The sequence below is a fragment of the Olivibacter sp. EAT-5 genome (assembly GCF_044784325.1).
GTDB lineage: Bacteria > Bacteroidota > Bacteroidia > Sphingobacteriales > Sphingobacteriaceae > Olivibacter > Olivibacter oleidegradans.
In genome coordinates this window covers 4,555,368-4,613,038 of sequence record NZ_CP173028.1, presented here as the reverse complement: position 1 = coordinate 4,613,038, position 57,671 = coordinate 4,555,368, and the positions used below count along the sequence as shown (strand labels likewise).

The 57,671-nt window shown below is 41.0% G+C and carries 47 protein-coding genes, 1 tRNA gene and 1 pseudogene (2 of these 49 cut by a window edge); 24 read left to right on the top strand and 25 right to left on the bottom strand.

Going from position 1 to position 57,671, the window contains the following annotated elements; translation table 11 throughout:
- From ACH11B_RS19170 to ACH11B_RS19155, 4 genes are all read left to right on the top strand, one after another.
- A protein-coding gene (locus ACH11B_RS19170; RefSeq protein WP_013666775.1) for a DEAD/DEAH box helicase crosses the window boundary here: on the top strand, positions 1 to 756 show its 3' portion. Its footprint begins 507 nt before the window's first position; 756 of the gene's 1,263 nt are visible here — the last part of the coding sequence; its start codon lies off the left edge, out of view; it ends in the stop codon at positions 754 to 756.
- 21 nt (positions 757 to 777) lie between these two features.
- A complete protein-coding gene (locus ACH11B_RS19165) occupies positions 778 to 1,515 on the top strand; it encodes a 1-acyl-sn-glycerol-3-phosphate acyltransferase (protein WP_013666774.1) in 738 nt (245 codons plus the stop codon).
- Between the two features lie 50 nt (positions 1,516 to 1,565).
- A complete protein-coding gene (locus tag ACH11B_RS19160; protein ID WP_013666773.1) occupies positions 1,566 to 2,321 on the top strand; it encodes an ABC transporter ATP-binding protein in 756 nt (251 codons plus the stop codon).
- Between the two features lie 111 nt (positions 2,322 to 2,432).
- Positions 2,433 to 2,978, top strand: a complete 546-nt coding sequence (locus tag ACH11B_RS19155; RefSeq protein ID WP_041388404.1) for a cob(I)yrinic acid a,c-diamide adenosyltransferase — start codon at positions 2,433 to 2,435, stop codon at positions 2,976 to 2,978.
- Between the two features lie 104 nt (positions 2,979 to 3,082).
- Here the strand turns inward: ACH11B_RS19155 and kdsB are convergent, their stop codons facing one another.
- The 3 genes from kdsB to trpS form a co-directional block, all read right to left on the bottom strand.
- Positions 3,083 to 3,817 carry a 3-deoxy-manno-octulosonate cytidylyltransferase gene (kdsB, locus tag ACH11B_RS19150; protein ID WP_013666771.1) on the bottom strand — a complete coding sequence of 245 codons (735 nt, stop codon included), beginning with the start codon at positions 3,815 to 3,817 and terminating at the stop codon, positions 3,083 to 3,085.
- A gap of 93 nt (positions 3,818 to 3,910) precedes the next feature.
- Positions 3,911 to 4,525: a deoxynucleoside kinase gene (locus ACH11B_RS19145; RefSeq protein ID WP_013666770.1), complete on the bottom strand. Its 615-nt coding sequence runs from the start codon at positions 4,523 to 4,525 to the stop codon at positions 3,911 to 3,913.
- 71 nt (positions 4,526 to 4,596) lie between these two features.
- Positions 4,597 to 5,592, bottom strand: a complete 996-nt coding sequence (gene trpS / locus ACH11B_RS19140; protein ID WP_013666769.1) for a tryptophan--tRNA ligase — start codon at positions 5,590 to 5,592, stop codon at positions 4,597 to 4,599.
- Positions 5,593 to 5,821: 229 nt separating this feature from the next.
- Between trpS and ACH11B_RS19135 the strand changes: the two genes are divergently transcribed.
- Both ACH11B_RS19135 and ACH11B_RS19130 read left to right on the top strand, forming a co-directional pair.
- Complete coding sequence (locus tag ACH11B_RS19135) at positions 5,822 to 6,037, top strand: DUF6965 family protein (protein WP_013666768.1); 216 nt, start codon at positions 5,822 to 5,824, stop codon at positions 6,035 to 6,037.
- A gap of 311 nt (positions 6,038 to 6,348) precedes the next feature.
- Positions 6,349 to 7,503, top strand: a complete 1,155-nt coding sequence (locus tag ACH11B_RS19130) for an alginate lyase family protein (RefSeq protein WP_377608990.1) — start codon at positions 6,349 to 6,351, stop codon at positions 7,501 to 7,503.
- Positions 7,504 to 7,740: 237 nt separating this feature from the next.
- Here ACH11B_RS19130 and ACH11B_RS19125 read toward each other — a convergent pair.
- A tRNA-Arg gene (locus ACH11B_RS19125) sits at positions 7,741 to 7,814 on the bottom strand.
- 69 nt (positions 7,815 to 7,883) lie between these two features.
- The gene (locus ACH11B_RS19120) at positions 7,884 to 8,237 is read right to left on the bottom strand and encodes a DUF488 domain-containing protein (RefSeq protein ID WP_130857723.1); all 354 of its coding nucleotides are present in this window, start codon (positions 8,235 to 8,237) and stop codon (positions 7,884 to 7,886) included.
- A 203-nt stretch (positions 8,238 to 8,440) separates the two neighbouring features.
- Between ACH11B_RS19120 and ACH11B_RS19115 the strand changes: the two genes are divergently transcribed.
- From ACH11B_RS19115 to ACH11B_RS19100, 4 genes are all read left to right on the top strand, one after another.
- The gene (locus ACH11B_RS19115) at positions 8,441 to 9,397 is read left to right on the top strand and encodes a formylglycine-generating enzyme family protein (RefSeq protein ID WP_377608993.1); all 957 of its coding nucleotides are present in this window, start codon (positions 8,441 to 8,443) and stop codon (positions 9,395 to 9,397) included.
- A gap of 36 nt (positions 9,398 to 9,433) precedes the next feature.
- Complete coding sequence (locus ACH11B_RS19110) at positions 9,434 to 10,756, top strand: Gfo/Idh/MocA family protein (protein ID WP_013666711.1); 1,323 nt, start codon at positions 9,434 to 9,436, stop codon at positions 10,754 to 10,756.
- A 12-nt stretch (positions 10,757 to 10,768) separates the two neighbouring features.
- A complete protein-coding gene (locus ACH11B_RS19105; RefSeq protein WP_130857724.1) occupies positions 10,769 to 11,818 on the top strand; it encodes an FAD:protein FMN transferase in 1,050 nt (349 codons plus the stop codon).
- A 111-nt stretch (positions 11,819 to 11,929) separates the two neighbouring features.
- The gene (locus ACH11B_RS19100) at positions 11,930 to 12,850 is read left to right on the top strand and encodes a hydroxypyruvate isomerase family protein (protein ID WP_013666709.1); all 921 of its coding nucleotides are present in this window, start codon (positions 11,930 to 11,932) and stop codon (positions 12,848 to 12,850) included.
- 60 nt (positions 12,851 to 12,910) lie between these two features.
- Here the strand turns inward: ACH11B_RS19100 and ACH11B_RS19095 are convergent, their stop codons facing one another.
- The 3 genes from ACH11B_RS19095 to lepA form a co-directional block, all read right to left on the bottom strand.
- Positions 12,911 to 13,303 carry a hypothetical protein gene (locus tag ACH11B_RS19095; protein ID WP_130857725.1) on the bottom strand — a complete coding sequence of 131 codons (393 nt, stop codon included), beginning with the start codon at positions 13,301 to 13,303 and terminating at the stop codon, positions 12,911 to 12,913.
- A gap of 228 nt (positions 13,304 to 13,531) precedes the next feature.
- The gene (locus tag ACH11B_RS19090) at positions 13,532 to 14,416 is read right to left on the bottom strand and encodes a bifunctional 5,10-methylenetetrahydrofolate dehydrogenase/5,10-methenyltetrahydrofolate cyclohydrolase (RefSeq protein ID WP_377608995.1); all 885 of its coding nucleotides are present in this window, start codon (positions 14,414 to 14,416) and stop codon (positions 13,532 to 13,534) included.
- A gap of 96 nt (positions 14,417 to 14,512) precedes the next feature.
- Complete coding sequence (gene lepA / locus ACH11B_RS19085; RefSeq protein WP_013666706.1) at positions 14,513 to 16,300, bottom strand: translation elongation factor 4; 1,788 nt, start codon at positions 16,298 to 16,300, stop codon at positions 14,513 to 14,515.
- A 670-nt stretch (positions 16,301 to 16,970) separates the two neighbouring features.
- Between lepA and ACH11B_RS19080 the strand changes: the two genes are divergently transcribed.
- Together ACH11B_RS19080 and ACH11B_RS19075 are read left to right on the top strand one after the other, a co-directional pair.
- Positions 16,971 to 17,855, top strand: a complete 885-nt coding sequence (locus ACH11B_RS19080) for a fructosamine kinase family protein (protein WP_130857727.1) — start codon at positions 16,971 to 16,973, stop codon at positions 17,853 to 17,855.
- Between the two features lie 79 nt (positions 17,856 to 17,934).
- On the top strand, positions 17,935 to 18,162 hold the full coding sequence (locus ACH11B_RS19075; protein WP_013666704.1) for a hypothetical protein: 228 nt from the start codon (positions 17,935 to 17,937) through the stop codon (positions 18,160 to 18,162).
- 48 nt (positions 18,163 to 18,210) lie between these two features.
- Here the strand turns inward: ACH11B_RS19075 and ACH11B_RS19070 are convergent, their stop codons facing one another.
- Positions 18,211 to 20,313 (bottom strand): cation-translocating P-type ATPase, encoded by a 2,103-nt coding sequence (locus tag ACH11B_RS19070; protein ID WP_130857728.1) that lies wholly within the window; start codon positions 20,311 to 20,313, stop codon positions 18,211 to 18,213.
- A gap of 270 nt (positions 20,314 to 20,583) precedes the next feature.
- On the opposite strand from ACH11B_RS19070, the gene ACH11B_RS19065 reads away from it, so the two are divergent.
- Together ACH11B_RS19065 and ACH11B_RS19060 are read left to right on the top strand one after the other, a co-directional pair.
- Positions 20,584 to 21,447, top strand: a complete 864-nt coding sequence (locus tag ACH11B_RS19065; RefSeq protein WP_013666702.1) for a helix-turn-helix domain-containing protein — start codon at positions 20,584 to 20,586, stop codon at positions 21,445 to 21,447.
- A 4-nt stretch (positions 21,448 to 21,451) separates the two neighbouring features.
- Positions 21,452 to 22,333 carry a mechanosensitive ion channel family protein gene (locus ACH11B_RS19060; protein ID WP_013666701.1) on the top strand — a complete coding sequence of 294 codons (882 nt, stop codon included), beginning with the start codon at positions 21,452 to 21,454 and terminating at the stop codon, positions 22,331 to 22,333.
- Between the two features lie 169 nt (positions 22,334 to 22,502).
- On the opposite strand, the gene coaA is transcribed toward ACH11B_RS19060, so the two are convergent.
- The 5 genes from coaA to lpdA all read right to left on the bottom strand — a co-directional run bounded on the left by coaA (position 22,503) and on the right by lpdA (position 28,119).
- Entirely contained in the window at positions 22,503 to 23,459 is a 957-nt protein-coding gene (gene coaA, locus ACH11B_RS19055; protein WP_130857729.1) for a type I pantothenate kinase, read from the bottom strand.
- Positions 23,460 to 23,588: 129 nt separating this feature from the next.
- Positions 23,589 to 23,996, bottom strand: a complete 408-nt coding sequence (locus tag ACH11B_RS19050) for an OsmC family protein (RefSeq protein ID WP_013666699.1) — start codon at positions 23,994 to 23,996, stop codon at positions 23,589 to 23,591.
- Between the two features lie 148 nt (positions 23,997 to 24,144).
- Positions 24,145 to 25,377: a nucleoside recognition domain-containing protein gene (locus tag ACH11B_RS19045; protein WP_377608997.1), complete on the bottom strand. Its 1,233-nt coding sequence runs from the start codon at positions 25,375 to 25,377 to the stop codon at positions 24,145 to 24,147.
- A gap of 192 nt (positions 25,378 to 25,569) precedes the next feature.
- The gene (locus ACH11B_RS19040) at positions 25,570 to 26,634 is read right to left on the bottom strand and encodes a patatin-like phospholipase family protein (protein ID WP_013666697.1); all 1,065 of its coding nucleotides are present in this window, start codon (positions 26,632 to 26,634) and stop codon (positions 25,570 to 25,572) included.
- Positions 26,635 to 26,730: 96 nt separating this feature from the next.
- Positions 26,731 to 28,119, bottom strand: a complete 1,389-nt coding sequence (lpdA, locus tag ACH11B_RS19035; protein WP_149105704.1) for a dihydrolipoyl dehydrogenase — start codon at positions 28,117 to 28,119, stop codon at positions 26,731 to 26,733.
- Between the two features lie 621 nt (positions 28,120 to 28,740).
- On the opposite strand from lpdA, the gene ACH11B_RS19030 reads away from it, so the two are divergent.
- Positions 28,741 to 32,004 carry a TonB-dependent receptor domain-containing protein gene (locus ACH11B_RS19030; protein WP_377608999.1) on the top strand — a complete coding sequence of 1,088 codons (3,264 nt, stop codon included), beginning with the start codon at positions 28,741 to 28,743 and terminating at the stop codon, positions 32,002 to 32,004.
- Positions 32,005 to 32,095: 91 nt separating this feature from the next.
- On the opposite strand, the gene ACH11B_RS19025 is transcribed toward ACH11B_RS19030, so the two are convergent.
- Complete coding sequence (locus ACH11B_RS19025; protein WP_377609001.1) at positions 32,096 to 32,710, bottom strand: hypothetical protein; 615 nt, start codon at positions 32,708 to 32,710, stop codon at positions 32,096 to 32,098.
- Positions 32,711 to 33,359: 649 nt separating this feature from the next.
- On the opposite strand from ACH11B_RS19025, the gene ACH11B_RS19020 reads away from it, so the two are divergent.
- Entirely contained in the window at positions 33,360 to 34,622 is a 1,263-nt protein-coding gene (locus ACH11B_RS19020) for an ectonucleotide pyrophosphatase/phosphodiesterase (protein WP_377609003.1), read from the top strand.
- Positions 34,623 to 34,711: 89 nt separating this feature from the next.
- Here ACH11B_RS19020 and ACH11B_RS19015 read toward each other — a convergent pair whose 3' ends face one another.
- Positions 34,712 to 35,086 (bottom strand): hypothetical protein, encoded by a 375-nt coding sequence (locus tag ACH11B_RS19015; RefSeq protein WP_377609005.1) that lies wholly within the window; start codon positions 35,084 to 35,086, stop codon positions 34,712 to 34,714.
- Positions 35,087 to 35,416: 330 nt separating this feature from the next.
- On the opposite strand from ACH11B_RS19015, the pseudogene ACH11B_RS19010 reads away from it, so the two are divergent.
- Positions 35,417 to 35,539: pseudogene (locus ACH11B_RS19010) on the top strand (XRE family transcriptional regulator); the annotation flags it as partial.
- 9 nt (positions 35,540 to 35,548) lie between these two features.
- Here the strand turns inward: ACH11B_RS19010 and ACH11B_RS19005 are convergent.
- From ACH11B_RS19005 to ACH11B_RS18995, 3 genes are all read right to left on the bottom strand, one after another.
- The gene (locus ACH11B_RS19005) at positions 35,549 to 35,683 is read right to left on the bottom strand and encodes a hypothetical protein (RefSeq protein ID WP_377609892.1); all 135 of its coding nucleotides are present in this window, start codon (positions 35,681 to 35,683) and stop codon (positions 35,549 to 35,551) included.
- A 181-nt stretch (positions 35,684 to 35,864) separates the two neighbouring features.
- Positions 35,865 to 37,412, bottom strand: a complete 1,548-nt coding sequence (locus ACH11B_RS19000) for a SusD/RagB family nutrient-binding outer membrane lipoprotein (protein ID WP_013666690.1) — start codon at positions 37,410 to 37,412, stop codon at positions 35,865 to 35,867.
- A 12-nt stretch (positions 37,413 to 37,424) separates the two neighbouring features.
- Complete coding sequence (locus ACH11B_RS18995; protein ID WP_377609007.1) at positions 37,425 to 40,601, bottom strand: SusC/RagA family TonB-linked outer membrane protein; 3,177 nt, start codon at positions 40,599 to 40,601, stop codon at positions 37,425 to 37,427.
- Positions 40,602 to 40,861: 260 nt separating this feature from the next.
- Between ACH11B_RS18995 and ACH11B_RS18990 the strand changes: the two genes are divergently transcribed.
- Positions 40,862 to 42,250 (top strand): exonuclease domain-containing protein, encoded by a 1,389-nt coding sequence (locus tag ACH11B_RS18990; protein ID WP_377609009.1) that lies wholly within the window; start codon positions 40,862 to 40,864, stop codon positions 42,248 to 42,250.
- Between the two features lie 158 nt (positions 42,251 to 42,408).
- Here the strand turns inward: ACH11B_RS18990 and dnaE are convergent, their stop codons facing one another.
- Together dnaE and dinB are read right to left on the bottom strand one after the other, a co-directional pair.
- A complete protein-coding gene (gene dnaE / locus ACH11B_RS18985; RefSeq protein ID WP_377609011.1) occupies positions 42,409 to 45,351 on the bottom strand; it encodes a DNA polymerase III subunit alpha in 2,943 nt (980 codons plus the stop codon).
- A 1-nt stretch (position 45,352) separates the two neighbouring features.
- A complete protein-coding gene (gene dinB, locus ACH11B_RS18980) occupies positions 45,353 to 46,510 on the bottom strand; it encodes a DNA polymerase IV (protein ID WP_130857741.1) in 1,158 nt (385 codons plus the stop codon).
- A gap of 201 nt (positions 46,511 to 46,711) precedes the next feature.
- Between dinB and gdhA the strand changes: the two genes are divergently transcribed.
- Positions 46,712 to 48,052 (top strand): NADP-specific glutamate dehydrogenase, encoded by a 1,341-nt coding sequence (gene gdhA, locus ACH11B_RS18975; protein ID WP_377609013.1) that lies wholly within the window; start codon positions 46,712 to 46,714, stop codon positions 48,050 to 48,052.
- Between the two features lie 72 nt (positions 48,053 to 48,124).
- Here gdhA and ACH11B_RS18970 read toward each other — a convergent pair whose 3' ends face one another.
- Positions 48,125 to 48,346 carry a DUF2795 domain-containing protein gene (locus ACH11B_RS18970; RefSeq protein WP_013666684.1) on the bottom strand — a complete coding sequence of 74 codons (222 nt, stop codon included), beginning with the start codon at positions 48,344 to 48,346 and terminating at the stop codon, positions 48,125 to 48,127.
- Positions 48,347 to 48,569: 223 nt separating this feature from the next.
- On the opposite strand from ACH11B_RS18970, the gene ACH11B_RS18965 reads away from it, so the two are divergent.
- Positions 48,570 to 49,325 (top strand): Ku protein, encoded by a 756-nt coding sequence (locus ACH11B_RS18965; RefSeq protein WP_013666683.1) that lies wholly within the window; start codon positions 48,570 to 48,572, stop codon positions 49,323 to 49,325.
- A gap of 208 nt (positions 49,326 to 49,533) precedes the next feature.
- On the opposite strand, the gene ACH11B_RS18960 is transcribed toward ACH11B_RS18965, so the two are convergent.
- Positions 49,534 to 50,670, bottom strand: a complete 1,137-nt coding sequence (locus tag ACH11B_RS18960) for a putative sensor domain DACNV-containing protein (RefSeq protein WP_013666682.1) — start codon at positions 50,668 to 50,670, stop codon at positions 49,534 to 49,536.
- Between the two features lie 187 nt (positions 50,671 to 50,857).
- On the opposite strand from ACH11B_RS18960, the gene ACH11B_RS18955 reads away from it, so the two are divergent.
- On the top strand, positions 50,858 to 51,766 hold the full coding sequence (locus tag ACH11B_RS18955; RefSeq protein ID WP_377609015.1) for a L,D-transpeptidase: 909 nt from the start codon (positions 50,858 to 50,860) through the stop codon (positions 51,764 to 51,766).
- A 116-nt stretch (positions 51,767 to 51,882) separates the two neighbouring features.
- A complete protein-coding gene (mgrA, locus tag ACH11B_RS18950; protein WP_377609017.1) occupies positions 51,883 to 52,914 on the top strand; it encodes an L-glyceraldehyde 3-phosphate reductase in 1,032 nt (343 codons plus the stop codon).
- A 99-nt stretch (positions 52,915 to 53,013) separates the two neighbouring features.
- Here mgrA and ACH11B_RS18945 read toward each other — a convergent pair whose 3' ends face one another.
- Positions 53,014 to 54,012, bottom strand: a complete 999-nt coding sequence (locus ACH11B_RS18945) for a kelch repeat-containing protein (RefSeq protein WP_013666679.1) — start codon at positions 54,010 to 54,012, stop codon at positions 53,014 to 53,016.
- A gap of 6 nt (positions 54,013 to 54,018) precedes the next feature.
- Entirely contained in the window at positions 54,019 to 55,410 is a 1,392-nt protein-coding gene (locus ACH11B_RS18940; protein WP_377609019.1) for a DUF4270 domain-containing protein, read from the bottom strand.
- Positions 55,411 to 55,592: 182 nt separating this feature from the next.
- Here ACH11B_RS18940 and ACH11B_RS18935 point away from each other — a divergent pair, with 182 nt between their 5' ends.
- Together ACH11B_RS18935 and ACH11B_RS18930 are read left to right on the top strand one after the other, a co-directional pair.
- Positions 55,593 to 57,194 carry a sensor histidine kinase gene (locus tag ACH11B_RS18935; RefSeq protein ID WP_377609021.1) on the top strand — a complete coding sequence of 534 codons (1,602 nt, stop codon included), beginning with the start codon at positions 55,593 to 55,595 and terminating at the stop codon, positions 57,192 to 57,194.
- Positions 57,191 to 57,671 carry the 5' portion of a response regulator transcription factor gene (locus ACH11B_RS18930; protein ID WP_013666676.1) on the top strand. Its footprint extends 194 nt past the window's final position, so only the first 481 of its 675 coding nucleotides appear in the window; it begins with the start codon at positions 57,191 to 57,193; the stop codon falls past the right edge of the window. The genes ACH11B_RS18935 and ACH11B_RS18930 overlap by 4 nt, the downstream gene beginning before the upstream one ends.

The following is a 57,671-nucleotide window of genomic DNA, read 5'->3' as shown; positions in this document are numbered from 1 at the left end:
TTAAGGATTGTGAGGCAACTGCCGGAACAAAGACAAACGTTGCTATTTTCAGCAACCATGCCACAGAAGATACGCTTATTCGCAAAGGCCTTACTGAAAAATCCGCAACAAGTTAATATAGCCATTTCTCAACCTGCCGAAAAAATAAAACAACAATATTACAGAACCTTCGATGAACAGAAAGTAACGCTTCTAAAGCATATTTTATCTACCGATAGTTTTTATAGTATTATTATTTTCTGTAGCACGAAAGAAAATGTAAAGCTTCTAGAAAAAGAGTTATTTAAAAATGACCTGAAGGTCCGGTCTTTTCACTCAGACTTGCAGCAAGACGAACGCGAACAAATTTTACTTGATTTTAAAAACCGAAAATTAAATATATTGGTGGGCACCGATGTGCTTTCACGAGGAATTGATATCGAGGGAATCGATTTGGTCGTTAATTACGATGTGCCGGGTGATCCGGAAGACTATATTCATCGCATAGGTCGAACGGCCAGAGCAGAGCGAACAGGAACGGCTATTACTTTTGTTAATAACAGAGACTTCAGAAAGTTATTGTCTATTGAAAAAATGATGGACAGGACAATCGAAGAAGTTCAGCTTCCTGAATTTATCGGAGAAGGACCACAGATTATTCCTATCCAGAACAAAAAAAGGAAAAAGAAACGATCAAATTTCAAAAAGAGAAACGATAAATTTCGAAATAAGCGTACAGCAGTCGGAGGCGATAATGAAGATTCTAAAGCATCTTAAAATCTTGGCCTTATACGGTTTATGTTTAAAAGGTTATTAAAAAAAATACATTTAGGAATTTATATTTTTTGGGTTGTCTTTTTTTTTGTGCTGTTTTATCCGGTTTTATGGGCAGCGGCAAAAAATCAGCAAAAAAATTTCTCCTTGATAGGCCGTATTCGTAAACAAATCGCCTGGCTAAGTACGTTTCTAAGCGGATTCTATTTTAGGATCAAAATATCCGAAAATATGGATTGGAGCCGCCCATATATTATTTGTTCAAATCATACTTCCATTCTGGATATTTCGGCGTTAGCAATCCTCTGCAAGCAGGATATTCTATTTATGGGAAAGGCAGAACTGCTAGAGAACCCGATCACTCGTATGTTTTTCAAGACGATTGATATTCCGGTTGATAGAAATAGTAAGATATCTTCCTACAGAGCTTTTAAAGCAGCTCAACAAAAATTAGCAGAAGGTAAAAGCATTATCATTTTTCCCGAAGGGAAAATAGACGACACCTATCCCCCCGTCTTACAGCCATTTAAAAACGGGCCTTTTAGGTTGGCCATCGAAAATCAAGTTGCTGTACTTCCAATAGTTATTCATAATCTATGGAAACTTCTATGGGATGAAGGAGCTACGGGTAGCCGGCCCGGTCGTTGTTTGATAGAAGTACTGAAACCAATAGAAACGCAGGATTTTGGCGTTGATGATACTGACGCACTTAGAGATCATACACACGCCTTATTTAAGGCCCACTTAAATTCCGATATTTAGTGTAACAAAAGAATGCTTTCGAAGTCTCATCTATATATCATTAACAATTTATGTCATCACCGCTCATAGATATCAAAGAAATAGGAAGAAAATATGTCATTGGAGCCGAGACCATTCACGCACTAAAATCCGTAACCCTTCAAATTAATAAGGGCGAATTTGTTGCGCTCATGGGCCCTTCAGGCTCAGGCAAATCTACTTTGATGAATATCTTAGGCTGCTTGGACACGCCCACAAGGGGCGAATATGTCTTAAATGGTATAAAAGTAAGTGATATGACAGACGATGAACTGGCAGAAGTACGCAATAAAGAAATTGGATTTGTTTTTCAGACGTTCAATCTGCTGCCCCGTTCTACCTCATTGGACAATGTTGCACTTCCTTTAATATACGCTGGCCTAAGTAAAACAGAAAGAATTGAAAAAGCTCAGAAAGCGTTAGAAAGTGTAAATTTGGGAAACCGTGTGGATCATAAACCTAACGAATTGTCGGGCGGACAAAGGCAACGTGTAGCGATTGCCCGTGCTTTGATAAATGATCCTTCCATTATTCTCGCAGACGAACCGACTGGAAATCTCGACACAAAGACTTCCGTTGAAATTATGGGCTTATTGGAAGAAATTCACTCTAAAGGTAATACCATTGTCTTGGTAACCCACGAGGAAGATATCGCGCAACACGCCCATCGTATTGTCCGTATGAGAGATGGTCTGATAGAAGATGATTATCCAAATCCCGAAATTAAGAACGTATCTCCTCGCTTAGCAGCACTAAAGGAAAAGGGCTCTGATTTCGAAGGAATCTAACCGATTGCATTGCTTATTTTAATACGCCCGTCTCCTCTAAGTAAGTCTACTTGGAGTTTTCAGGCACGCGCAATGTATGATCATCAAAACAATGAACTTAACCAACGTAAAGTGAAAATATACACAAAAACCGGAGATACTGGATTGACCTCCCTGATAGGAGGTACCAGGGTACCAAAACATCACTTGAGAGTGGAATGTTATGGTACGATAGACGAACTGAACGCTTACATTGGCCTAATTCGGAGCTATGAAATAAGTAACGACTTGAAAGATGAACTATTAGAAATACAGTACTTGCTTTTTGCAATTGGAGCTTTACTCGCTGCGGATCCTGAAAAATCAAAAATGAAACTATACAATATTGCGAATGATGATGTTAAATTTTTGGAAAGGGCGATTGACCGCATGGACCATGAACTTAAACCATTAAAGAACTTTATACTTCCCGGAGGCAATACCGTCGTCTCACATGTACACGTTGCGCGCTGTATTTGCCGGAGAGCAGAACGTATTGTTGTTCATTTAGCCGCTTCATCTGAAGTATCGGGAAGTATTATTATCTATCTTAATCGTCTAAGCGACTATCTTTTTGTTTTAGCAAGGAAAATTGCCAAAGACAGCAATACGCAAGAAGTAATCTGGAATCCTCGTTAGCACTTTAAATTGATCTGATTCGGATTTAGATTTCCTATTACAGCCAAGGTTACGGGTTAGGGTAGTAGATCGTTATTTATAGTTTAATACACTGGATTCCTTCGTTATTTTAATTGTTTAACTTTATGCAGATCCTTCGGTTCGTCAATAGCTACTGTTTCGACCAGCGTTTCCGCTGTTTTAATACGATAACCATTTTCTATCCAGCGTAACTGCTCCAAGGATTCCGCCTTTTCCAGACTCGAAATCGGAAGTGCCGTTAAAAGCTTTAATATTTCGCAACGGTATCCATAAATACCAATATGCTTATAGAATTTATGATGATCAAGCCATTTTTCTGTCGGAACTCCTCTTAAAAAGGGTAAGGTCGCGCGACTAAAATAGATCGCTTCTCGATCCATATTTAGCAACACTTTAGGGCTGTTATTATTAAACAGCTCCTCATGGTCTCTTATTTCCTTCACAAGTGTCGCAATCTGCGTCTCCTTATCTTCAAAACAGCTCGCCAGCAAATCGATTTGGGCGGGATCTATATAAGGCTCGTCTCCCTGTATATTAATAGCAATATCGAAAGAATTCTCTTTAGCAATCACTTCTGCACAACGATCCGTTCCGCTTTGGTGCGAACTTGCCGTTAAGATTACATTACCGCCGAAGTTTTGCACATGATGAGCGATCCGCTCGTCATCCGTTGCTACCACCACACGTTTGAGGGAAGAAGCCTTAAGCGCCTGTTCATAGACCCGCCGGATCATACTTTTTCCGTTAATATCTATTAATGGCTTGCCTGGAAACCGTGTCGACGCATAACGCGCGGGAATAATACCTATAATGTTCATTTTCTATAGTATCAAGTAGTAAGATAAAAGTAACCAGACTCGATGCACAAACATTCATTGTCTTGCATCTTATGTCTTTATATCTTGCATCTGTTAGAACAATCCATTGAGATTCTTTTCAATTTCCTGGATAACAAAACCAAGATCCTCCGGATTATTCGCAAAATCCAACTTATCCTTATCCAGAATAAGCAGCTTGCCTTCCTTATAACCACTGATCCATTTTTGGTATTTGTCATTCAGCTTAGAAAGGTAATCCAAGCGAATGCCTGCTTCATAGTCACGACCCCTAAGCTGTATATTATCAACTAAGGTGGGGACTGAAGCCTTTAGGTAAATCAATAAATCAGGAGCCTTAATAAAAGAAACGATACTCTCGAATATATTACTATAGTTTTGAAAATCGCGCGTGGTCATTAATCCCATGTCATGCAAGTTCTCGGCAAAAATATAAGCATCTTCATAAATAGTACGGTCTTGAATAATGTTAGCGTTTCTTTTTTGCAGTTCAACAATATGGCGAAAGCGACTATTGAGAAAAAAGATTTGAAGATTAAAAGACCAGCGTTTCATGTCACTATAAAAATCCTCTAGATAAGGGTTGTCTTCGACCTCTTCAAATTGCGGCTCCCAACCCAAGTGTTTAGCTAACAAACCGGTCAAAGTTGTTTTGCCTGCGCCTATATTTCCTACAATCGCTATATGCATTTTTTGTTATTCGTTACAAGTTATTTGTTATTCGTTGCTTTATCTACCAACCTCTTTATGCTCTTGTCTTCTTAAAACTCTTTAAATCCAATGATTTCCCTTACATCCTTGATGGTTCTTTTAGCACTTTCCCTCGCTTTTTCCGCACCCATAGCGACAACTCTTCGAATATACGCTGTATCAGCTTCTATCTCTTCAATTCGTGAGCGCATGGGTTCCGTAGCTATTACCATGTCTTCTGCCAACTGTTTCTTAAAATCTCCGTATCGTATCTGGCATTTGTTATAGAGGTCGTCAAAATGCGCAACTGTATCAGCAGATGAAACAACTTTCATTAAGTCAAATAAATTCTGTATTTCTACGGGCTTTACTTGATTTTCCTCCGTTGGACCGCTATCGGTGACGGCACGCATGACTTTCTTACGAATCGCCTCCGGCTTATCTGATAAATAGATGCAATTAGCATCTCCTTCTGATTTACCCATTTTTCCTTTACCATCCAAACCGGGTATTTTCACCAAATTATGACTATAGCTAAAAGCAAAAGCCTCCGGAAAATAATCATGCTTGTACATTCTGTTAAAACGATTCCCAAAGGTACGCGTCATTTCCAAATGCTGTTCCTGATCCTTTCCAACCGGTACCTTGGTGGCTTTATGCAATAGAATGTCGGCCGCCATCAAGACAGGATAGGTGAGTAATCCCGCATTAACGTTATCCGGATTGGCGCGCACTTTATCCTTGAAAGAGGTAGCTCGTTCCAATTCACCCAAGTACGCGTTCATATTTAAATAGAGATATAATTCAATAACTTCCGGTACGTCCGACTGAACATAAATGGTGGCCTTCTCAGGATCGATACCCGCTGCCAAATATTCTACAACAACCTGTTTCACATTGCCATGTAAGTTATCGGGAGTAGGATGGGTTGTTAATGAGTGTAAATCAGCAATAAAGAAAAAGCAGTTGTATTCTTCCTGCATTTTGATAAAGTTCTTAATTGCGCCATAGTAATTTCCTAAGTGTAATTTTCCGGTGCTCCGGATTCCACTGACAACTGTTTCCATATAGGGGCGAAAATAAAGAATTCTTCCTATATTTTATCTATAAAAGTAAAACCATCCATTGAGATCTGACTTGTCGAAATCGAAGTTTTCATTGCAAATTAACGGGGACTAATACCGTTTAAAGGGAACTCGTTATGCAGAAAAATCCATTTAATTTTCTTCGATTTCTTCGTAAAAGGAGAGAAGGTGAATATTTTTACTACTTTTGGCTGTTTTTTGAAGATCCCTTATGACACCGCAAGAGCTTAAAGAATATTTTGACAGCAATCCGCCACCCTTTGAAGTAGAATGGAAACCGTGGGCGAAGGTTATTAATACAAAAAAATTTTTAGAAGCTTGCTATACTGCTATTAGTGTTTACAAGGGCAATTACCAAAACTGTCCTGATTACTGGCACTTGTTGGAATTTTACAATCATATAATCGGCCAAAAAGCCGATAATTAGCACTATCGGTTTTTTGGCCGATTATTACTTCTTTGGAGGGCAATAAAAGATTATATATATTAGCAATAATTACCTTCTTTCGTTTTATTCTGACAAGAAATCATACGGTGAACTACATCCGTAAGATGACCAAGGGTAAAGCTCCTTGGTCAATTATTCGAATTTGACAACACTGTTTGCTGTATGCCATCTCCCTATGGTAGACGAAGAAATAGGAATTACCTTTAAAGAGCGCAATGTATCTACTTAGAAAATTACTAATATACACTCTTTGCATCCTCTGCCATATCCCTGCTTTTAGCCAGGAGGTTATGAATATTAAAAAAATAGCAGACGAGGCACTTGAACAATCGAAGGTGGCCTCTTTAAAGCGGCTCATAGCGGATGCGGATCTGACGCTAAAAGTTCAGGCCTTGTCGGTGACAGATAATCCACCCATGCCAGCCAGTAAAGATATACATGATTATTACAGTTGGTCGCCGTACAGTTGGCCTAATCCGAACGCTAAAGATAGTTTATCGTATATCACCAAAGATGGAGAGACAAACCCCGAAACCGAAAAAGTGTCTGATAAACCATTGCTTCGCAAAATGTCGGTCTCAGTTCATACATTGGCACTTGCTTATCATTTTACAAAAGATAAAAGATATGCACAAAAATCCGCTGAATTGATTAGGACGTGGTTCTTAAATCCTAAAACCAAAATGAATCCCAACTTGAATTTTGGTCAGTGTAAACCAGGTGTAGAAGTGGGCACGCCCACAGGCATTATTGATTCGAGATGGTTCATACTGGTGATTGATGCTCAAGAGATGCTTCAAGGAGCTGATGTGTTCCAAGAAGCAGAAAGAAGGGAACTGAAAGTATGGTTCAATACCTTTTTGAATTGGCTGTTAACCAGTGAAATTGGAAAAGAGGAAGGGAAGAAGAAAAACAATCACGGAACTTGGTATGCTGCCCAAACGGCTTATTATGCTTTATATACCGGCGATAACCAACTAGCGACAAAAATAGTTAGCGATAGCAAAAAGTTTTTTGACACCCAGATCGATTCAATGGGTCGGCAGATATACGAACTGAACCGCACTAAATCCTACGATTACAGTTTGTATAATGTGCATGCGTTGATAACCTTGGCAAAGGTCGGTAGTAAAGTTGGCATTGACTTATGGCATTACAATACGGACAATGGAAATTCTAAAAATATATTAGAATCCATTAAATACCTTGCAGGCTTTGTCGAGCCTGGTTCGATATGGCCGTTTAAACAAATTACCGATAAAGCTATTAGCCTGGATGTTGATGATGGCGGTCATTTTTCCGTCTATTATCCTTATGATCTATACAGCGCGCTATTATCTTATTATCACGTGTATAAAGATGCATCGCTGCTGCATTTATTAAGGAAATTAAGTGAGGGGGTAGCGAAAGAAAATCGGGCAAATCTTTTAGTTTTCAGGAAATAACACATAGACGAAAATCTCCAACTTCAGGCGGTGTGTAGTCTATAATCTTTCTGTCCGCATCCCTGCTAAATGAAAAAAGTCTCAGTTTTCACTGAGACCTTATGTACCCCGGAAGGGATTGTCGGCGTCCCTGTTGGCCCGCACTCGACCCGCCGAGAAAGTGTTCGAACCCGACCGACCCTTCTGTTCGCATCCCTTTTAAATGACAAAAGTCTCAGTTTTCACTGAGACCTTATGTACCCCGGAAGGGATTCGAACCCCTGACCCACGGTTTAGAAAACCGTTGCTCTATCCAACTGAGCTACCGAGGCATGCTCCCTAAAAGCGATGCAAAGCTAATAAAATCTTTTATTTCCTACACATTTTAGACAAATATTTTTTCAAAAATAGGCCTCTAAATATTCCTTTAAGGCTTTTGCATTGTTATGTTCTTTATTATGAGCAGCATAAAGCAAGGTAATCACTTCATGCTTCTTTAACTCGTTAATGATTTCTTTTGATTCACTATTGCCACTGATCTCTCGATAATAATCTCTTTTAAATTCATCCCAACTTTCCGCATCTTGATGATAACGTTTCCTCAAGTCCGTTGAAGGTGCTAAATTTTTCAACCATTCATCAATTTGCGCACGTTCTTTTTTAATACCTCGTGGCCATAGCCGATCAACCAAAATCCGATAACCATCCGATTTATCGGGTTCATCATAAATGCGTTTTATTTTAAAGCTGGGCATATCCTTTATATTTTCGAATCAACTTATTAACAGTTATTCGGTCGCATTGTGTTGAACCTAACCTACACAACCGATTGCATGTAACCGAAAGTGTTCAGCATACACAATTATTTCATATAACTCTTGTATATCTTCCAAAATATGACTTATTTAGTGGACTAATCAATGCAAAACTAATTAAGCAGAGCCAATTAAAACAACAAATGAATAGAAAACTTGCCATTTTATCCATTCTAACATTCACAAGTTTCACTCTTTCCGCCCAAGAAGTAGCAGACTATACGCAAGCCATCAACGGAACCAAACTTAGCTTTCCGATGAAGGCCATTCCGAAAGGAGGTTTTAAAATGGGAAGCGAAAATGGAAATCCTGATGAAAAGCCTGTTCACGAAGTATCCTTAGATGCCTTTTGGATAGGTGTTTACGAGGTTACTTGGGATCTTTTCGAACCTTTCCTTTATAAGGATTACGAAGTGACCCAAAGCATAGATGGAAAAGTTCCGGCCAAGGTAGATGCCGTTACCCGTCCTACAAAACCTTACTTAGACATGACTTTTGGCATGGGTAAAGAGGGACATCCGGCAATCGCCATGACCCACTATAATGCCATACAATTTTGTAAATGGCTCTATGAACGAACCGGGGTATTCTATCGACTACCTACTGAAGCAGAGTGGGAGTATGCTTGCAGGGCCGGTAGTACAGGAAGCTATACTTTTGGAGATGACGCGAGCAAGCTGAGCGAATATGCATGGTTTACGGACAACAGCAATGGAACGACACATAAGGTAGGAGAGAAGAAGCCAAATGCATGGGGATTATATGATATGCATGGCAATGTATCGGAATGGACCTACGATCAATATGATGAGCAGTTCTATGCGTCGTCACCGGCTAAAAACCCGGTAAATAAACCAACTAAGTTATATCCCCACAGCGTACGTGGCGGCGCCTACGACGACGAAGCGGCTGCATTGCGCTCGGCAGCTCGCTTTGCTTCCGATCCGGCCTGGAAACAATTGGATCCACAGATACCAAAAAGCAATTGGTGGTTTCCGGAAGCACCTTTTGTCGGTTTTCGCTTGGTACGACCCGCTGTCCAGCCTGCTAAAGCCGAAATTGAAGCTTACTACAACCAAGCGCCTATACCAGATAAATAATCAATTAACAGATATAATAACAAACAATAAACCGAAATGAATAAATTAAATCTTCATCAACAGCGCCGGGATTTCTTAAAAACCTCCGCAGTCATTGCCGGCAGCACGATGTTAAGTAGCATTCCCTTCATGGGACATTCTTCCGTAAATGATACCATTAAGATTGCGTTGGTTGGATGTGGAGGACGAGGCACAGGAGCAGCCTCTCAGGCACTTTCAACCAAATTCAACATTCAACTTGTCGCTATGGCCGATGCATTTAGGGATCAACTGGATAACAGTTTCAAAGATCTTTCAGAAAAGTTCAAAGAAAAGGTCAATGTACCGGAAGATCATAAATTCGTCGGTTTTGATGCATATGCTAAGGCCATTGCCTTGGCGGATGTTGTTATCCTTGCTACTTCACCTGGCTTTAGGCCGACTCATTTCGAAGAAGCCATCAGACAGGGAAAACACGTATTTATGGAAAAACCGGTAGCCGTCGACGCACCTGGTGTGAGGAAAGTACTGGCAGCTGCTGAAGAAGCAAAGAAGAAAAAACTAAATGTCGTTGTCGGTCTACAACGCCGCTATCAAAAAAATTATAGAGAGGCAATTAAACGTATACATGCCGGTGAAATAGGCGACATTGTAGGCGGCCAGGTTTACTGGAATAGTGGAGGGGTGTGGGTACGACCGCGCAAGCCGGAACAAACTGAAATGGAATATCAAATGCGTAACTGGTTTTATTTTAACTGGCTCTGCGGCGATCATATAGTAGAACAGCATGTTCACAATATCGATATTGCGAACTGGGTTAAAGGTTCTTATCCTGTATCTATTCAGGGTACAGGAAGCCGGGCTTGGCGTACCGGAAAAGAATACGGTGAAATTTATGATAATCATTCGATTGAACTTACTTATGCTGATGGTTCGGTTATTTACAGTCAATGCCGGCATTTCGAAGGAACGCAGAACCGAGTAGATGAAACTTTCTTTGGTACGAAAGGAAAGGCCTATTTATCAGCGGGAAACACAGGTAAACTGTGGGATCATCAAGGCAACTTATTGTTTAATCACCCAACAAAAGGCCAGGCAAATCCCTATCAAACAGAACACGATGAGTTGTTCGAAACGATCAGTAAAGGGGAGTATAAGCATTGGGATGCGGAATATGGCGCTAAAAGCACCCTTACCGGCATTATTGGGCGTTATGCTACTTATTCCGGTCAAGTAATAAAATGGGACGATGCATTAAACGCCAACAATTCCCTCATGCCCGAAACGCTAGCTTGGGATGCTAAGCCAAAAATATTACCAGATGAAAATGGCCTTTATCCTGTAGCTCAACCGGGGTTATTTCACTGGGAAAAAGCATAACATAGGCATCTTATGAGCAAAACAAGCACGACTAATACTTGGCAAAAGCTTTCTTTTTCCCTGTTTATGCTATGCTTGTTTTGCTCTTTCTCCGAACCTTCCCTCGAAGAAGATAAACATCGGATAACGGGCTATGCTCAAGGTACTAGCTATCAAATCACGTACTACAGTCCTTTACCTAGTATTCGAAAAGAAAGTATTGATAGCCTACTGGCAGGCATTGATAGCTCCATGTCGATCTACAAACCTTACTCGCTGATTAGCCAATTTAACAACAGTGAAAAAGGGATATCCATTGACGCTGATTTTCGCAAGGTTATCGAAAAATCACTACAAATAGCTCAGGAAACCGAGGGTTTATTTGACGTTACCGTAGGCCCGCTAGTAGAAGCCTGGGGTTTTGGCCATGAGGCAATAACGCATTACCCCGATAGCTTGGAAATTGCCGCTATTAAAAAGTGCATTGGTTATACTAAATTAAAATTGAAAGGAAATTTCCTCCATAAGGCAAGGCCCTGTGTTAAGATAGATGTGAATGGCATTGCCCAAGGATATAGTGTCGACAAAGTGGCAAATTATCTGGTAGAAAAAGGAATAAAATCATTTATTGTCGAAATAGGGGGAGAACTGCGTATTCATGGCAAAAAGAAAGATGGTAGTGCTATGAAAATTGGCATCGAAGGTCCTGCCGAAAATAACGATGAACCGATTATTCGACATGTCGTAGCACTAAGTCAAGGCGCCATCACCACCTCGGGGAACTATCGAAAGTTCAAACAAAACGGATCCAAAAAAATTTCGCATCTTATTGATCCGCGTACGGGCTTTCCGCTGGATAACGAACTAATAAGTGTTACGCTTTATGCAGAGGATGCAATAACCGCTGATGGCTATGATAATGCGGTAATGGCGATGAGTTTAACAGATGCTCTTAATTTTGTAACAAAACGCCCTTCACTTGAGGCGTATATTATTTATCATGATCAGCAAGGAAATGTGCGGGACACCATGACCAATGGATTTAAGCAATTTTTGGTAGAGGAAGATAAAGGATATAGATAGAAGACATAAGACACAGGATTAACTATAGACATAGGAAAAAGATCTAAGAACAAAACAAGGGAGAAGGACATCATGCTTGATACCTGATACCCGATACTTGATACAAAAAAGATGAAAAGAAGCGAATTTTTACAGAAAGGATTAATGGCTACAGGCGCACTGGTTGCCGGTAGTTCGCTAACAAGCAACGCGTCCACGCAAACGGTTAACAAAGCCGCAAAAACCTTCAATCTAAATTATGGACCACACGATGGTATGTTTAAGAATCTGGCAGGCAATAATTTTTTAGATCAGATTCAGTTTATGTACGATCAAGGCTTTCGGGGTATTGAAGACAATGGTATGTCGGGTAGATCGCCGCAGGAACAGGAAAAAATAGGTAATTTATTAGCAAAGTTGGGCATGGCAATGGGAGTATTCGTCTTAAATAAGGGCGGAAACGGTGCAAACACCTTGGCTGCAGGAAAAAAAGACCACATCGACATCTTCTTAAAGGGTTGTCATGAAGCGGTGGAGATATCAAAAAGATGCGGCGGCAAGTTTACTACTGTTGTGCCGGGCGATTTTGCAAGAAATCTATCACTGGATATGCAAACAGCACACGTTATCGACGCGCTACGGAAGGGCGCAGAAATACTTGAACCGCATGGCATCGTCATGGTGCTGGAACCCTTGAGCGATACACCCGACTTATTTTTGCGTACTTCCAACCAAACCTATCTTATTTGTCGTGCGGTAAATAGCCCATCTTGTAAAATACTGTATGATATATATCACATGCAACGGAATGAAGGCGATTTAATAGCGAACATGGAACGCACCTGGAGCGAAATTGCTTATATACAAACGGGAGATAACCCCGGCAGAAAAGAGCCAACCACGGGCGAAATCAACTATAAAAACATATTCAAATACCTTTACGAGAAGGGTTATAAAGGTGTTGTCGGAATGGAACATGGTGTCTCCGGCAGCGGCAAGGACGGCGAACAACGGTTAATTGAAGCCTATCGCGAAGTTGACGCGTTTATGTAAATAAAATGGGGCACTGATTCAGTGCCCCATAGATTGGTTATAAATGTAAAATACCGATTATTACTTTGTACTATCTTTTTTCAGGCTTTCTTTGATATTATTATAACCTTCCTTCGTCTTGTCGGCTACTTTGTTTGCTGCATTCTTAATATCCGTTCCGGCAGCTTTAGCAGCGTCACCTACATCTTCCTTCGCAGCGTTCAGGTCGTTTTTAATATTTTCTCCGGTCGTCTTAGCATCCGCCTTTGCCTCATCTGCAGCAGCATTAATATCGCTTTTTGCTTCTTCTCCAGCTTCTTTCATACTGTCAATGCCCTGATCTATGTGCTCGCCAAGTGTAGTTGTATCGGCAACAATCGTATCCGAAGTACCTTCACCACTATTGGAGGAATTATTGCAGGCCGCGAATGTAAATGCCAACGCCAAGACAGCTAATAAACTTAATTTTTTCATTTGAATAAATTGTTTTTGTTTACATTTTCAGACATAACAATAAAAATGCCAGATTGTTTGTAGAACCCGTTACTACTAATATTAGTTGTCAAATAGTCGAGTTGTTATGGTTGGTTGTCAAATAGTCGAGTTGTTAAATGGGCCTATTTTTTCTACAGTTTTTTTCGTAACGACGATCAACCGATCACTAATAACCAACAACTAATAACTAATAGCTAATACGAACAACTAATAACGATAAACCTCTTTCTTAGCTGCTGCAAGTGTATTTTTCAACAATCCAATAATCGTCATTAAGCCAACACCTCCGGGTACGGGTGTGATATAAGAAGCCTTAGACGCAACCCGCTCAAAATCGACATCTCCAAACAGTTTATAGCCGGATTTTGTCAACGTGCTTATTTCCCGATTGATTCCCACATCAATGATGATAGCACCTTCTTTCACCATATCTGCTGTAACAAAATTCTTTTTACCGATAGCGGCGACAATTAAGTCAGCACGTAAAATTTCTTCTTTTAAATTCTTAGTACGGCTATGTGTCAATGTCACGGTACAATTGCCGGGCTGTGCGTTACGTGCCAATAGAATGCTCATCGGACTCCCAACAATATTGCTTCTTCCTACAACTACCGCATGCATACCCGCAGTTTGAATGCCGTAATGGTCTAACATAAGCATAATGCCGTAGGGAGTAGCAGGAATGAAACAGGGAAGGTTCCGCTGCATCCTTCCTAAATTAACCGGATGGAAGCCATCCACATCCTTACGGTGATCGATAGCTTCGGTCACCACTTCCGGATCAATATGCTTCGGTAAAGGAAGTTGCACAATAATACCATCAACCGCATCATCTTGGTTGAGCTCTTTTATTTTCTTAATGAGTTCCTCTTGTGTAATATCATCTTCATAGCGAATATTAGTGGATTCGAAACCAACTTGCTGGCAATTTCTCATCTTACTGGCTACGTAAGTTTCACTACCACCGTCATGGCCTACTAAAATCGCCACCAAATGCGGTTTCCGACCGTTTGAAGTCAAAAACTCTGCCGCTTCCCGAGCAATATCCTGTTTAATCTTCTCAGATACAAGTTTACCGTCTAGTAATTGCATTTCTTATTAGTTATAAGTTATCGGTTATTCGTTATTGGTTATAATGCAGTTAATTACACAGCTAATAACTCATAACGAACAACAAATAACCAAAGATTAATCTAATTTCAACACCGCCATAAAGGCCGATTGAGGAATTTCCACATTTCCAACCTGGCGCATTCTTTTCTTACCTTTTTTCTGCTTTTCCAACAGCTTGCGCTTACGTGAAATATCCCCTCCGTAACATTTAGCCGTTACATCTTTTCGCAAGGCACGTACATTCTCCCGCGCGATAACCTTAGCTCCTATAGACGCTTGGATGGCAATCTCAAATTGCTGCCTTGGTAAAAGCTCTTTCAATTTCTCACAAATCTTTTTTCCGAACTCGTAGGCATTGCTTCGGTGAATAAGCGAAGAGAGCGCATCTACCGGTTCTCCGTTTAATCGAATGTCTAATTTAACCAAATCCGATTGCCTATAGCCAATTTGATGGTAGTCAAATGAGGCATACCCTTTCGAAATGGTTTTCAGTTTATCGTAGAAATCAAATACAATCTCACCCATTGGCATTTCAAATACCAATTCTACACGATCGGCAGTTAAATAACTCTGGTTAATAATAACTCCTCTTTTTTGGATACAGAGTGACATAACAGGTCCGACAAACTCCGACTTGGTAATGATATTAGCTTTGATAAAAGGTTCTTCTACAAATTCTAATTTACTGGGATCAGGCAAATCAGAGGGGTTGTTTACCTTTATCTCACCATCTTTGGTCGTATGAGCAATGTAGGAAACGTTTGGAACCGTTGTGATAACAGTCATATCAAACTCCCGTTCCAAACGTTCCTGAATAATTTCCATATGGAGCATTCCCAAGAAACCGCATCGGAAACCGAAACCAAGGGCAGCTGATGATTCGGGTTCAAATACGAGAGAAGCGTCATTCAGCTGCAATCGGTGCATGCTCTCTCTTAACTCTTCGAAATCTTCCGTATCTACCGGATAAATTCCGGCAAAAACCATGGGCTTAACCTCTTCGAATCCTTTGATTGCCTCTTTGCTCGGACGGTTTACATGGGTAATTGTATCACCCACTTTAACTTCACGTGCCTCTTTTATACCGGAGATAATATATCCTACATCTCCCGTACGAATAACGTCTTTCGGCACCTGGTTGAGTTTCAGCGTTCCTATTTCATCGGCCGTATATTCTTTACCTGTTGCGATAAATTTGACCTTATCATTCTTTCTAATTTCCCCATTTTCTACCTTAAAATAAGCCATAATTCCGCGAAAGGAGTTAAAGACGGAGTCAAAAATTAAGGCTTGGAGGGGGCCATCCGGATCACCTACGGGTGCCGGTACGCGCTCAACAATTGCCCGAAGGATGTCTGAAACACCCATCCCTGTCTTTCCCGACGCAGGAATAATATCTTCGCGTTTTCCACCGATCAAATCCACAATCTGATCCTTTACCTCCTCGGGCATTGCTCCCGGTAAATCCATCTTATTCAGAATGGGAATGATTTCCAAATCGTGTTCCAAAGCCAAATACAGGTTGGAGATCGTTTGTGCCTGAATCCCTTGGGAAGCGTCCACAATCAGCAAAGCTCCTTCACAGGCGGCAATCGAACGGGACACTTCGTAAGAAAAATCGACGTGCCCGGGTGTATCAATCAGGTTAAGAACATAGTCCTGTCCATCATAATTATAATTCATTTGGATGGCATGGCTCTTAATCGTAATTCCACGCTCACGTTCCAAATCCATATCGTCCAAGAGCTGCGCCTGCGCCTCTCTCTGTGTGATGGTATTGGTGTACTCCAATAAACGATCTGCCAAGGTGCTCTTCCCGTGATCGATATGTGCAATGATACAAAAATTGCGAATGTGCTTCATGTAGGCAATAATGCGTATTAAACGGCAAAGATAAATTATTAACCAGAATATTTACCATCTCTTTTACTTTTTCTCCGGCAAAACCGTGTCTTACAAAAAAGAACCTTTTCTTTGTCACTTTTTTCCGCAAAAAGTGACGCAAAAACTCGTCGCTTGGAAATTTGCTACAAACGGTAGTGCATCAAGGTGCAGACCGCAAATTTCCTAGGCGACATTTTCCAAAGCCAACGAATGATGCGTTTAACCAGACGTATCATTTCTTCAGCCCTAAATATAGCCCTGTGCGTGGGGAAAATCGGCATTGGAGGATACCGAAGCAACGAGCAGCAAAGCATGTGCACCATCGTTCATATCGCAATATCCAAACGGATTGAGGAAGTGAAACGGCTCCAATACGCGCCATGAATGCTTTGCAATCAGGTGCAAGGCAGCCTGCAGAGCCTTGATTATTCATTTGTGTTTGTTTTAAAAGGTATTCATGAGCTCGAAGCTAGCTTCTCGGTTGTTTGGTTCTTTATCATCAAGGATAAAGAACATTATATTAAATGAAAAATTATTTAAAATAAACGTTCTTTTAAAACTATCAAAATCACATAAAATTTAAAACCCCTACCTTATTTTCTCCTTTTTACATACATTTATCCATAGGTTTATTCAACAAGTTCAAAAAATGTTTTTATCGGTTGATTTTATAAAAAACTTAGAGGAAGTCATAAGTAAGTTGATCGGCACTAGCTTTCAAATCCTCCATATGTTACCGGTATCCGGAGGTGATATCCATCGAAGCTATCAAATCCAGGGGCACCGGGAATCTTTTTTTATTAAAATCAATGATGCCGATACCCTGCCGAATATATTTGTATTGGAGCGGGAAGGCTTAAAGCTGCTAAAACGTGTGGGCGGAGCCGTAGTACCGGAGCTGCTGATAGCAGGGCAATTCAATAGGGATGCTTTTTTGCTTATGCCATGGATAGAAAAAGGCGATAATAGTAAGAACGCACAAGCGAATCTAGGCCGCATGCTCGCTTTTGTCCATAAAAACAGCCACGATTATTTTGGTTTAGAATACGACAATTACCTAGGTTCATTACCTCAATATAATCGACCGCATATATCCTGGTCAGATTTTTTCATTGAAGAGCGTTTAAAAAAACAACTGGAACGAAGTGAGTCAAAGGGGCTGATAGACAAAATATTACATCATAAATTCGAACAACTCTTCCAGCGACTGCCTTCTCTTTTCCCCACTGAACCGCCCGCTTTATTACACGGAGACCTTTGGAATGGAAATTATATGGTCAATCAAGCAGGGGTACCTTTCCTGATCGATCCGGCAGTTTATTACGGACATCGCGAAATGGACCTTGCATTAACGCAACTTTTTGGTGGATTCGATCAAGTTTTCTATGACGCTTATCAAGAAGTTTTTCCCTTGGAGAAGGATTGGAAGAAACGAATCGATTTATGGAATCTCTATATTCTATTGTTCCATGCCAATGTCTTCGGAGGAAGTTACCTGAAACAGGTAGCGCATATAATCGATAAATATAGCTAGCCAAATAATGTAATGAGAGCAAACAAATAAGCTCCTCAAATGTTTTCAAAAAACTATTGACAACATTAAAACAAAAGGCATGGAAAAATTAGTAAACGAGCTGATTCAGAAAGTAGGTCTTTCCCCCGAATTAGCGCAAAAAGCAACTTCAGTTGTGCTCGATTATGTAAACAACAATTTACCTGATGCATTAAAAGGCAAAGCTGAAGGCCTATTAAATGGCAACTTCGACATGCAATCCTTATTGGGAAATAGTGAAGGGGGAGGGGATAGTATCATCGATAAAGTAAAAGGAATGTTTAATTAATAAAAATGCCTCAGTGGAAGCACTGGGGCATTTTTATTTGGCATTCGCTTATAGCTTTTTAAACTTCAATCGGATGGAATTACCAATTACCACTACATCCGAGCAAGCCATGGCTAGTGCTGCTAACATCGGACTTAAAAAACCAAATGCGGCCAAAGGGATTGCAAAAATATTATAAAAAAATGCCCAGAAAAGGTTCTGTTTGATCGTAAGCAACGTATGCTTACCTATCTTAAGTAAAGTCGTGATCGATTGCAAATCGTTGTTCAACAATACTACTTTGGCAGATTGGATGGCGACCTGACTTGCATCGCCTAAAGAGACGCCTACATCGGCTGTTGTAAGCGCCGGACCATCGTTAATACCATCTCCAACCATTGCTACTTTACCTCCTTGCTTTAATGACTCAATCAATTCTAATTTTTCATGGGGTAACTTTTCGGCATAAACTTCTGTAATTCCTATCGACGCCGCAAGTGCGTCGCATTTCTCTTTTCTGTCACCACTTAAAATGACCGGTATTATCTGCTGTCCCTTCAAAGTCTGTACAAGCTCTTTTGCTCCTGCTTTAATTTCATCGTCGATTGCGATTCTGACAACCAGCTCGTCATCCCTCAATAAAAATACATCATAGTTGCCAAGTTCCTTGCTATCTTCTACAAGCTGTTTTGAGCCAATTTGATAGCGGTGCCCTTCACTATCCATCGCTTTTATCCCTAATCCTTTTTCTTCCTTTACCTGCGTAAAAACGATCTTTCTCTTTTCCCGGTTGGCAAATGCATTAACAAGTGACTTGGCGATCGGATGGTTCGAATAGCTTTCTAAACCATGGATCAGCGTCGCGGTCTCTATATCACTCAGCTCGCTTTTTATGTCCCTTATCTTGAACTTGCCGGTGCTTAATGTCCCCGTCTTGTCGAACACCATATATTTTAAATTGGTCATTTCTTCTACCGTATCACCGCCCTTTATAAGCACACCTTGTTTAGCACTTCTTCCCAGGCCAACCATCACTGCGGTTGGTGTGGCTAACCCCATGGCACAAGGACAGGAGATTACCATCACAGCAATGGCATTTAATAGGGCTTGACGGAAACCTATATCAAAGGCAAAATATGCAAGGACAAACGTTAATAATGCGATGCCAATTACCACCGGTACAAAAATCGCCGCCACCTTATCACCTAAGCGTTGTATGGGTGGCTTTGCGGCCTGTGCTCTTTTCATTAAATCAATGATTTGTGCCAACACCGTTTTGTTACCCACTTTCGTCACCAGCATTCGAATGCTACCTCGTTCAAGTATGGTTCCACCAATAACCGCATCATATTTTCCCTTTTCAACCGGAATGCTTTCGCCAGTTAACATCGACTCGTTCACAGATGCGTCTCCCCATACAATATCACCATCGGTCGGTATCTTGTCGCCTTCATTGACTAATAAGGTATCACCAATTTTTAATTGATTTATATCGACGCGTTCGGCTTGACCGTTTACAATACGGACGGCGCTGTCGACCTGGATTTTCATCAGATCTTTGACGGCCGAAGTCGTTTGTGTTACCGATCGCTTTTCAAATACATTTCCTAAAAGTACAAGCGTAATAATGGTAGCTGTTGTTTCGTAGAACATATAATTAGGCCCTAAGCCCAACAAAGTACCTATTATACTGTAGATAAATGCCGACGTAGAGCCAACAAATATCAGGACATCCATATTGGGCACACCTGCCTTGATTGAATTAATAGCACTTTTTCCAAAATAAGCACATCCTAAAACAAATACAGGAAGACATAAACTCAATTGAACATAGGGGTTATGCAGCCAATGAAAAGGTAAAAACATGTGCAGGAAAAGCGGCAAAGTAAACAATAGACTAAAAATAAATTTATGTTCTATTTTTCCTAAAAAACCTTCTTTCACAAAGCCCTGTTCTTCCTGCTGCACCTTGAAACCTAAACCTTCAATATCTTGTATTACATTATTTACGTTCAGTCCCTTATCGGCTGTAAATTTTACTTCCTCATTTGCAAAACTCACGAAAACGTTTTGGTAACCTTTTTTCTCCAACATTTTATGTACGGAGAGCGCACAATTATTACAATGCATGCCGGTTACGTGTAATTCGACTAATTGATTTTCTCCTTGCATCTTTTTGTCTTAATGTTTCTTAATGCCAACTCAAACCTAACGTAGTGAGATTGAGAGATCGGGTATATCCGCCATAAACAAGCAATTAGCATTTACCGATCTCTTCCTATCTGCCGCAGATCGAGAGAACAAACAAGTGATACCTTTGGGTAACTTCTTCTTTGTTGTACAAATGTAAGTTTAGAGCGGTAGCTCCTTCATAACAAAACAAGGTATTAATGGTACTTTTCATGGATTTTAATAACTTTGCACTGTAAAACTAGCTTAAAAATGGTAAAGCAGAACATTCCGATATATAATGTACCGAGTACCGGTGAAGGATATTCGGACGAATTCGATATCAAAAGATTAAGCTATGGTCACGACCGCTATGAAAAAACCACGGCTCCGCATCGGCACGATCATTATACCTTGATCATTCTTTGTCAAGGAACGACGCGTCAATTTATCGATTTCAAAGAATATGAAGCGAAAGATGCTGCGCTATTATTTATGCGCCCCGGGCAGGTTCATTATGAAGTTGACCCGGGTAATGCGGAAATGTACTTGGTTACCTTTAAAGGCGACTTTCTATTTTCTTATTCGGCAGACAATCACTGGGAACAGCAGTTTAGCAGTAATCTGTTATCCTTAAAGAAACATGAACTTGAACGAATTTTGGCTTTTGTTGCATTAATCGAGGAAGAATATACACTCTTTAAACAGAATAGAGCGGTTGTAGCTCAACTTTTACTGGCGCTGTTGGAAAAAACAGAAAGCTATGTCAGTCCGCATACCCATATCACCGGTCGGAAGCGCTATAGTACCTTAATGCGTCAATTTATAGCTTTAGTGGAAAAAGACTTTCTTAGCCATACGAAAGTTGCTGATTATGCATCTAAATTGTTTATCTCGGCAGGCCATTTGAATGATGTAGTTAAAGAAATGACAGGGACAAACGCTAAAACGGTCATTGATGAACGGCGTGTGCTGGAGGCGAAACGCCTTCTGTTTTGGACGCAGCTCCCGATTCGCGAAGTGGGCTGGAAAATCGGCTTTGAAGATCCTGCTTACTTCACTCGATTTTTTAAAAAACATACCGGCAAGCTGCCAGCTAGTTTTCAACGCGATCTGCAAAAAAAGATACATCATTGAAAATATGAATAGTCAACAAGAATATATACAACGTAGCATTCATCTGAAAAAAGACTTGCTCATACTGGTAATCAAAATCCTTGTATTCATTCCGATAACATACACTTTAATAGAGTATGAGTCCTACTATAACGACAAGAGGGTTTTACAACGATTGGTGTATGCTTTGAATGTCTTTCTATCCAGTAATATCATCATTTCAACTGTCCGAATCATCCTCTTGTCTTGGTATAAACGACGCTCTCTTTACTTTCATACCAGTTCGCGCGGTAGCTTCGTATTAGGTATTAACCGCATTGCCTCGGTGCTCAACGCCGTCGTCATTATTTTTAGTCTGATGTTGGCCTTTGGAATCAACCCCAGAGATTTCCTAACCAGTATCACCATCGTTGCAGCGGCTATAGCCCTTATTTTTAAGGATTACATCACGAATATGATCAGTGGTTTAATTATCATGTTTTCTGATCAATTGACATTGGGTGATTATGTTAAGATCGGCGAGTACCAAGGGCAAATTATTGACATCACCCTGGTTAATATTGTTATCAATAATGATGATGATGATATTGTCATGGTTCCTAATAACTTTGTTTTTACGACAAACATTGTCAACCAGTCTTTTCAGAACTCCCGCAAGGTGAGCGTCGAATTTGAATTAGCCATTAACCATACCATGGACCGGGAGGACCTCAAAAAGCGTCTTAATGATCTGCTTAACAAACACAGCAATGAAGTACTCGAAAATAGTATGAAATTAAAGGTATTGGCTGTACAAAAGGATGTTGTCAAGTATAAGGTACAGTTCACCTTAACCAATTTGGGAAAAACGCAATCGCAGTTTATCAAAAACATTGTGCTAAATGAAGTACTAAAAATTGGGAATTAGCCAATGAGCCAATGTGATGATCGGTTTGTACGAGCTTAAGCATACTGCTTATAGGTTAAAGCCTAATGTAAAGCTGAGATCAATAATTAACCAATGTGATAATGCTCTGAAGCTTGTCTGCCGATTCACTCTTTACTCATCACTCATCATTCATGCTCGCAACCGACAACTACACCTTCCGTAATTTGACGCCTGTTACGAAATGATTGCTTCCTTTTTCCAATATAAGATTAGCGCGAAAGCGCGTCGGTAGTATGTTTTTAATAAGGTTTGGTTTATTGATGAGATCCCAAATGCTATTTGCTCGCGCGATAGCTTCTTCTTCGGAAAGACTGGCGTATCTATGAAAGTAGGAATTAGGATTCCGGAAAGCAGTTGTTTGCAGTTGTCTGAATCGAGACACATACCATTCGAGTAAGTTTTTTTCGTTAGCATGCACGTAAATGGAGTAATCAAAAAAATCAGACACGAAAACCTGCGGTCCTTTGTGTTTTTCGCTCAAATTTACTTGTAAGACATTGATCCCCTCCACAATGACAATATCGGGATTATAAATCTCCTGCATTTGATCCGGCATCACATCATATTCAAGATGCGAATAAATAGGCACTTGAAGGCTTTCCTTGCCCGCCTTCACATCCGCCAGAAAATTGATTAACTTCTTCGTATCATAACTTTCCGGAAAGCCTTTTCGATTCATTATTCCGCGTTGTTCCAACACACTATTGGGATATAAAAAGCCATCAGTGGTTACTAAAGCGACATTTGGCTTATCGGGCCATAAAGACAAGACCTTTTGTAATACGCGTGCGGTGGTGCTCTTACCCGCCGCCACGCTGCCTGCTATACCAATAATAAAGGGCGAGCGTTTGCGTCCGCTGTTCAAGTAAGCATTTTCAGCGTCGTAAAGCTTATGTGCGTGGTCAATATGGATATTCAGGAGATGACAAAGCGGGAAATAAACTTCCTGAATCTCTTCCATATTTAATGGCTCATTCAGCGCATGTAACCTTCCAATATCCTCATTTGAAAGAGAGAAATTCAGTGATCCGTTCAGTAATTTCCATTCGTCTCGCGTAATGCTCACGTACGGAGAATACTGTTCCTTCATTGCCATATCAGTCATATTCCAAGTTTAAGCTTGCACGCGCAAACGTAATAATTCAAAAGCCAAAAATCAAAATTCGTCCCCGCCAGGGGCTCCAATACAATCCATTTAACTACTTAACTATTCCCCCACTTAACCACGTAACTATTAGGGAACCAAATTACTGTCAACTACGATTGGATTTGATAATATTTTATGTACCGGGCAGAGCTCCGCAATCTGAAGCAGCCGTTGCCGTTGGTCATCATCCAAATTGCCAACCAATTTAATATGATTTTTTATGTAAGTCGTTTGCTGATGACTGCTTGGTACTACCTCCATTTTTACCGTTATGATAACTTCCTGCAAATCCCATTGCTTTCGATCGGCATACATCCTTAATGTAATAGCCGTACAAGAACCTAAACTCGAAAGTAACAATTCCTTCGGTCCTAATCCCTGATCAGTACCTCCCATAGACTCCGGTTCATCCGCTATTACGATATTTCGTCCATTGCTGACTTCTGTTTTATACCGTTCCTTTCCGATGGTAACTGTTACATTTACTTCCGCCATGCTAGTTGTTAGTTATTCGTTGTTAGTTGCTAGTTGTTAGTTGTTAGTTGTTAGTGAAAATTTACTTTTTACTTTTTACTTTTTACTTTTTACTTTTTACTTTTTACTTTTTACTTTTTACTTTTTACTTTTTACTTTTTACTTTTTACTATCCAAAAAAGATGTAAGCGATAATAATGGCTGCAATTATCCCTGCGAGTTCGGCTAAGAGAGCAGCAGGTAAAGCATGTCGCGTTCTTTTAATGGCCACTGATCCGAAGTATACTGCTAACACATAAAAAGTTGTTTCCGTACTTCCTTGAATGACACAAGCCACGCGCGACGCAAAATCATCGGCACCTTTGGCATGCATTAAATCAATCATCAATCCACGCGCACCGCTTCCGCTCATCGGTTTCATAAAAGCGACAGGAAGCGCCTCCACAAAGCGCGTATCCAAACCCGCCCAGCTAACAATTGCACTGACGCCCTGAACCAGGTAGTCCATCGCACCGGATGCTCGAAAAACTCCTACAGCTACCAAAATCCCTACTAAATAGGGGATAATTTTTACAGCAACTTCAAAACCCTCTTTAGCCCCCTTAATAAATGATTCAAAAACATTCACTTTGCGGTAGAAGGCTAGGGCAATGAATGAAATAATTACCGTGAAGAGAATGACATTGCTTGCAACCTGCGATATAGCATTGATTTCTTCCTGGCTCAGCGTGGAAAAGTAGTACAAGAGTCCGCCGATCAAGATTGTCAGACCGCCCACATAAGCTATGATAACTTTATTGAACAGGTTAATACGCTGATAAATAGCGGTCACTACCAAACCGACCAAAGTAGAAAAGAAGGTTGCCAGCAGGATGGGAATGAACACATCGGACGGATCTATAGCTCCTGCTTCCTTCCGGTAAGCCATGATGGTAATTGGCAAGAGTGTCAAACTTGACGCATTCAATACTAAAAACATGATTTGCGCATTGCTTGCCGTATCTTTATTTGGGTTCAGTTCCTGTAGTTCTTTCATAGCCTTTAGACCTACCGGTGTCGCCGCATTATCAAGGCCCAACATATTAGCCGAGAAATTCATCAAAACCGAACCCAACGCCGGGTGATTTTTAGGAATCTCCGGAAAAAGTTTATTAAAAAAAGGCCCTACTAAACGAGCAAAAATGTTAATCATGCCGCCCTTTTCGCCAATTTTCATGATGCCTAGCCAAAAAGACATTAAACCGATCAGGCCCAGGGAAATCTCGGCGCCTGTCTTTGCCGTATCGAAAGTTCCATTTACAATCGCCTGAAAAATCTCCTGGTCTCCAAGAAAAATCAGCTTAAAAAGCGCGACAACAAAAGCAATTAAAAAGAAGGCTATCCAAACGTAATTTAAAGCCATTATTAGCTAGTTGTTAGTTGTTAGTTGTTAGCTGTTAGTTATTAGTTATTAGTTATTAGTTATTAGTTGCTTAAGCCTTCCCTTATACCTAAAGCCTTAAACCTTAAACCTTAAACCTAAACCCTTATACTAAAGCCTTATACCTTATACCTAAAGCCTTATACCTTACACCTAAAACCTATATTTCATCCCTCAAGACCATAAATTTCTGTTCAAAAAACTCCAAGGCTTTTCATGGGAACCATTCTTCTTTTGTTCTTCGATTAAGAAGTCAGCCATTTCATCCAGTATTAAATGATTCTCACTCACCGTACGGTCTCCTAAAGCAATTAAACGTTTCATATTCGATTCCTCTGCAGCATCTAAACTCTCCTGAATGCTGTTGAGATTTTCCGGTTCGATCCGCAGATAATCTTTTTCCTTGTTTGACGACCGGAACAGCTGGTGAAGAAAAAAGTCGCTGCTTTCGGCCACACCGCTCATCATGATGTCAATAAGAGCCGGTACCATGGAAATAGCCCGACTTTTTTTAAAATGCTCTAAGTTATACGATTTTCTCGATCGCCCCGTTCCCAAAGAAAAAATATGAATATCATTGATTTTCGTTTGATTAAATGCCCGAGTTACTTCAACTAAACCACTTAAAGCAGGATTTGTTGCAAAAACACCGCCATCTAATAAAGGGTATCGTGTTCCTGATAACGAGTAAATTTCGGCGACGCTAAAATAAGTCGGTGCGGCAGAGGTAGCCCGACAAACATCTTTGAGATAAAAGTCACGCACGTCACCCCGTTCAATGGCTGTCTGCTGCCTAAAAAAATGTGTCTTCCTAAGCTCTATGTTATAAGCAGAGATGATACAAGGTTTGATGAGTTCACTTAACTGCGTCTTTCCAAAATATTTCTGCAGCACACTTTCCAATGTAGCACTATTATAACGCTCACTGGTTAAACCCAAGCTTGAGGTAATGCGCTTGAAAAAACTCATTCTAAAAATATCGTGACCATATTTTAGATACATTTCCAAAGCTTCTTTGGCAGAAAAACGAGGTCGTTTGGGGTCTGATTGATCAGGGCAGAGCAGCAGGCAAACCAAAATACCTCCGGTACTCGTACCGGCAAAAAAATCAAAAAAATCTACGATAGCTGCTGAGGGATTGTTCGTTTTTTGCTTCAGTTTTTCTTCCAAAGCAACTAAGATCATTCCCGGAATGATCCCTCGAATCCCACCACCATCAATAGATAAGATTTTCTTCATAAAGGTTGATATCAGTTAGTCAAGTAGTTGAGTCGTTAAGTAGTTAAGTAGGAATTTATCCTACTCAACTATTTATCTATTTCACTACTCAACCTCCTACAAATGGATTACCTCACCATAAGCATCCGCTGTAGCCTCCATAACAGCTTCACTCATCGTAGGGTGTGGGTGTATGGTTTTAATAATTTCATGTCCGGTAGTTTCCAGTTTGCGGGCGGCCACTACCTCGGCAATCATTTCCGTCACATTGGATCCGATCATATGTGCTCCTAAGAACTCGCCGTACTTCGCATCAAAAATAACCTTTACAAAGCCATCCTTAGCACCCGCGGCACTTGCCTTACCTGAAGCTGAAAAAGGAAACTTGCCCACTTTAATTTCGTATCCGGCTTCCTTAGCGGCTTTTTCTGTATAACCAACAGAGGCAATTTCAGGCGAGCAATAAGTACATCCAGGAATATTATTATAATCAATTGGTTCAACATGTAAACCTTTGATCTTTTCTACGCAGGTAATCCCTTCGGCAGAAGCAACGTGTGCTAAGGCTTGTCCTTTAACAATATCACCAATAGCATATACACCTTCTACATTAGTTTTGTAGAAATCATCTACAACAACCCGGCCTTTATCAGTTTTTACACCGACTTCTTCTAAACCAAGGTTTTCGATGTTCGGAGTAATACCTACGGCAGACAACACAACCTCCGCTTCGATCACTTCTTCACCTTTTGCCGTTTTGATTTTCACCTTGCTAGGCGAAGCGCTGGTATCCACCGCCGTTACTTCAGCACCGGTTAAGATATTGATGCCACTTTTTTTCAAGCTACGTTCCAACTGTTTAGAGATTTCTTCATCCTCAACCGGTACAATACGATCTAAATATTCAACAATCGTTACTTTCGTTCCGATCGCATTGTAAAAATAAGCAAACTCTACACCGATAGCACCAGATCCTACGACCACTAATGAATTAGGCTGTTTATCCAAGTTCATGGCTTGACGATAGCCGATGATTTTTTTTCCATCCTGCTTAAGATTCGGAAGCTCACGCGAACGGGCGCCCGTTGCCAGTATTGTATGTTTGGCCGTGTACTCTTTAGTAGAACCATCACCACCCTTTACCTCAATCTTACCGCCTTTTTTTATCTTAGCGGTACCCATGATTACATCAATTTTATTCTTTTTCATCAAGAATTGGATACCCTTACTCATACCATCGGCCACGCCGCGACTTCTTTTAATAATCGCGCCAAAATCAGCCTCACCGCCCTCTACTTTGATACCGTAGTCAGCCGCGTGATTCAGATACTCAAAAACTTGCGCACTTTTAAGTAAAGCTTTCGTTGGGATACAACCCCAGTTAAGGCAGATACCGCCAAGAGATTCGCGTTCAACAATAGCCGTTTTGAAACCTAATTGTGAAGCTCTGATGGCTGCAACATAGCCTCCCGGGCCACTTCCAATTACAATGATGTCGTAATTCATTCTTATAAAAATTAATTCGTTTCGATAGTACAATTAGCTTATACCCATTGAACAAGCCAAGAACGTGTTTGTCAAACAAGTATTACTTCCGCAAACCTAATAAAAATTCTTAGAATTAGAAGATTTCCGGGCTGTGTCGGCATTTTTTTACCTTAGGGAAATAGTTGAAGTAGTAGAGTAGTTGAGTGGGCAAATAGTTAAGTGGTTGGGTAGGGGATTTACTAGTAATAACAGCAACAGTATATACTTACCGGCAGGCAGTCTAATCAGGCTGATAGCTTATTTCCGACAGCAGACAACAGCTCTTGTTACATTTACCATTACCTAAAGCATGTACCACAGGGGGCATGATTGTGATTTTGAAAAAAGTTATCCACAATCCACATTCGAAAATTCGAAACAATTTTAACCAATAAACAATTAAAAATCAGAAAAGACTTTATAGATTTCTAAACAGTTACAAAAACAATTGGATACCGCAAGATCGATCTGTAAATTATTCACACCCAAGCATCAAGTAACATTAACTTAATATTAAATTAACACAAAACCTGCTAATTATTCCTCGCGAGCTATTTAATTTTGTACCGAAAAACAAATTATTCAATCAATTCAACGCACATGAAGAAGTTTTTACTCTCTTTTATTCTTTTACTCGGGACAATCATTGTCCATGCACAGGTAACAACCAGTAGTATGACGGGTACGGTGACTGACAATGAAACCACAATTCCCGGTGCTTCTATTAAGGCCACCCATGTTCCTAGTGGGACGGTTTACGGTACTTCAACAAATAATGACGGTAAATTCAGCATTTATGGTATGCGGGTTGGCGGCCCTTATAAGGTTGAAGTTACTTATGTTGGATATAATCCAGTGACCTATTCTGATATTTCATTGCGATTGGGAGAATCCTTCCAGCTAAATGTAAATCTTTCACAGGATACTCGCGAACTGGACGAGATTGTTATAACAGCTAATGCGGGTATAAAAGTGGTAAAAACAGGTGCAAGCACAAGCATTTCCAATAGGGAGATAAATACCTTACCAACTATTAGTAGAAGTATAACAGATTTCACCAGATTAACACCTCAATCCAATGGAAATTCCTTTGGAGGAAGGGATGCGAGATATAACAATATTCAAATTGATGGAGCGAACCTGAATAATAACTTCGGGCTCAGTAATGATCCGCTTCCTGGTGGCGGGGCGCAACCTATTTCGTTAGACGCTTATGATCAAATTTCGGTAAATATAGCTCCTTATGACGTTCGACAATCTGGCTTCACCGGCGCAGGTATTACTGCAACGACCAAAAGTGGTACAAATACGTTTCATGGAAGTGCTTATACATTTTTTAGAAACCAAAGTTTTATTGGTAAAAAGGTTGGTGACTCCAGAATTGATGTAAGCGATTCAAAGAATAATGTATATGGTTTAACACTTGGAGGTCCAATAATAAAGAATAAATTATTCTTTTTTGTGAGTGGTGAATATGAAAAGGGAGAGCGCCCTGGGGTAACTTTTAAACCAACTGGCGGACAGGGAAGTGGTAATACATCAACGACAACCGTAGAAGACTTACAGCGAGTTTCAGATTTTCTACGCAATCAATATGGTTACAATCCAGGCGCATTTGATCAGTTCCCTAATTTCACCTCTTCTAATCATAAAATACTTGGAAAGATCGATTGGAATATTAATGACAATCATAAATTAACGGTGAAATATAGCGATTTCGTTGGTAACGACGATCAACTCCTTAATCGTACCAGTGTTCCAAACGGTGGTGGTTTTTCGGTAACGGGCGCAACTGGAACTCTTTCCAGACTGCCATACGATCGATTTGGAAACAATTCTATGGCTTTTGCCAATTCAAACTACGGCTTCAAAAATATAACTCGCTCTGGTACTGCCGAACTAAATAGTAAATTAGGCAGCAACATGTCAAATCAATTGTTGCTAACCTTTACTCGTAATAAGTCCACAAGAACTTTTGATGGCGGTGTTTTTCCTTCTGTGGATATTTTCAATGGTCAAGGCGGGAATTTCTTGTCCTTTGGCATGGACCCTTATACAAATAACAATGATGTCGTTAATGACATTTATAGTGTCACGGATAACTTCACATATAATACAGGGAAACATACTATAACAGCAGGTGTATCATACGAATACCAAAAGGTAGGAAATATGTTTATGGCAGGATCTAATAGCTATTATGTATATAATACATTAGACGACTTTTTAAACCAACGTTCGCCTGTTTATTATGCTTATACCTATTCTTTAGTTCCCGGCCAAAAGAATGTGTATTCAGCAGAACTTAAAATAGGTCAACTGGGTATTTATGCACAAGATGAGTTTGACATAGCAAGTAACTTTAAACTTACTTATGGAATCAGAGGCGATCTGCCGATTTACCTCGAAAAACCGTTAGAAAACCCGGCAATTCAACAACTTCAATTCTACGATAAAAACGGACAACTTACTTCGTACAATGGTAACTGGCCTAAAAGCAAACTTTTACTTTCTCCGAGAGCAGGCTTCAGATGGGATGTATTGAAAGATGAATCACTGATCGTGAGAGGCGGAACTGGTATTTTTACCGGTAGAATTCCATTTGTTTGGTTAACGAATATGCCTACAAATTCAGGAATGTATCAATTCGGCGCATCGATTAGAACCGGAGACCCTCGATTGAATAATATCGTTTTCAATCCAAATCCAGATGCGTACGCAAACCTATTCCCCACAGAGGCCGGAACTTCAGTACCTAGCAATATCGTCTTGATGGATCCCGACTTTAAATTCCCATCGGTATTCAGAAGTAATCTAGCAGTCGAGCGCAATTTAGGAAACGGATTTGTCGCTTCGGTAGAGGCTCTATACTCTAGAGATATTAATGCCATTCGCATGTTTAATGCTAACAACAACCCAACAGATAGAACGATATACGAAGGGGATTTACAACGTCCTGGTTACTCTTCTAGTAACGCCCGTAATCTAAATTCACTAAATACTGCAATTGTCTTAGCAAACAGCGACAAAAAAGGATATTCAACTTCTTTAACAGCTCAATTGACCAAAAATTTCCATAATGGACTTTACGGATCAGTGGCATATACTTACACAAAAGCGAAAGAGATAACTGCTAACCCAGGAAGTCAAGCCTCATCTGTATGGAACTTAAATCCTAATGTAGGTACATCAAATGCTCAAGAACTAGGTTTATCACAGTATGCAATTCCTCACAGAATTGTCGGAAGTGTTTCTTATAGAAAGGAATATGCTAAGAACTTTGCATCGACCTTAAGTTTATTCTATGAAGGCTCTCACCAAGGAAACTACAGCTTTATAGTGAATGGTGATGTGAATGGTGATGGAAACAGCTCGGCTGACTTAATGTATATTCCAAGAGATGCGAATGATATCATCTTTTCTGATATATTAGGTAGCAATGATAATGTTTTATTTACTGCACAGCAACAAGCAGAAGCGTTTGACTCCTTTATATCAAACTCTTCTTATCTTAAAAAACATAGAGGAGAATTTGCTGGCAGAAATGCGGCACTTTTACCTTGGTTTAACCGTGTTGATCTTCGGTTTTTGCAGGATTTTTATATCCAAGCAGGTGAAAGACGTCATACTTTGCAATTCAGCGTTGATATATTGAACTTTACTAATATGTTAAACAAAAATTGGGGTGTCAAAAACTTATATGTTACAAATAATCCTTTACGATTCCGTTCTGTAAACGAAGAAGGAAGACCGGTTTATCAACTACAGCAACTTGATGGGCAATTAGTAAATGAAGTTTTCATGGATGATATCAGTACGAATAGTACTTGGAGCATGCAATTAGGCTTACGCTACATTTTTTAAGATTAAGTAGATACTATAGAAAAGGGTCAACAGAGTGTTGGCTCTTTTTCTATCTATTTTTATAGAAATTTATTTTTTGTTTGAATACGTATTATAACGCCTCAACCAAAGTTATTCTTATTCCCCTAAAACAATCATCCATACAACCATCTTCCCAATAACCGCAAGAGGAAATAATGCCATTGTTTTTTGCTTCAAAAGAGGCTTTGGCGTTATCCCGCCTTCGAAGCCAATCATTTTTGGCTAATTCATAAACCTGATCAAGGGTAAGAGTTGCCGCAGCTGGTGAGTCTGTCGTATTATTTAGTTCTTGCTTGCTTTCTATCCACGACAATTTTTTCAAAAACTCCTCCGCTGTAATAGTACCTTCTAAGTGCACGCCGTGTGCCATCAAGGTATCAACTACTTGTTGAGCGGCCGCTAAATCCCAACCGTCTGCTGGCATTCGGATATCATTAAAAACAGTGTAACGAAAATCTCGCCCCGTTACTTCTCCATTGTTTACGGTAATAGTCGTTTCCCATGCCGCACCTGCCCATGTAGCTCCACTTACCACATATCTATAAGAATTATTACTCGATTCCTTAAAATCCAACCAAGCTTTATAGCTCTGCTCATAGTCATTTTCATATTCCATATCGCTTTTATCACAAGCTATGCAAATAACGGACAACAGGAAAACAAAAAGGTAAATCTTTCTTTTCATAATGAAGTGTTTATACGTTTTATATCTTAACGTAATGAGCTAAAAAAGAGCTACAACAACTTTCAGAAATCGGCTTTCTGCCAACAAACACATCTAAAAACAATCGTTTTCAATATTACAATGAGCTATTTCACTAGCAAAACACCATGTTTCAGTAGTAGGATGTTAAACTTCGATAGCACAATAAGACATTTTGATAGCACAATAACCCATTCCGCTAGCGAAATGGCGTGTTTTAATAGCAGGATGCTGAATTTCGATAGCACTATAAGACATTTTGATAACACAATAGGGTATTCCGCTAGCGAAATAGGGCGTTTCAATAGCAGGATGTTAAACTTCGATAGCACAGTAAGACATTTTGATAGTACAATAATCTACTTCACTAACGGAACGTTGCATATAGGTAGTAGAATTATCGACTTCTTTCTTTGTTGGTGAATGAATTTCTTCATGCGACCGTCAGAAATTGGCTTTCTACTAATGAATACTGTACTTTAAATCCGCTACAGGTGAATTAAATTGGAAAACAGCGCATATATACTATATGCTTATTACTTACAACTTAACACTTAAAACTACCGCTACCAACACCTAAAAATAACCTTCAGCTAACATTTAAGTCAAGTAAAATACCTATAATCGCGTCATGGTAACAAGAGTTTTTTCTTATTTGCTAGGTGTCGCATTAGCTGTTTTTTTGGTGTCACCTACGCATGCCCAAGACACCACGCAAAAATCAGTTCCAAATCGTCAAAATGTAGCCAAGCAACAAGACAAACCCTATGTAATCCTGATCTCTGCCGATGGCTTTCGGTATGATTACGCAGAAAAATTCCAGGCAACTCATTTACAACAACTATCGTCAAGTGGCGTAAGTGCCAAAGCACTGATTCCGTCATTTCCTTCCATTACCTTTCCCAACCACTATACAATCGTAACGGGCATGTACCCATCGCATCATGGCTTGGTTGGAAATAATATCTACGACCCAAACATGCAAGCAAGATATAGCATGTCAAATGCGAAGGCCGTCAAGAATCCGGCTTGGTATGGCGGTATCCCCATTTGGACACTTGCCGAGCAACAGGGTTTACTGAGTGCTAGCTTTTATTGGCCGGGATCGGAAGCAGCTATTGGTGGAATGTTGCCGTCTTATTATTATGCTTACAATGAAAAGATTCCAATAGCAAAACGCATACAGACTGTTGTGAACTGGCTATCATTACCATCAGAAAAACGTCCGCATCTCATTAATTTTTACTTCCCCGAAGTCGATCATGCAGGACACCTCTATGGCCCCGATGCACCCGAGACGAAAAAAGCGGTGCACTTCATTGATTCTGCCGTTAATGCCCTCAACATCGCCGTACAACAAACGGGACTTCCTGTCAGTTTTATTTTCGTTTCTGATCATGGTATGAAGGCCATCAATCGAGACGAACCCTTGCCATTACCTTTTAAAGTCGATACAACGCAAGTGGTCATTGCTTCAAATGGCACACTTGTAAATATACATGTGAAAGACAAAAAGAACCTTCAGTCGATTTACCAATCCATTCAAAAGTCTGATAAGTTTGATGCCTATCTAAGTGATCAAGTACCAAGCAATTATCATTACGGAAAAAAAGAGGACAAATATCACCGAATAGGCGATATCGTATTGGTTGCGAAAGCACCTTATTATTTTTCCAATAAGAAACCACATCCCGGAGCACATGGATTTGACCCCTATGAAACACCGGAAATGCGAGCTACTTTCATCGCTTGGGGACCCGCCTTTAAAGAAGGTTTAACGATCGGTGCCTTTGAGAATATTCATATCTATCCACTATTGGCGAAGATATTAGGTTTGAAATACAAACATCGTATCGATGGAGATGATAAAGTAGCTAAAGAAGTCTTGAAGTGATACAGCCAGCACCGGACGCATTACCATTCCTGTAAATTTTGCCTGCCTGCGGTAGGCAGGAAGCGGTGAACTTTATTTTATTAGTAATATCATCGATCTTTATAGTAGGTACTACTATCATTTTCTGTCAATTTCTCTACTAAAACCTGAAGTAGCTCCTTAATATTAATCAACTCATTTTTAAGTTCCTCTAAAGTGGGTGAATGTCCTTGCCTCACGTTATCATCAGTCACCAAACTCTGCCAGCTTACTTCTTCATCCAGATCGAGGTGCGGCCCCATTAGCTCATCACTAGTCATCGAATAAAGTATACCAACCAATTTAGCTTGTTCTATTGTTAGGTTTTTTTCACCCGACTCCAGCTGCTCATACTCTTCTTTAGTAAGCTTCAACTTGTAAGCCACATAGGCCATACTGTAATCATTGGCGTAACGTAGAAATCTTAGTTTTTCATGTAATTCCATATGTTTAGGTTTTATTTTTAGTTGTGAGCTGCGAGTTGTGAGTTGCGGGCTTTCTTCCTGTCTTATGTCCATGTTAGGCTATAGGCTGTAAGCTGTAGGCTTTATTCTACACTTTAAACTTTCTCGCTACGCAAAAATTCATCGTTCATCATTCCTGCCTACCGGCAGGCAGGCAACACTCATCACTTAAGACCCTACTCAACCATTTAACCAGCTCAAAGTATTTGTTTTTTCTCTACAAAAATAGGCAAAATACATCCATTTACAAATATTTTAACTAGCTAAACGTTCTTAAACTAATTTTATGGAAAATAAAGGAGAACATAGAACTTGACAGCACTGGGTTTATATTTGGCAAAGCGATCAATTAACAAAGCGGAAGTTTCCAGAAAGACGGGTTTGAGTACTTATCGGTTGAGCCAGCTTTCCATTAATCCAAAATCGCACGTTCGAATCGAGGAATTATATCTTATCGCCTTGGCCATAGGCGTTAAACCGGGTGAAATGTTTGAAGAGCTGTGTGGAAATCTTAAACTCAAACACCAGTCCTGATCCCATAAAAAGAGGCACTTCGCTCGACCCTCCTTCGGGGTCCATACACTGTATATTCACGGTATCTTCACGTTATATCCGCATTTATCCACCATTTAGTGGACTTTTAGCGGTAAAGTAGCGAATAAGTAGCGACCAAAGACCAAGTGGGTGGGAGAGGAAGGAAGATAAAAGAAACCGTATAGTAGTTAGTAACACTACTATACGGTTCATGCACTAAGATTGATTACTTATTCCACCAAAGCGCTGTTGTAATCACGTCATCGCCTTGACGTGCCAAGGCTTGTTGATAATGTTCACGATTAACGTTTTGCTCTTTATTTGGATAATATAAGCGTTTCGGAATGCCGTTTCCGAAAATAGGCTGGAACGTATAGTTGACGATTCCGTTCTCCGTTTGCCTACTCCAAACAACATCTCCAGGTTTCACTAAAAATATAGGATAACCGGTACGACGGATTTCTGACCAAGCCTCCAAGCCTTGAGTGTACAAAGCCAGGTATTTTTGCGTTAAGACATTTTCTTTGTTGGCCGCCGGCAAGGCATCAGCATATGATTTCGCAGTCGCACCATCAATACCCCATTTAGTTAAAGAAGCTTCTACACCTTTTCGGTAGCTTGCATCATCCCAGTTATTGTATTCGGCAATTAAAAAAGCCACCTCGGCATACTCCTGTAAGACTTCCGCAAAGTCGGGCGCATTCACAATGGCTCCTGGTAAGCTAATGGCAGTAGGTCCATTAATACCTCCTGCTTCCAAAGGTAATCCGTAAGGCTGACCTATGTAAATTTGGCGCTCATTGGGTAAAGCGTAACGCGGTAGACGCGGGTCGGCCGTCTTAAAAGGTCCTAATTCTCCTTTTAATACATTTACCAAAACATGCGAAACCGCAAAATCTTTTCTATTCGCAGTAACGGTCGCTCGATAGAGGGGGGCTTCATTTGGTGCACCACTGGAATATTTAAACGCGGCATTATCTGCATTGGACGTAAATACACCTTTTGCCAAGGCATCCGAAAAATGTTCTTCTGAAACAGCCGGAAGTTTCACACGGATACGCGTAGACAAGCGTAACCGAAGTGATTGCGCAAATTTAGCCCATTTTTCATTACTGCCTGCGTATATAATATCCGAGCTGCCGAAAGTATTTTGCCCTTTATACTTCAACAGGGTATCGCCTGCCGCCTTTAATTCATTTAGGATATCAACATATATTTTTTCCTGTGACGCGTACACCGGCGTATAATTGTCGGGATTTTGTTGCAGCGCTTCAAATTCAGGGTCTTTATTTCCATAGGATTCATAGGGCACATCGCCAAAAACATCCGTCAGGGAATGGAAGGTGAAAGCTTTCAATATACGTGCAATCGCAATTTGATTCGCATTACTACCAGCTGTTCCGGCACTTGCCACCGATTTTGTCAGCTCATCGGTATTTAACTTGATAATTTGGTTCAAGTTATTCAGTGCCTTATAAGAGTTAGCCCAAAAGACGTCGGAATAAGAACGTGGAATATCATAACGCGACTGATCGGTGTAGATATTCTGACTATAATATTGGGCGAAAAGCATTGTTCCACGTAACGAAAAATTTTCGTTTCGGATATTGTCCATTATTTGTTTCTCCGCCGTCAACAGAATCGTTGGTGTAGGAACATTTCCCGGGCGATTGGGATCTTCGTTTATCTCCGCCAGCTTCTCGTCAGAGCAGGAGATCAAAGCGCCTGAAAACGCTAGGGGAAGGAGAAATAAGATATTTTTATAAAGATTCATTGTCTTCTCAAATTAAAATTTAACGTTCACATTTAAACCGTAGGTGGCAGGTATTGGTAGATTTCCTCCTTCAATCCCCTGTATATTACCTCCGCTATTGGTAAATTCAGGATCAATGTACTTACTTTTGGTATAAATATTCCAAAGGTTACGGCCATAAGCGTTGATACCCAACGTTTTGATTACTCCGTCCGGTTTCAGCTGAAAATTATACCCGAGTGTAATCTCCCGTAACTTCACGAATGTGGCGTCAAAAACACTAAAGGTGGTGGGCCCGTTATATTCATTACGTGCCCAGGTTTGTGCACTAATCCGCGTATCATTTGGCCTTGTATTCGTTACGTTATAACTTCCGTCCGGATTAAACTGTACATCCGCTTTTACACCATCTACTACGATACCCGTTTCTCGGATATTATTAACAGCAGTACGGTCCAGGATTCCTGCGTACATACCTACTTTATAGGTTTGCGAGAAGAAATGCCCTCCAACACGTGCGTCGATTAAAAATCCAAGTGTAAAGTTTTTATACTTAAAGCTGTTTTGAAAGCCTACTAAATAGTCAGGTAGCACAGTTCCTAAATCTGTCATTTGCGAAGTACGTAAGTAAGTACCGTCCTCCTGCACCACGCGTTGCCCGTCAGGAGCATAAACAAAGTCATAACCTCTGATTTGTCCATAGGATTCTCCTTCTTGCGCTACTAATGACACCAGTGTATTGTTTAGCTCGAGCGTACTGATGCCCTCATATAAACGGGCGATTTTATTACGGTTTAACGACCAGTTGACTGAACTATTCCATTCGAAACGATCATTTTTTATCGGTGCTCCGGTTAGGATTACTTCAAATCCTTTATTGGTTATTAGACCTGCATTTAAGAATTTCTGTTGATATCCAAAAGCATCGGAAGTCGGAACTGCAATTGTCTGGTTTCTACTACGGTTATTGTAATAGGTAACGTCTAAGCCTAATCTATTTTTAAACAATTGAAACTCGAATCCCGTTTCCCAAGTACTGGTCAGTTCGGGTTTCAAATTGGGATTGTTCATGATATCAGGCTGCGTATAAGACGGTTGGCCATTAAATGCAGGTAACGAACTATATAATTGTGCTAAGCTATAGGGTGCTGCACCGTTACCGACTTCCGCCCAGCCCAATCTGAATTTGGCGTAGTCAATCCAAGGAATGTTTCTTATTCCTTCCAATTCACTGAAAACAAAACTGCTTGTGAGCGATGGATAGTAAAAAGAATTATTGTTAGTAGGTAGGGTAGACCACCAATCATTCCGTAAGGTACCGTCTAAATAGAGCATATTTTTCCAACCGGCAGAAAAACTGCCAAAGATCGAATACACTTGTTCTCTAAATAAACCATGTCCATTATTGGCTAAGATACCACTTGAATTCCGCAAGTCATAGTAATTCGGAACTACTAAGGGTCCACCCGTTTGGAGATCACTGACGCGACGATTCGCATCCCGAATGTTACCACCAACCAAACCGGATAGCGAGAAGTCGGTCCATTGTTTATTGGCGGTTGCCAGAAATTCATAGTTGAATTCATGGAAATTATTACTATATTCCTGATACATAGACTGTGAGCGGGAATACACTGCGATACGATCTTGATATTGATATTGATAAATATCTGCGTAAACTTTACCACTCAAATTAAGCCACGAATTGATAGGAGCCGACACCCCGACATTACCATATAGCCTGTCGCGGCTCTCTTCCAGGTAACTCTCATAAGCCGACCAATAGGGATTATCAATAAAACGCGTAGCACGATCGCCCGGTGTATCGCGATAGCCGGTTCGATTCCACGGTCTAGGGGTTCCATCGGGTCGTTTGTAATCGCTCAGCTTCTTATAGTCGACTTGCACACCTCCCCATTGAAAAGCCTCTAACATAATATTCCGATTGGAAGCACCGGTCCAAGGTCTACCCGTTGAGTTATTTTTAACGTAGTTAAGATTACTGGAAATCGTTACCTTTCCCAGTCCTGTAGACCCTGAAAAACTCAATGTATTACGTCCTAAGCTTGCATTTGGAACAGTTCCGCGGACATTCTTATTGGTATACGATAGCCGATAGCTCGTTTTTCCACTGCTTCCTGCGATCGCTAGATTATTGGTATTGGCAATACCCGTGCGAAAAAAGTAATTGACATCGTGCTCGGGATACAGCCAAGGCTCAGGATTCAAATATTCGGGGTATCCGGGGTCTAAATTATACCAATGCAAAACGGGTGTGCCATCCAAACGAGGGCCCCAGCTTTCGTCGGCAGCATAATCAACAATATTATACGTTGTGCCATTAATCGTAGCCTGCGGAAACTCGGTACTATAACCTTGTCCGTATAGTTTTTGTCTTTTTGGCAAACGTACTATTTGTTCCAATTCAATTCCTGTATTCAGGCTAATCTCAGTCTTTTCCTTATTATTTCCCTTTTTCGTTGTAATCAAAATAACTCCGTTGGCTGCACGACTTCCGTAAAGCGCTGCGGAAGGACCTTTCAATACCGAAATATTTTCAATATCATCCGGATTTAAATCTTGTATCATATTCCCTACGTCCTTACCGGCACTTCCCCCAATGGTGGAAGCGGTATTTAAATCGGCATTGTCAATAGGGGTTCCATCAATAACGTAAAGCGGTTGATTATTACCGGTAATGGATTTTATACCACGAAGCAAAACACGCGTTGATCCTCCCATATTGCCGCCGGAGGGTATAATCTGTAAACCTGCCACTTTGCCGGAAATCGCGCTCAGGGCATTGGTGGGCCGGGTGTTGAGCACATCGCCGCTCACATCTTGCACGACATATCCCAATGCTTTCTTCTCCCGTTTAATACCTAGGGCAGTAACCACCACCTCAGAAAGCTGGTTATCAGGCACTAAACTCACTTGGATCTTTTGCTCGTCACCAACCACCACTTCTTTTGGTTGATAACCGACGTAAGAGATCACCAAAACGCTGTTGTCAGCTACTTCAAGAGAGAATGTTCCATCGCTCTTTGTTTGGGTTCCTTGCGTGGTATTCTTAACCAGCACGGATGCACCTGCAATGGGCTGTGTGTTTTCATCCAGCACCGTCCCGGTAATTGTACGTTGCCGGGCAAAATTCAATGTAGGCAGCAGTATGAGCAGTATGCCTACGTACCGCAGTAATTGTAAATTCATAAGAAATTGTCAGTTAATTTGATTAATATAGGGTGAGTACCGCCTAATTAGCAGCAGATGACTTGCACATGCATTCGCATGCTGTTTTTTAACAAGGAAGAAATAAACGATGCAATTAATTTCGATTTTTGTAAGTGTTGATCCATATTATTTAAAATAATAAAGTATAGTAATCTAATAGACAAACCTAGACAAAAATGTTTTGATACACAAATTTTTTCTTTTTTTGTGTACTAATTTTTTTAGTATATTTGCTTTTCATGGAATATGCTATTGTTGACATTGAAACTACCGGGGGACATGCCGCCGGTCATGGGATTACCGAAATCGCCATTTGTATCCATGATGGTGCCGGTATATGCCATAGATATGAAACACTGGTCAATCCGCAAGCGCATATTCCACTTCATATTTCGGCATTAACAGGCATCAGTAATGAAATGGTTGCAGATGCACCCACCTTCGCAGAAATAGCCGCCACTGTTTACCAACTACTGGAAGGCCGGATATTTGTTGCACACAATGTAAACTTTGATTACTCCTTTATAAAGCATCACCTGGCCTTTTGTGGCTATAGTTGGAATGCCCCAAAATTGTGCACGGTCCGGTTAAGTCGCAAAGTATTACCGGGATTCGCGTCTTATAGTCTTGGCAAACTTTGTCAGCAATTGAATATCTCCATAACCAATCGTCACCGCGCAGGTGGAGACGCTACTGCCACCGGGATTTTGTTCTCCCTATTGCTCGAGAAAGGCTCGGACGCTATACAGGCTATGCTTAAAAAAGCGTCGAAGGAACAGGCCTTGCCACCTAACTTACCCAAGGAAAATTTTGAACGCTTACCTCAAACACCCGGCGTCTATTACTTTAAAGACCAAAAGGGAAAAGTGGTATATGTTGGAAAAGCAAAAAACATCAAAAAACGAGTATCTGCTCATTTTTCAGGCCAAAATCCTAACCCGCAGCGTCAGAATTTCATGCGAAGCATTTATGATATTGACTTTGTTAGCTGCGGAACAGAATTGATAGCTTTTTTGCTCGAGGCAGTCGAAATCAAAAGATTATGGCCTGAAAACAACCGGGCCCTTAAACGCTTTGAACCCAAGTATGGGCTATATAGCTATGAGGATCAAAAAGGCTACATACGTCTGGCTATTGATAAGCATCAACGCTTTCAACAGGCTATTTGCAGTTTTGGAAATGTGATTGAAGCTTACAACCTCGTTAACAGACTGATCCAGGAGCATCGGCTCTGCCCCAAATTGAATGGAATACAAAAGGTGCAAGGTGCTTGTTTGAACCACATAAATGGTGGCTGTTTGGGAGCCTGCATAGGAGAGGAGAATAAGGATAATTATAACGAGCGTATGTATACCGCTTTAGATAATTTAGCGAAAATGCTACCCTCCTTCATAATTCTTGATAAAGGTCGCACAGAAGACGAACAAAGTTGTATTTGGGTAGAAAAAGGCAAGCTCTTTGGCATCGGATACATTGCTTATGAAAGTGATATCAACCATCCTGAAGAGATAAAAGACACCTTAACCCGCTATCCATCCAACGATTATATGATGCACCTCATCATGAGCTATGCCAATCAACATCCCAAGCTAATCCATCGATTAATGGAAGGGGAAGTAGTTGAGTAGAGAATTAGTTGAGTAGTCGGGTAGGGAAATAGTTGAGTAGGAAAATAGTTGAAATAGTCGGTAGAAATTCAACGGCTTAACCACTCAACAACTTAACCACTCAACAAATCAACTACTCAACAACTTAACTACTCAACAACTTAACTACCCCCTCAACTTCACCCCAAAATAGGATTATCCTGAATGGGCAGTTTGGCAAATTTCTCCACCTCAATGCTTGGCACGCCAAAGTCTTCCACCACTTTACCTAATAGGAGATAACAACCATGCCCTCTAAAAGGATAAATGGGCGTACGACTTGGAAAATGGGTGGTATCGAAAAAGTTTCCATGGACATCTAAAAATGTACCAAACCACATTTTCTTTTGGTTCTTCATGCGTACCGTTTTTTCACACACATATAAACCGACCATTTTGACCGTTTGGCCGACATGTGTCAGCAAATCCTTTGCCATTACGTCGCCTCGATAGCTGGTTTTAAGCATATCAAACATCGTAAGCGTCAAGGGATAGCCTAGTAAATCAAGCTCTTGGTAGGCATCTTCCAAACGTTCATCCGGAAGTACCGGCATTGTGTATTGCTTATTAACGATGGCAAACAACTCCTTATCCCTTTTTGGTTTGACTGATCCGCCCATGTATAAATGACTATCCCATAGCAACTCTTTTTTCGTGCGCCCGGTAAAACGTAACGCGCCAACTTTAATCAGTATAGCAAGTTGCTCTAAACCAATATCCGTTCGCCTAATAAAGTCGGTTAAATCTTGAAAAGGCCCGTTTGTTACCCGTTCGCAGGGAATCAATTTTATGAAATGTTCATTAAGTCCCTGTATACCTATTAAGCCCAAATAAACGTCGCGTCCGTTAATGGTCACTTTTTCTTCGCTGTTATTAACACAGGGCAAATGAACGGTTGCACCGGTTTTTTTTAGCTCGTGCACATATAACCAGCGCGCATAGAACCCCCCATAATTATTCAATACCGCAACCATGAACTCCTGAGGAAAGTAGGTCTTAAGGTATAAACTTTGATAGCTCTCTATGGCGAAGCTAGCGGAATGGGCCTTGGAAAAACTGTAGCCGGCAAAGCTGGAAATTTGGCGCCACACTTCTTCGGTGGTTGCTTCGTCTCGACCGATAGTCTTGGCACTGAGAAAAAATTTATCTACTAATTTTTGAAAGGCATCTCGACTCCTATATTTACCACTCATCGCCCGTCTGAGCACATCGGCGTCAGCTAAATCCAATCCGGCGTAATGATAGCATACCTTAATAACGTCTTCCTGGTACACCATCACGCCATAGGTTTCTTTTAACTGTTCTTTCATAACAGGGTGTAAATAGATTACTTCATCCGGATGATGAAAATAATAAATATAGTTTCGCATCATACCGGACGAGGCCACGCCAGGCCTGATGATCGAGCTGGCAGCGACTAAAGTCAGGTAATCCCGACATTGGAGCTTTTGTAAAAGCTGGCGCATCGCTGGTGATTCAATATAAAAACAGCCAATACTATCGCTCGCGCCTAAACGCCGATTGATCTGCTCATCGATCAGAAAAGACTTGACAGCGTGAATATCAACGGATTTTCCCTTGTTTTGTCGGATCAGTTCAACGGCTTCCTTGATATGGCCAATGCCGCGTTGACTCAAGATATCGAATTTATCTAAACCGATGGCTTCGGCTGCATACATGTCCCATTGTACTGTCGGCATGGCTTTAGGCGGCAAGTCCAAAGCCGTATAAAAGGTGATCGGCTCTTCACTTACCAATACCCCTCCGGCATGAATGGATCGTTGATTTGGCATCCCATCCATTAGCTCGTAAACCGCCATGATTTTCCGGAAGGTCTGGTTGTCTTGATTGACTGCATCTTGTGTAGGATCGGTAAAGCTATCGATTTCGCTCTTTGGCAACCCAAGTACTTTACCAATTTCCCGTATGACGGAGCGTCCTTTGAAGGTGCTGATGGTGCCCAGCAGCCCGGTATAAGCAATACCGTAACGCTTTAACAGATATGCTTGTATTTCTTCCCGTTGATGCCAGCTATAATCGATATCGAAATCGGGCGGACTGCTTCGTTTTGAATTTAAGAAGCGCTCAAAATATAGATCCAGGGCAATGGGGTCAACATCGGTGATACCTAAACAATAAGCCACCGTGCTATTTGCCCCGGATCCGCGTCCTACGTGATAAAAACCACGACTTCTGGAATAATTGATAACGTCCCAGGTGATGAGAAAGTAGGCACAGAAATCCATCTGTTTAACCACTGCAAGCTCGGCTTCAATTTTTTGCTTTGCCTGCATATTTCCGGAGCCATAACGATCATGCATACCTGCTAAGGTCAGTTTCTCCAGCAAAATGGCATCATTGGCTTTGCTATCGGTAAATGTTTGTTTGTTTAATCGACCAAAGTGGTAGTCATCGGTAGAGCAGTTTGCTAAAAGTTGATGGGCATTGTCCAAAAGATATTCATAACCGCTGTATAATCGCTGTAACTCTTCTAAGGGGCGTAAAGACTCCGTCTCTTGACAAATGGCGATTTCGTTCACCTTAGTCAATAATGTATTCTGATCAATCGCTCTTAAATACTGATGGAGCCGGTAATGTTTTTTATCCTGAAATGTAACCGAATAAAGCGCCACTAGTTTCCGTTGAATAAGGGCCATATCCAATCGGAAAAGCTGGTTAATATCTTGCGGTCGTACACCAACATATTCGTGTTCCGCCAGCATAAGGGACACTGCCTTGAAGGGATAAATCACATAGGCCTGTTCGAATACAGGCGCTCGCTCCGGCAATACCAAATTGCAGAGCTGGTGATAGGTTAAAAAATCGTTCAGCTCTTTCATACCCTTCCTGTTCCGGGCGATGCCTATGTACAGTAACTGATCCTCCTTTCTGAATTCTATTCCCACCAAGGCACGTATTCCGGCAACTCGTGCCTTCAGGATAAAGTCCATACACGCTGAAGAGTTATTGATATCGGTTAAGACCATCTCAGAAATGCCGAGCTTACGCGTCTCTTCAATAAGTACATCTAAATCAATTGTACCGTAACGCAAACTGTAAGAGCTATGAACATTCAAATACATACTACCAATCCAACTGTAAAGAAGAAGCTAAGCCGATAGCCTCTTCACCGTACCGATTGCGTACCTTGTCCATCACCTGATACAAACTATAATGCTTTTCGGAGGCTGAATAAAGCTGAATCTGCTCGTGCCCACCTACCAAATGGGATAATTTGACGCCGATCAATCGAAGTAACATACGGCGATTGTATACGGCTTCAAAAAGTTCTTTGGCTTTCGATATCAATATATGATCCAACGAGGTATACGCAATTTTTGCCTGCTTTGTAACCGTTTCGAAATTGGCATAACGGATGGTAACGGTAATACAAGCAGTTAACTTATGTTTTTGTCGAAGCTCATAGGCAATGCTGGTCACCATCGCTACTAAAAGTTCCTTAATCACTTCGATGTTCATACTATCGGCTGCAAAAGTACGCTGTGTTCCGATTGACTGTTGCTCTCGATAAGGTACTACCGGTGTGGGATCGACGCCATTTGCCCGGTGCCAAAGGGTCAGGCCAGCTTGTCCCATCGCTTTAAACATCATCTCGGGTGGAATCTCAATAAGCTTGCGAATATAACGAACTCCCATTTCACTCAACTTGATGTAGGTAGCGGATCCTAATCCCGGGATTTTTTTTATAGATAGGGGATCCATAAAAGAGCGTATATCCCGAGATTGCACTTCTTGTTCTCCATTCGGTTTGCATTCATTCGTCGCCATCTTCGATACCGTTTTGTTAATGGATAAGCCGAAAGATATCGGTAAACCCGTTTCTTTTATAATCAACTGTCGCAATTCGTGCGCGTATTTCATGCAACCAAAGAAGCGATCCATGCCCGTTAAATCAATGTAATGTTCATCAATGCTCGCCTTTTCGAACAAGGGAACTTTCTCTGCCAAAATTGCCGTAATCTCCTGTGATGCTTTGGTGTAATCGTCCATATTGCCCTTTATGAAGATAGCATGTGGACAAAGCTGTTTTGCCATACGGGAGGGCATGGCTGCGTGTACCCCAAATTTACGGGCTTCATAGCTGCAGGAAGTAACCACTCCTCTATCAGACGTACCACCAATAATAACAGGCTTTCCCGTCAAGCTGCTGTTTTTACGCATCTCAACAGATACAAAAAAGGCGTCCTGATCCATGTGGATGATATGCTTATTTTGCTCCATCTCGTTCATTTTACATCACAAATATATACTAATATTTTTAGTATTTTAAATTCGACCGGAATCAAAAAACTAACATATTCACTATAAAATCATCTTTTTGATGAAAAAACGACGATAATTTCAATGATTGCTTTGCTTTTGACAAAATTTCCTTACATTTCAGCTGCAATCATTTAAAACTATATTAACGCAAATTTTTATATGGATCTATCAAAAGAGCAGTTTATTGAAGATATCAAAAAGCGAAATGCAGGGGAAGCTGAATTTTTACAGGCAGTTGAGGAAGTCGCTGAAACCATTATTCCCTTTTTGCAAAAACATCCAAAATATCGAAACGCTAAGATATTGGAGCGCATAGCCGAACCGGAACGCGTCATTATCTTTCGGGTTCCTTGGTTAAACGATCGGGGCGAAGTGGAAATAAATCGTGGTTTTCGCGTACAAATGAATAGTGCCATCGGCCCCTATAAGGGTGGTTTGCGCTTTCATGGTTCAGTTAACTTAAGTGTTTTGAAATTTCTTGCTTTTGAACAGGTCTTTAAAAATAGTCTCACGGGTTTGCCAATGGGAGGCGGAAAAGGGGGATCGGATTTCGATCCAAAAGGAAAATCAGATAATGAAGTAATGAAATTTTGTCAGAGTTTCATGACAGAACTTTATCGGCATGTCGGAGCCGATATTGACATTCCTGCGGGCGACATCGGTGTCGGTTCAAGAGAGATCGGTTATCTTTTTGGTCAATATAAACGCATTAAGGGTGAGTTTACCGGTGTACTTACGGGTAAAGGCTTTGAATGGGGCGGAAGTCAAATTCGACCGGAAGCTACCGGTTATGGCTTGGTTTACTTTGTAGAGGAGATTCTGAAACAACAGAAACAGGAGATCAAGGGCAAAACCGTCGTCATTTCCGGCTCGGGCAATGTGGCGCAATTCGCCGCTGAAAAGTGTATTGAGGAAGGGGCAAAGGTACTAACCTTATCGGACTCGGATGGTTTCATTTACAATAAAAAAGGTATTGACTTGGAAGGTTTAGCCTATATTAAGGACCTAAAGAACAAGGAGCGGGGAAGAATTAGTGAATACGCTGAAAAATTCGGGTGCGAATACTATCCGAATGAGAAACCCTGGCGTATAAAGTGTGACATCGCTTTACCTAATGCAACGCAAAATGAATTGGATGAGCAGGATGCAAAACAATTGGCAAAAAATGGCTGTATTTGCGTAGCCGAGGGGGCGAATATGCCTTGTACGCCAGCAGCCATCGCCGTTTTTAATAAAGAACATATTTATTTTGCCCCTGGCAAGGCGGCTAACGCCGGAGGTGTGGCCGTATCGGGACTGGAAATGTCTCAGAATTCCTTACGTTATGCCTGGACTCGTAAAGAAGTAGATCAACGTCTAAAGCAAATTATGCATGATATACACAGTATATGCGTCAAATACGGTAAAGAAAAGGATGGTTATGTCAATTATGAAAAGGGAGCGAATATTGGTGGTTTTGTAAAAATTGCAGATGCGATGTTAGCCCAGGGGTTAGTTTGATCGATACTGACAAAATGACCTGAAATAAGAGGCGCCGATCCAAAATTACAAATCTCGGCGCCCTATAAAACCTTAGTATTCATCTTCATTGAAAAGGAAATCGTCTTTAGTAGGATAATCAGGCCATACTTCTTCGATACTCTCGTATGCCTCACCATCATCTTCCATTTCATTCAGATTCTCCAATACGCCTTCTGGTGCACCGGAACGAATAGCATAATCAATTAATTCATCCTTTGTTGCCGGCCATGGTGCATCTTCTAGATGCGAAGCCAATTCTAATGTCCAATACATAATTCTTCCTTAATACTTTTATACAAAAATTTTTGTCATAAAATCAAAACGCATTAAACAAAAACTGAACCAAATGGAAATATAATTGCGTTTTTTTGATATACTCCAAAAATATTGGCCCGAATATAAGATTTTGCAAACAATTTTAAAAGCATTATTAATAACAAACTTAACACAATCTCGACTGTTATTTTCCTGTAATAAGATTGTAATAAATTAGCATATGAGAGCAATTTGGACAGGCGCTATCGGCTTTGGTTTAGTAAATATACCGGTTAAATTATTTAGTGCTACAGAACAAAGTCGACTGGACTTCGACATGTTGGACAGAAAGGATCATTCCAGAGTCCGCTATCAACGGGTAAATGAAAACACCGGAAAGGAAGTAGCTTGGGAAAATATCGTCAAAGGCTATATGTTGAATGACAATTATATCATACTGGAAGATACGGATTTCGAGGAGGCAAGTCCTGAAAAAAATAAAATGATCAATATCCAATCCTTCGTAAAGGAAAAAGAGGTGGATAGCATGTATTTTGAAACTCCCTATTACATTGAGCCGCAAAAGGGTGGACAAAAGGCTTACCATCTATTGGTAAAAGCACTCGAGAAGGCAGGCATGGTAGGGCTTGCGACCTTTGTTATGCGTGCGGGCGAAAATCTCTGTATGATTCGGGCAAAAGAAAATATGCTGATCCTTAATAAGCTTCGCTTTGAACAGGAAATACGCTCACCCGAGGAACTAAACATCCCTCAAAATGTAAAATTGACGAAAGCGGAAATCGATATGGCTCTCGAGCTCGTGAATAGGCATAGCACCTCTTTCGATGTTTCTGCTTACAAAGACGAATACACAGACGAACTGCTTAAGATTATCAAGGAAAGAGCAAAAGGTAAACGACCAAAAGTACGTAAGATGAAAGTGAAGGCCACGCGTACCAACGATTTATTGGAACAATTGAAAGCAAGTTTGGGGTAGGTTGAGTATATGAATGAGTGATGAGTGTCTGCCGGTAGGCAGGAATGATGAACGATGAATTTTTTGCATAGTGTTGCTTAAAGCCTATTGCCTATAGCTTAATATTGATATAGGACATAAGACAGGAAAAAACCTGATACCTGATACGTATGTCTAACACCTTATACCTTATACCTTACACCTAAAACCTCACACCTGATCTCCTTAACTACAGCAACAACGTATCAATACGATGCGCGTGAACCATTTGCAGTGTTTCGGACCAAACAAAAACCGTAAAAAGTCCATCCTGCGAAGCGACTAAGGCCATAGCCTCTTTTTGATCGTGCACAAATTGCGCAGCTGCCAAATGGCGCGTACCGCCGATCTTTACCGGATCGACAATCTCAGCTTCCTGCCCCGCCACCGGCTCGGTGATCAGTACTTTGGGAACCGGCGCGTTTCTCGCTGCTCGGGCTACTTTCGCTCCGAAGGCCAATAATTCATAATTTTTAGTAATAATGGTGGCACCGTCTATCGCGGTAAATCCACCGATCACATCAATCGTTCTTAGAATATCCTCTCGCCAAACACCTCCCGATTCGTCCTCCGCTTGTTTTGAGATTAATTCACCGAGGGCACAATACACCGGATCAATGGAGTAACCGATGGGATGTACAATGGATTCTTTCCATTCATCTTGATGAGTGGGTACCACCAGTAATAGTCCACCTCGATTATGTCTGCGCATCGCAACAGCCAACTCCACCAAAATATTGACGGAATCGTCAATAGCATCGGGTAACGGCATACCTAATAGCGAGGCTAGCAAATCGGGATAACCGTTTAAGGTTAAATTACGCTCATCTACCATTTTAATTTGATCACCTTTTAGCACGGCAATGTTGACAAACTTTCCATACCCTTCGTGCCTTTTATGTTTCACCACTAAAAGTCCCGGTTCTATGACCTCCAAAACCAAACACCATTCGGAAATATCATGAGTGGTTCCCCAAATAAACAGATTGTCTTCTTCATGCCAAACGCCCAAATGAATGCTTGGTTGAATAACTGCAGGGGAGAGCTTCACCAAATTATGGGGGGTAAATCGTACCGGATTAGCAAAACGTAATGGCTGTACGACATTATCCGAAGCCATTAGCGCAATCGAAATTTTTGGTGAATACCCCTCTTCTCGTCGTAGGCTGGCCCAAAACGCTGCATCAATGACGGCTTCAATGATATTAGCCTTCGGAAGGTAGCGCTTTTCCGACGCTCCCATTTGATATTCAGCCTGTTCAGCAAAATACTTTTCCAATGTCGCGGAAATCATTTTTGCAGCGAGATAGGTAGTTTCAGAAATCATAGTTCAAACTTAGCTAATTTTTACTGAGTATCGAATAGTAGCTTGTTACTTAAGTTAATAAAAAAGGTTCTTTTTAAATCGTCAAACCAAATATATATGATCCCATCATTCCCTTACCCTTTATTCAAATAAACAACACCTTCACACAATTTCACAAAATGGCTGTTACTTAATTAAACAAATTAAAATGAGTATGACAAAACACGTTCATTGGATACTTGTAACCCTTTCTATGGGACTACTAATAGCCTGCAGCGAAAATAGACAAACAAACGATCAAACTGATGTAGGTAAACCTGAACGTAAAACACCTAAAATTAACCTTTATTCAGGAGGGTATAAAACTTTCGTTATCAAGGATAATGACACCGCATTCAAAAGTTTTAAAAAACGGTACACTGCGCAGCAACAGCACGTTATTTTAGCACTGAACCGTATTGATTTCAATAATTTTAATAATGTCGATTCCTTGCTTATTCCTGATTCTGTACAAACTGATATCAATAGCTATACGCCTTTTCCCTTAACGGTAAAAGAGCTAAAGCCTGTTGATAAAATGGTGTTTTTTTCTTATCCGATTCAGGCTTTTGCCGCTTATGAAAACGGACAGCTTATCCGTTGGGGTCCTAGTAGCATGGGCAGTAAGAAATACCCAACTAAAACAGGACTTTCTTTTACCAACTGGAAGGCGGAGGAGCATGTAAGTACGGCGGACGACGAATGGCTCCTTCGATGGAACTTCAATATCCGGAATAAGGAAGGAATTGGCTGGCATCAGTACACCATGCCGGGTTATCCTGCTTCACATTCTTGTTTACGTTTATTGGAAAATGATGCCAAGTGGCTCTATGATTGGGCCGAACAGTGGGTCGTAGAGAAAGACCAGCATGTATTGGCAGAAGGAACGCCTGTTATTGTTTTTGGGTCGTACGACTATGAAGGAGATAAACCTTGGTTTAAGTTATTGCAAGATCCGAAAGCCACTAACATCACAGAGGAACAACTGGTCAAGGAATTTAAACCGCATCTGGAACGAATACTGCAAGAGCAGGAAAAAAGGAAACAAGTGATGGCTTCGCGACGCGACTCGATCTAAACAAGCCTCGGGCCGTGTAATTTTTATGCTAATTTTATTATGAGCAATTTCACGACATCATTTCTATAAAACAAATGATATATTAGCCTTCCATAACAAGCATAAAATATACGAAAATGAATTGGACTCCAAATCCCGATCGATACAAACAGATGGTGTACAACACCTGTGGACGCAGCGGCTTAAAGCTTCCCGCCATCTCGCTAGGTCTTTGGCATAACTTCGGCGATGACACGCCACATAACATAAAAAGAACCATTTGCCAAACCGCCTTTGATCTAGGTATTACGCATTTTGATCTGGCGAATAATTATGGACCGCCTCCCGGAAGTGCAGAACTTGCTTTCGGACGGATTCTGAAAGAAGATTTTGCCGGTCTTCGTGACGAGCTGATCATATCTTCTAAGGCGGGTTATGATATGTGGCCAGGTCCTTACGGCGAATGGGGTAGTCGGAAGTACCTCATTGCAAGCTGTGATCAGAGTTTAAAACGTATGGGTTTGGACTACGTCGATATTTTTTATTCGCACCGCTTCGATCCAAATACGCCGTTGGAGGAAACAATGATGGCTCTTGATCACATTGTACGTTCCGGCAGGGCGCTGTACGTTGGAATTTCTTCCTATAATGCCCAAAGGACGCGAGAGGCTGCAGCTATATTGCGCGAATTGGGAACGCCGTGTCTAATCCACCAACCAAGTTATTCGCTGCTAAATCGCTGGATTGAGGAGGATGGTTTATTGGAAGCGTTAGAAGACACCGGAATGGGCTCCATCGTATTTTCGCCTTTGGCACAAGGGATGCTGACAACAAAATACTTAAAGGATATTCCAAAGGATAGTCGCGCCAGCCAGCATAAGTCTTTAAATCCCGATTTCCTAAGTGAACGTAATCTGGCTAATATACGCTCATTGAATGACATTGCTGCCGCCCGCGGACAAACATTGGCTCAAATGGCTATTGCCTGGGTGTTGAGAAAAGATGAAGTGACGTCAGCCTTAATTGGCGCCAGTAAACCGGAACAAGTGATTGATTGCGCCGGCGCTATTGAAAATCTAGCGTTTACGGAAGAAGAGCTGAGTGCCATCGACCGCTATGCACAAGACGGCGACATCAATATTTGGGCAAAATCAGCAGAATTGGAGTAAGATATGGGTTGAGTGGTTAAGTAGTCATAACGGTAAATAGTACTGGTAGTCAACCACCGAACTATTCAACTACTCAACCATTCAACCACTCAACTCTAACTAATTCGGATGCTTCACCAAATCGGGAGTGAATTTCCATATATCATCAAATGGTGTACTTCCGCTTCTTCCACCGACAACATACCCCACACCACCCGATGAAAATCCGACTGCCTGCTGCCGGGAAGACGCACCATCTATGGTGAAATCGTCATGTTCAATCCAGTAATCAACCGACGGATCATATCGCCAGGTTGAACTTAGTATAGAGCTATTAGTTCCTCCCGTTATAAATCCGTAGCTACCGATGACAAAAACCGCCGGAAAGTTTCGCCGCAAATCATATGTATAGTCGTCCGTTCTGCCGCTGAGCGGTTCTTTTGCTATCCAGTTTTGTCCATCAAAGGCATAAAAGCTGGAAACATACGCTTTATTATTGGTCCCACCTCCGAGGTAGGCGACATTATTGATCACAAAGCTGAAGGCAAAACTTCTTTTTTCCGGCGCACTGTTTACTTTCGTCCAACTGTTGCTACTCGGCGAATACGTATAGAAATCGTTATAATCCTGTGCATCAACATCCTGTCCGCAACCAACATAGGGGATATTATTGACTACAAAGCTTACCGCGCCATATCGAGCTGTACCGGGAAAAGGTGCGATGGGGGTCCAGGTGTCCTGCTGAGGGTCATACTCATAAAAGTCATTGAACATTTTTGTTCCATTCGTACCCAATCCCACATAACCTTTTCCATTAATGGCAAAGGCAACGGCGTTATTACGGGCCTCTCCCGGAAAACTGGCCCGATCCGTCCAGGTAGCCGTTCCCACATCATAAACCCAAGTATCATTGAAACGAGTACTGCTGGTTCCGTAGCCTGTTGTAATATAAACATCGTCGTTAATGATAAAACTGGCTGCACCACTTCTAGGGAGTCCGTCAAAATCAACACCCCGTACCCATTCTTCATCGTCATCATCTTCCTGATCCTTGCTGCATGCAGCAGCGGTAATCAGCACGAGAAACATCATGGTCAATTTAATAAATCTAGTCTTCATTTTTTATTAGTATTTAGTATATAATATGCGAAGCTTAATCGGCGAATTACCATCGCCTTTGCCAATCAATAGCCGGTCAACTTTCGTAAGCAGATCACTTACAGGTATCGTTAAATACAAGGAGCTTTTCTTGTCTTCCATTGCCCCTCGATAATTACTTACATATTCGGTTAAGTTGAAGGTGTATTTTGAATTACCAACACCACCACTTAAGTCGTTTGCCAAATAGGCAACTTGTGTAGTGGTTTCATAACTGGAGGTTAGTAAGGATTTGGGCACACCATGCTCGTCAGCCAGCATCATATTTAAGCTAGGAGGAGGTGTGTAAGGTATATGTGAATTGGGCGGCGTTTCAATGGTGAGCTCGGCTTTATTGATAATGACGTCATTCCGGTTAACAAATTCATAGAGATAAGGAAACTGAATTTTGGTAACCAAACCGGTCAGTCCTTGCAACATAACCTGCTGTTTTGTTTCAGTGCCGGGCAGCTCAGCTTCGGTGTCGGCTTTTAATGCGCTGATAAGACTTTGACTGCGATCAACCTTAATGCTATTGAATTGATAGCTGCCATCGTCCACTTTCATATTTAAGCTATCTTGCACTTTTTTACCATCTGTATTCCGCGTATAGGAATAATAGACTTTCATTAAAATTGAATCGGTGGCGAAAGCCGTTAACATAGAAGTCTTACTAGTGGGCACTAATACAAAGCCCTTTATATATTCCAAAAATTCTTCGGAATTGCTAACCTGACTACTGCCACTTTTTATTTTTGCCCATAAATCTTCCCCAAATGATTGATTCGCTTTGACAAACACCGTATCCGACTTGGAATAAGTTTTAGTCTTAGGCCGATGTTTAAAGCTGACAGATCCCAAAGGGATAGCATCGTAGCTAAATGCACTGTTCGTAAATAGCGTAGAACCGCTGGCAAATACGGGTTTTTCATCTTCCTCCCAAGCATTGGATTCGTCAATAAGTTCGATCTCTTCCGTGACCCGATGAAGATTAAAAGATTGAGTTAAAGTAGTGTCGCCATAATAATAACCTTGATACGGCAAGGCAAGTGACAATGAATCGAAAGCCGCGTCATCAGGTAAAGTTACATTACTAATGGCCGAATTGCCGATTCGGAAATAACTGGAGACCGTTAGATTACCCATTACTTCATCATTCATATGACCGACCAATAGGACTCCCTGCCCGTTGGAGGGTAGCGGATCTAGCTGATAGGTAGCCGTGCGAACGGTAATGCTATCCACGATTTCTGCGCCGATATTATCATTGGTATTGCTCAAGCTAATGGTACCATCTTTCGTACAGGAAACCAGAAGAAAAATCAAAGAGGAATAAACAAAAAGCTTCGTTCCTAAAAGTCCGGGTTTTATTATCGTCATAAATCAAGTGATTATCAAATTAAGAGGGCGAGATGAACTTAAAACATAAACTCGCTTGCTCAACTGAGGCAAAGGTGTGCAGGAATAGTGTTAAATACTGTTACATATTGTTAAAAATAGTTAAGCTTAACCCATTGACACTGAGTTACTCTTAATTTTGCCTCATTCTTATTTTAAAATGCATGTCTAAACAACACCGTTATCTGTTGGGATTAATTACCTTGGCCAGTTTAGTAACCATTGTGTTTCAGTGTTTTTGGCTTGTTGGAAATTACCAACACGAGCAAGAGAACTTCATTGCTTATGCCGAGCGCCTACTCTTCGAAAGCATGCAGGAGGAACGCGAGCTACAGTTTCGATCCGCTTATCCAGAGGCTTATACCTCTTTAAAACAAGGCGGCTTTCCCGCGGCTAGGCAGCTGTTTTATCAACAGGCAGACGAAAAGAATCGAGTTGCTGCACTGGCTATAAGCGGTGTGCCCGCAACCGCGATAGCCGCAAACGATACGCTTGCACATGATTCACTACCGATGCAAGGGGTATTTCCTGTTGCTCTCATGCATATGGATTTTCATGCACTGCAAAAAAGGTATCGCAACAAATTAGGTCCGGATTTACAGAATGTATTTTTTCTTGATACGCTGAAAGCGAAGAGAGTGGATGATAAAGGCATTGACGCCGGTATGGTTGGGCCAACGCCTCGCTTATTTAAAATGAGCGGTTCCTCAAAGACCACCATAAGCGTAACGAGATCGCTACCGGCGAGACCTGCTGAACCGATTAGGCTACACACCCTCACCAGACCGGTTTTTGGCATAGCTATGCGTTCCGGATCAGATCGAAATGGCTCACTGCGAGGTCATCACTTCTCCGTACCTTTTGGGAAAACCAATTCAAAAGTGATCGTTGATTTTCCGATACAGGCGACAACGATGATGCTTGATCCCTCCAAAGACCTTTTTCTGTCCTTATACCTAAAAACGCCTACTTGGTGGATTTTTAGGCACCTGGCATGGGCACTCCTTTCATCGTTTGCACTTACAAGCCTTACGATTGGATGTCTTGTGTATTTGCTTTACACCATTTTTAAGCAAAAGAAACTGGCGGATATAAAAAACGACTTTGTAAACAATATGACGCATGAGCTGAAAACGCCTCTAGCGACTGTCTTAGCGGCAACTGAGACATTGCAACAGCTGAGGTTAAAAGATAATCAGCAAAAAGCCGATCTATATTTGCAAATGACGCATCGATCGGCGACGCACCTTACGAACCTTATCGATCAAATTTTGCATTTAGCGGTAGGAGAGAAGAAGGGAATGCATTTACACCCGGAACCGGTGGACACCAACAAACTACTACTACAATTGGTGGAGACACATCAACTCATCAATCAACATCAAGTCACCTTATCGATAGAGGAAGAGGTACCCTTAATAAATGTTGATAAGATGCATATTGTTAATGCCGTTAACAACTTATTAGATAATGCGATTAAGTATACCGTCGAACCGATCAATATTCGGGTAATCAGCAAAATGGAGAATGGGCAATGGGTATTGAGTATTGCTGATAACGGCATTGGTATTGCTTCTGCCGATATTAAACATATTTTTCAGCCATTTTATCGAGTGCCAACGGGTAATATCCACCGCGTGAAGGGTTTTGGCTTGGGATTACACTATGTAAAACAAGTAATCACCCAACACAAAGGACAAATTGAGGTTATTAGCACGCCGGGCAAGGGCACCACCTTTACTATTTATTTACCCCTGAACATATGATACCACTTTTATTAATCGAAGACGAAACTGATTTGGGACTTATTATTGCTGATAATTTGCGATCTGCTGAATTTGACGTGAACCATTGTTCAGATGGGGAGCAAGGTCTTTTATTATTTTATCAGATGAAGCCGGAGATCGTCATTCTCGATGTGATGCTCCCCGGTTTGGATGGCTTTGCGATCGCAAAAAAAATACGGGAAGTGGATACAGAAACTCCTATTTTATTTCTAACGGCCCGAACGCAAACAGCAGATGTTGTTAACGCTTTTGAATTAGGGGCAAACGACTACCTACGTAAGCCCTTTAGTCTGGAAGAACTGAAAGTCCGTATCAATGCCTTGGTACAACGTAATCAATGGCAAAATCAAAAACGCTTTTTACATATCGGTGATTATGCCATGGATAGTATGCGACAAACATTGAAGCATCGGGAAGGGAAGGAAATTAATTTGTCTTTCAGGGAGTGTGAACTGA

Bases quoted from the DNA above. Each gene is read 5' to 3' on its own strand.
- ACH11B_RS19130 (WP_377608990.1), top strand. From the start codon at position 6,349: ATGAATATTAAAAAAATAGCAGACGAGGCACTTGAACAATCGAAGGTG.
- ACH11B_RS19060 (WP_013666701.1), top strand. From the start codon at position 21,452: ATGAATAGTCAACAAGAATATATACAACGTAGCATTCATCTGAAAAAA.
- lepA (WP_013666706.1), bottom strand. From the start codon at position 16,300: ATGAAGCACATTCGCAATTTTTGTATCATTGCACATATCGATCACGGG.
- ACH11B_RS19015 (WP_377609005.1), bottom strand. From the start codon at position 35,086: ATGGAATTACATGAAAAACTAAGATTTCTACGTTACGCCAATGATTAC.
- ACH11B_RS19095 (WP_130857725.1), bottom strand. From the start codon at position 13,303: ATGAAAAAATTAAGTTTATTAGCTGTCTTGGCGTTGGCATTTACATTC.
- ACH11B_RS18935 (WP_377609021.1), top strand. From the start codon at position 55,593: ATGTCTAAACAACACCGTTATCTGTTGGGATTAATTACCTTGGCCAGT.
- ACH11B_RS19030 (WP_377608999.1), top strand. From the start codon at position 28,741: ATGAAGAAGTTTTTACTCTCTTTTATTCTTTTACTCGGGACAATCATT.
- ACH11B_RS19100 (WP_013666709.1), top strand. From the start codon at position 11,930: ATGAAAAGAAGCGAATTTTTACAGAAAGGATTAATGGCTACAGGCGCA.
- coaA (WP_130857729.1), bottom strand. From the start codon at position 23,459: ATGACTGATATGGCAATGAAGGAACAGTATTCTCCGTACGTGAGCATT.
- ACH11B_RS19145 (WP_013666770.1), bottom strand. From the start codon at position 4,525: ATGCATATAGCGATTGTAGGAAATATAGGCGCAGGCAAAACAACTTTG.
- ACH11B_RS19025 (WP_377609001.1), bottom strand. From the start codon at position 32,710: ATGAAAAGAAAGATTTACCTTTTTGTTTTCCTGTTGTCCGTTATTTGC.
- mgrA (WP_377609017.1), top strand. From the start codon at position 51,883: ATGAATTGGACTCCAAATCCCGATCGATACAAACAGATGGTGTACAAC.
- ACH11B_RS19160 (WP_013666773.1), top strand. From the start codon at position 1,566: ATGTCATCACCGCTCATAGATATCAAAGAAATAGGAAGAAAATATGTC.
- ACH11B_RS19115 (WP_377608993.1), top strand. From the start codon at position 8,441: ATGAATAGAAAACTTGCCATTTTATCCATTCTAACATTCACAAGTTTC.
- ACH11B_RS19120 (WP_130857723.1), bottom strand. From the start codon at position 8,237: ATGCCCAGCTTTAAAATAAAACGCATTTATGATGAACCCGATAAATCG.
- ACH11B_RS19045 (WP_377608997.1), bottom strand. From the start codon at position 25,377: ATGGCTTTAAATTACGTTTGGATAGCCTTCTTTTTAATTGCTTTTGTT.
- ACH11B_RS18960 (WP_013666682.1), bottom strand. From the start codon at position 50,670: ATGATTTCTGAAACTACCTATCTCGCTGCAAAAATGATTTCCGCGACA.
- ACH11B_RS19075 (WP_013666704.1), top strand. From the start codon at position 17,935: ATGGAAAAATTAGTAAACGAGCTGATTCAGAAAGTAGGTCTTTCCCCC.
- ACH11B_RS18940 (WP_377609019.1), bottom strand. From the start codon at position 55,410: ATGACGATAATAAAACCCGGACTTTTAGGAACGAAGCTTTTTGTTTAT.
- lpdA (WP_149105704.1), bottom strand. From the start codon at position 28,119: ATGAATTACGACATCATTGTAATTGGAAGTGGCCCGGGAGGCTATGTT.
- ACH11B_RS19050 (WP_013666699.1), bottom strand. From the start codon at position 23,996: ATGGCGGAAGTAAATGTAACAGTTACCATCGGAAAGGAACGGTATAAA.
- trpS (WP_013666769.1), bottom strand. From the start codon at position 5,592: ATGGAAACAGTTGTCAGTGGAATCCGGAGCACCGGAAAATTACACTTA.
- ACH11B_RS19070 (WP_130857728.1), bottom strand. From the start codon at position 20,313: ATGCAAGGAGAAAATCAATTAGTCGAATTACACGTAACCGGCATGCAT.
- ACH11B_RS19090 (WP_377608995.1), bottom strand. From the start codon at position 14,416: ATGCAATTACTAGACGGTAAACTTGTATCTGAGAAGATTAAACAGGAT.
- ACH11B_RS19000 (WP_013666690.1), bottom strand. From the start codon at position 37,412: ATGAATCTTTATAAAAATATCTTATTTCTCCTTCCCCTAGCGTTTTCA.
- ACH11B_RS18965 (WP_013666683.1), top strand. From the start codon at position 48,570: ATGAGAGCAATTTGGACAGGCGCTATCGGCTTTGGTTTAGTAAATATA.
- gdhA (WP_377609013.1), top strand. From the start codon at position 46,712: ATGGATCTATCAAAAGAGCAGTTTATTGAAGATATCAAAAAGCGAAAT.
- kdsB (WP_013666771.1), bottom strand. From the start codon at position 3,817: ATGAACATTATAGGTATTATTCCCGCGCGTTATGCGTCGACACGGTTT.
- ACH11B_RS19105 (WP_130857724.1), top strand. From the start codon at position 10,769: ATGAGCAAAACAAGCACGACTAATACTTGGCAAAAGCTTTCTTTTTCC.
- ACH11B_RS19080 (WP_130857727.1), top strand. From the start codon at position 16,971: ATGTTTTTATCGGTTGATTTTATAAAAAACTTAGAGGAAGTCATAAGT.
- ACH11B_RS19020 (WP_377609003.1), top strand. From the start codon at position 33,360: ATGGTAACAAGAGTTTTTTCTTATTTGCTAGGTGTCGCATTAGCTGTT.
- ACH11B_RS18990 (WP_377609009.1), top strand. From the start codon at position 40,862: ATGGAATATGCTATTGTTGACATTGAAACTACCGGGGGACATGCCGCC.
- ACH11B_RS18970 (WP_013666684.1), bottom strand. From the start codon at position 48,346: ATGTATTGGACATTAGAATTGGCTTCGCATCTAGAAGATGCACCATGG.
- ACH11B_RS19005 (WP_377609892.1), bottom strand. From the start codon at position 35,683: ATGGACCCCGAAGGAGGGTCGAGCGAAGTGCCTCTTTTTATGGGATCA.
- ACH11B_RS18955 (WP_377609015.1), top strand. From the start codon at position 50,858: ATGAGTATGACAAAACACGTTCATTGGATACTTGTAACCCTTTCTATG.
- ACH11B_RS19165 (WP_013666774.1), top strand. From the start codon at position 778: ATGTTTAAAAGGTTATTAAAAAAAATACATTTAGGAATTTATATTTTT.
- ACH11B_RS19135 (WP_013666768.1), top strand. From the start codon at position 5,822: ATGACACCGCAAGAGCTTAAAGAATATTTTGACAGCAATCCGCCACCC.
- ACH11B_RS18995 (WP_377609007.1), bottom strand. From the start codon at position 40,601: ATGAATTTACAATTACTGCGGTACGTAGGCATACTGCTCATACTGCTG.
- ACH11B_RS19110 (WP_013666711.1), top strand. From the start codon at position 9,434: ATGAATAAATTAAATCTTCATCAACAGCGCCGGGATTTCTTAAAAACC.
- ACH11B_RS19065 (WP_013666702.1), top strand. From the start codon at position 20,584: ATGGTAAAGCAGAACATTCCGATATATAATGTACCGAGTACCGGTGAA.
- dinB (WP_130857741.1), bottom strand. From the start codon at position 46,510: ATGGAGCAAAATAAGCATATCATCCACATGGATCAGGACGCCTTTTTT.
- ACH11B_RS19040 (WP_013666697.1), bottom strand. From the start codon at position 26,634: ATGAAGAAAATCTTATCTATTGATGGTGGTGGGATTCGAGGGATCATT.
- ACH11B_RS18945 (WP_013666679.1), bottom strand. From the start codon at position 54,012: ATGAAGACTAGATTTATTAAATTGACCATGATGTTTCTCGTGCTGATT.
- dnaE (WP_377609011.1), bottom strand. From the start codon at position 45,351: ATGTATTTGAATGTTCATAGCTCTTACAGTTTGCGTTACGGTACAATT.